44 protein-coding genes (1 of these 44 cut by a window edge) are annotated in these 57,671 nt (G+C 59.3%); 12 read left to right on the forward strand and 32 right to left on the reverse strand.

What is annotated here, in order from left to right; genetic code table 11:
* Nucleotides 1-451: 451 nt before the first annotated feature.
* From ABG996_RS05385 to ABG996_RS05435, 11 genes are all read right to left on the reverse strand, one after another.
* The gene (locus ABG996_RS05385; RefSeq protein WP_199409394.1) at nucleotides 452-604 is read right to left on the reverse strand and encodes a hypothetical protein; all 153 of its coding nucleotides are present in this window, start codon (nucleotides 602-604) and stop codon (nucleotides 452-454) included.
* A 304-nt stretch (nucleotides 605-908) separates the two neighbouring features.
* Entirely contained in the window at nucleotides 909-2,615 is a 1,707-nt protein-coding gene (locus ABG996_RS05390; RefSeq protein WP_347478122.1) for an isopeptide-forming domain-containing fimbrial protein, read from the reverse strand.
* Between the two features lie 114 nt (nucleotides 2,616-2,729).
* On the reverse strand, nucleotides 2,730-4,400 hold the full coding sequence (locus ABG996_RS05395) for a SpaA isopeptide-forming pilin-related protein (protein WP_347478121.1): 1,671 nt from the start codon (nucleotides 4,398-4,400) through the stop codon (nucleotides 2,730-2,732).
* The gene (locus ABG996_RS05400; RefSeq protein WP_347478120.1) at nucleotides 4,393-7,716 is read right to left on the reverse strand and encodes a SpaA isopeptide-forming pilin-related protein; all 3,324 of its coding nucleotides are present in this window, start codon (nucleotides 7,714-7,716) and stop codon (nucleotides 4,393-4,395) included. Before ABG996_RS05400 ends, ABG996_RS05395 begins: the two co-directional genes overlap by 8 nt.
* 505 nt (nucleotides 7,717-8,221) lie before the next feature.
* On the reverse strand, nucleotides 8,222-9,043 hold the full coding sequence (locus tag ABG996_RS05405; RefSeq protein WP_347478119.1) for an HAD family hydrolase: 822 nt from the start codon (nucleotides 9,041-9,043) through the stop codon (nucleotides 8,222-8,224).
* 216 nt (nucleotides 9,044-9,259) lie between these two features.
* Nucleotides 9,260-10,546 carry an MFS transporter gene (locus ABG996_RS05410; protein ID WP_347478118.1) on the reverse strand — a complete coding sequence of 429 codons (1,287 nt, stop codon included), beginning with the start codon at nucleotides 10,544-10,546 and terminating at the stop codon, nucleotides 9,260-9,262.
* Between the two features lie 265 nt (nucleotides 10,547-10,811).
* Complete coding sequence (gene mobB, locus ABG996_RS05415; RefSeq protein WP_347478117.1) at nucleotides 10,812-12,116, reverse strand: molybdopterin-guanine dinucleotide biosynthesis protein B; 1,305 nt, start codon at nucleotides 12,114-12,116, stop codon at nucleotides 10,812-10,814.
* Nucleotides 12,117-12,120: 4 nt separating this feature from the next.
* Entirely contained in the window at nucleotides 12,121-13,176 is a 1,056-nt protein-coding gene (gene moaA / locus ABG996_RS05420) for a GTP 3',8-cyclase MoaA (RefSeq protein ID WP_347478116.1), read from the reverse strand.
* A gap of 235 nt (nucleotides 13,177-13,411) precedes the next feature.
* Nucleotides 13,412-14,449 (reverse strand): hypothetical protein, encoded by a 1,038-nt coding sequence (locus ABG996_RS05425; protein WP_347478115.1) that lies wholly within the window; start codon nucleotides 14,447-14,449, stop codon nucleotides 13,412-13,414.
* Between the two features lie 215 nt (nucleotides 14,450-14,664).
* The gene (locus tag ABG996_RS05430) at nucleotides 14,665-16,563 is read right to left on the reverse strand and encodes an ABC transporter ATP-binding protein (RefSeq protein ID WP_347478114.1); all 1,899 of its coding nucleotides are present in this window, start codon (nucleotides 16,561-16,563) and stop codon (nucleotides 14,665-14,667) included.
* Nucleotides 16,556-18,397 (reverse strand): ABC transporter ATP-binding protein, encoded by a 1,842-nt coding sequence (locus ABG996_RS05435; RefSeq protein ID WP_430733165.1) that lies wholly within the window; start codon nucleotides 18,395-18,397, stop codon nucleotides 16,556-16,558. Before ABG996_RS05435 ends, ABG996_RS05430 begins: the two co-directional genes overlap by 8 nt.
* A gap of 262 nt (nucleotides 18,398-18,659) precedes the next feature.
* Here ABG996_RS05435 and ABG996_RS05440 point away from each other — a divergent pair, with 262 nt between their 5' ends.
* Together ABG996_RS05440 and ABG996_RS05445 are read left to right on the forward strand one after the other, a co-directional pair.
* Nucleotides 18,660-20,006 (forward strand): MATE family efflux transporter, encoded by a 1,347-nt coding sequence (locus ABG996_RS05440; RefSeq protein WP_347478113.1) that lies wholly within the window; start codon nucleotides 18,660-18,662, stop codon nucleotides 20,004-20,006.
* A gap of 56 nt (nucleotides 20,007-20,062) precedes the next feature.
* Nucleotides 20,063-20,911 (forward strand): MerR family transcriptional regulator, encoded by an 849-nt coding sequence (locus ABG996_RS05445; protein ID WP_347478112.1) that lies wholly within the window; start codon nucleotides 20,063-20,065, stop codon nucleotides 20,909-20,911.
* A 57-nt stretch (nucleotides 20,912-20,968) separates the two neighbouring features.
* Here the strand turns inward: ABG996_RS05445 and ligA are convergent, their stop codons facing one another.
* On the reverse strand, nucleotides 20,969-23,197 hold the full coding sequence (ligA, locus tag ABG996_RS05450; RefSeq protein ID WP_347478111.1) for an NAD-dependent DNA ligase LigA: 2,229 nt from the start codon (nucleotides 23,195-23,197) through the stop codon (nucleotides 20,969-20,971).
* 429 nt (nucleotides 23,198-23,626) lie between these two features.
* Between ligA and ABG996_RS05455 the strand changes: the two genes are divergently transcribed.
* From ABG996_RS05455 to ABG996_RS05470, 4 genes are read left to right on the forward strand one after another with little or no spacing between them, the layout of a single operon-like run.
* Entirely contained in the window at nucleotides 23,627-24,028 is a 402-nt protein-coding gene (locus ABG996_RS05455; RefSeq protein ID WP_195443933.1) for a hypothetical protein, read from the forward strand.
* Between the two features lie 54 nt (nucleotides 24,029-24,082).
* Nucleotides 24,083-24,451: a hypothetical protein gene (locus tag ABG996_RS05460; protein WP_195443935.1), complete on the forward strand. Its 369-nt coding sequence runs from the start codon at nucleotides 24,083-24,085 to the stop codon at nucleotides 24,449-24,451.
* A gap of 44 nt (nucleotides 24,452-24,495) precedes the next feature.
* Nucleotides 24,496-25,017: a hypothetical protein gene (locus ABG996_RS05465; RefSeq protein ID WP_195443937.1), complete on the forward strand. Its 522-nt coding sequence runs from the start codon at nucleotides 24,496-24,498 to the stop codon at nucleotides 25,015-25,017.
* A 12-nt stretch (nucleotides 25,018-25,029) separates the two neighbouring features.
* Entirely contained in the window at nucleotides 25,030-25,281 is a 252-nt protein-coding gene (locus ABG996_RS05470; protein WP_161115503.1) for a helix-turn-helix domain-containing protein, read from the forward strand.
* A 104-nt stretch (nucleotides 25,282-25,385) separates the two neighbouring features.
* Here the strand turns inward: ABG996_RS05470 and ABG996_RS05475 are convergent, their stop codons facing one another.
* The 7 genes from ABG996_RS05475 to ABG996_RS05505 all read right to left on the reverse strand — a co-directional run bounded on the left by ABG996_RS05475 (nucleotide 25,386) and on the right by ABG996_RS05505 (nucleotide 32,494).
* The gene (locus ABG996_RS05475; protein WP_347478110.1) at nucleotides 25,386-26,846 is read right to left on the reverse strand and encodes a S1C family serine protease; all 1,461 of its coding nucleotides are present in this window, start codon (nucleotides 26,844-26,846) and stop codon (nucleotides 25,386-25,388) included.
* 172 nt (nucleotides 26,847-27,018) lie between these two features.
* Nucleotides 27,019-27,603 carry a hypothetical protein gene (locus tag ABG996_RS05480; RefSeq protein WP_217749795.1) on the reverse strand — a complete coding sequence of 195 codons (585 nt, stop codon included), beginning with the start codon at nucleotides 27,601-27,603 and terminating at the stop codon, nucleotides 27,019-27,021.
* A gap of 3 nt (nucleotides 27,604-27,606) precedes the next feature.
* Nucleotides 27,607-27,963 carry a hypothetical protein gene (locus ABG996_RS05485; RefSeq protein WP_117648531.1) on the reverse strand — a complete coding sequence of 119 codons (357 nt, stop codon included), beginning with the start codon at nucleotides 27,961-27,963 and terminating at the stop codon, nucleotides 27,607-27,609.
* Between the two features lie 8 nt (nucleotides 27,964-27,971).
* Nucleotides 27,972-29,102: a hypothetical protein gene (locus tag ABG996_RS05490; protein WP_347478109.1), complete on the reverse strand. Its 1,131-nt coding sequence runs from the start codon at nucleotides 29,100-29,102 to the stop codon at nucleotides 27,972-27,974.
* A gap of 184 nt (nucleotides 29,103-29,286) precedes the next feature.
* Entirely contained in the window at nucleotides 29,287-29,949 is a 663-nt protein-coding gene (locus tag ABG996_RS05495) for a response regulator transcription factor (RefSeq protein ID WP_022095077.1), read from the reverse strand.
* A 50-nt stretch (nucleotides 29,950-29,999) separates the two neighbouring features.
* Nucleotides 30,000-31,337 (reverse strand): glutamine synthetase family protein, encoded by a 1,338-nt coding sequence (locus ABG996_RS05500; protein WP_195246047.1) that lies wholly within the window; start codon nucleotides 31,335-31,337, stop codon nucleotides 30,000-30,002.
* Between the two features lie 134 nt (nucleotides 31,338-31,471).
* Nucleotides 31,472-32,494 carry a LacI family DNA-binding transcriptional regulator gene (locus ABG996_RS05505; protein WP_347478108.1) on the reverse strand — a complete coding sequence of 341 codons (1,023 nt, stop codon included), beginning with the start codon at nucleotides 32,492-32,494 and terminating at the stop codon, nucleotides 31,472-31,474.
* Nucleotides 32,495-32,728: 234 nt separating this feature from the next.
* On the opposite strand from ABG996_RS05505, the gene ABG996_RS05510 reads away from it, so the two are divergent.
* Together ABG996_RS05510 and eda are read left to right on the forward strand one after the other, a co-directional pair.
* Nucleotides 32,729-33,763 carry a PfkB family carbohydrate kinase gene (locus tag ABG996_RS05510; RefSeq protein ID WP_347478107.1) on the forward strand — a complete coding sequence of 345 codons (1,035 nt, stop codon included), beginning with the start codon at nucleotides 32,729-32,731 and terminating at the stop codon, nucleotides 33,761-33,763.
* Between the two features lie 255 nt (nucleotides 33,764-34,018).
* Nucleotides 34,019-34,660, forward strand: a complete 642-nt coding sequence (eda, locus tag ABG996_RS05515; RefSeq protein ID WP_347478106.1) for a bifunctional 4-hydroxy-2-oxoglutarate aldolase/2-dehydro-3-deoxy-phosphogluconate aldolase — start codon at nucleotides 34,019-34,021, stop codon at nucleotides 34,658-34,660.
* 393 nt (nucleotides 34,661-35,053) lie between these two features.
* On the opposite strand, the gene ABG996_RS05520 is transcribed toward eda, so the two are convergent.
* Complete coding sequence (locus tag ABG996_RS05520) at nucleotides 35,054-35,746, reverse strand: GntR family transcriptional regulator (RefSeq protein WP_347478105.1); 693 nt, start codon at nucleotides 35,744-35,746, stop codon at nucleotides 35,054-35,056.
* Between the two features lie 557 nt (nucleotides 35,747-36,303).
* On the opposite strand from ABG996_RS05520, the gene ABG996_RS05525 reads away from it, so the two are divergent.
* The 4 genes from ABG996_RS05525 (at nucleotide 36,304) to ABG996_RS05540 (ending at nucleotide 39,639) form a co-directional block, all read left to right on the forward strand.
* Complete coding sequence (locus ABG996_RS05525; protein WP_347478104.1) at nucleotides 36,304-37,395, forward strand: ATP-binding protein; 1,092 nt, start codon at nucleotides 36,304-36,306, stop codon at nucleotides 37,393-37,395.
* Between the two features lie 180 nt (nucleotides 37,396-37,575).
* Nucleotides 37,576-37,821 (forward strand): FCD domain-containing protein, encoded by a 246-nt coding sequence (locus ABG996_RS05530; RefSeq protein ID WP_347478103.1) that lies wholly within the window; start codon nucleotides 37,576-37,578, stop codon nucleotides 37,819-37,821.
* A gap of 160 nt (nucleotides 37,822-37,981) precedes the next feature.
* Nucleotides 37,982-38,791, forward strand: coding sequence for a gluconate 5-dehydrogenase (locus ABG996_RS05535; protein ID WP_347478102.1), 810 nt, complete (start codon nucleotides 37,982-37,984; stop codon nucleotides 38,789-38,791).
* A gap of 206 nt (nucleotides 38,792-38,997) precedes the next feature.
* Nucleotides 38,998-39,639, forward strand: a complete 642-nt coding sequence (locus ABG996_RS05540) for an RpiB/LacA/LacB family sugar-phosphate isomerase (RefSeq protein WP_055309683.1) — start codon at nucleotides 38,998-39,000, stop codon at nucleotides 39,637-39,639.
* A 138-nt stretch (nucleotides 39,640-39,777) separates the two neighbouring features.
* Here ABG996_RS05540 and ABG996_RS05545 read toward each other — a convergent pair whose 3' ends face one another.
* From ABG996_RS05545 to ABG996_RS05600, 12 genes are all read right to left on the reverse strand, one after another.
* Nucleotides 39,778-41,727: an FAD-dependent oxidoreductase gene (locus ABG996_RS05545; protein WP_347478101.1), complete on the reverse strand. Its 1,950-nt coding sequence runs from the start codon at nucleotides 41,725-41,727 to the stop codon at nucleotides 39,778-39,780.
* A 200-nt stretch (nucleotides 41,728-41,927) separates the two neighbouring features.
* Entirely contained in the window at nucleotides 41,928-43,145 is a 1,218-nt protein-coding gene (locus ABG996_RS05550) for an FAD-dependent oxidoreductase (protein ID WP_347478100.1), read from the reverse strand.
* A gap of 103 nt (nucleotides 43,146-43,248) precedes the next feature.
* Nucleotides 43,249-44,154: a sugar phosphate isomerase/epimerase family protein gene (locus ABG996_RS05555; protein WP_347478099.1), complete on the reverse strand. Its 906-nt coding sequence runs from the start codon at nucleotides 44,152-44,154 to the stop codon at nucleotides 43,249-43,251.
* A gap of 1 nt (nucleotide 44,155) precedes the next feature.
* Nucleotides 44,156-45,394 (reverse strand): glycoside hydrolase family 88/105 protein, encoded by a 1,239-nt coding sequence (locus ABG996_RS05560; protein ID WP_347478098.1) that lies wholly within the window; start codon nucleotides 45,392-45,394, stop codon nucleotides 44,156-44,158.
* A 107-nt stretch (nucleotides 45,395-45,501) separates the two neighbouring features.
* A complete protein-coding gene (locus tag ABG996_RS05565) occupies nucleotides 45,502-46,170 on the reverse strand; it encodes an SGNH/GDSL hydrolase family protein (protein WP_347478097.1) in 669 nt (222 codons plus the stop codon).
* Between the two features lie 69 nt (nucleotides 46,171-46,239).
* On the reverse strand, nucleotides 46,240-48,405 hold the full coding sequence (locus ABG996_RS05570) for a pectinesterase family protein (RefSeq protein WP_347483881.1): 2,166 nt from the start codon (nucleotides 48,403-48,405) through the stop codon (nucleotides 46,240-46,242).
* 134 nt (nucleotides 48,406-48,539) lie between these two features.
* Complete coding sequence (locus ABG996_RS05575) at nucleotides 48,540-50,135, reverse strand: glycoside hydrolase family 28 protein (protein WP_347478095.1); 1,596 nt, start codon at nucleotides 50,133-50,135, stop codon at nucleotides 48,540-48,542.
* 115 nt (nucleotides 50,136-50,250) lie between these two features.
* Entirely contained in the window at nucleotides 50,251-51,810 is a 1,560-nt protein-coding gene (locus ABG996_RS05580; protein WP_347478094.1) for an MFS transporter, read from the reverse strand.
* Between the two features lie 353 nt (nucleotides 51,811-52,163).
* Complete coding sequence (locus ABG996_RS05585) at nucleotides 52,164-53,648, reverse strand: UxaA family hydrolase (protein ID WP_347478093.1); 1,485 nt, start codon at nucleotides 53,646-53,648, stop codon at nucleotides 52,164-52,166.
* A gap of 81 nt (nucleotides 53,649-53,729) precedes the next feature.
* Nucleotides 53,730-55,244 carry a tagaturonate reductase gene (locus tag ABG996_RS05590; protein WP_347483886.1) on the reverse strand — a complete coding sequence of 505 codons (1,515 nt, stop codon included), beginning with the start codon at nucleotides 55,242-55,244 and terminating at the stop codon, nucleotides 53,730-53,732.
* Between the two features lie 94 nt (nucleotides 55,245-55,338).
* On the reverse strand, nucleotides 55,339-56,766 hold the full coding sequence (gene uxaC / locus ABG996_RS05595; RefSeq protein ID WP_316365156.1) for a glucuronate isomerase: 1,428 nt from the start codon (nucleotides 56,764-56,766) through the stop codon (nucleotides 55,339-55,341).
* A gap of 460 nt (nucleotides 56,767-57,226) precedes the next feature.
* Nucleotides 57,227-57,671, reverse strand: part of the annotated coding region (locus tag ABG996_RS05600; protein WP_347500971.1) for a substrate-binding domain-containing protein (this coding region is incomplete at its 5' end). The annotated region continues 420 nt past the right edge of the window; 445 of its 865 annotated nt are in view.

Consider the following 57,671-nt stretch of genomic DNA (forward strand, 5'->3'; position numbering starts at 1 on the left):
TCTACCGTCCGCACCGCGCGTGCGCCTACGGACCTTAAACCGAACCTCATACGAGTCAAGAAACGCGATGACGAACGTGCCCACCGCCGCGAGGGCGGCGAGCGCGTTAAGGAATTTCAGCATTTGGGGACCTCCGATCGAGTCGTCGGCCGCCCGCGCACGGGATGCGTCGCGAAGCCATTTTACTGCGAGTGTATGCACCTACAGCTGGTAAACGCGATTTTGACAAACATTTGTTCGATAGTTACACACACGGTTCCCCGTCCAGAGGAGCCTGGCCGCATTGTCCGGGTTTGCCCGACGTGTTTGCGTTTTCAAAATGTCCCGAATCGGCGGGGCGATTCGGGATACAATAACTACAGGAAACGACGCACCCCGCGTAAGTACTTTGGAGCGCGGGCGACCAGTTTCCGGTGTTGTTAAATGCCCGGGCCTCTAACCCCGGGCATTCTTATTTGCGCTTGTTGCGGCGCAAATGCCTTCTACCGTCCGCACCGCGCGTGCGCCTACGGACCTTAAACCGAACCTCATACGAGTCAAGAAACGCGATGACGAACGAGCCCACCGCCGCGAGGGCGGCGAGCGCGTTAAGGAATTTCAGCATATGGTGACCTCCGATCGAGTCGTCGGCCGCCCGCGCACGGGATGCGTCGCGAAGCCATTTTACTGCGAGCGTATGCACCCGCAGCTGGTAAACGCAATAATTGCAAACATCTGTTCGATATTCATACGCTAGCCTCCATCGGACGATGGAGGCTAGCTGCGTTATCCAAAAAACGGGGCAGACTCCAGTGCGGAGTCTGCCCCGAAAAAAGAATGGCAAAGCAAGAACGTGGATGGACGAGAAAAGTGTCCGCAAGTCTCATGGCCATCACATCCCACCTGCCAAAGGGATGGGTGAGTGAGCGTTACTCCTGCTCGGACTCCTCAGCCTGCTTACGGCTGCGGATGAGGTGCGCCACACCGATGCACAGCACCGCACCACCAGCGATCCAAGTGAAGGTCACGCCGTTAAGGCCGGTGAGGGGAAGGCCGGTGCCCTTCTTGTTCTTGACGGTGAGGGTGACGGTGCCATGATCAAAGGTCGGAGCAACGACAAGTTCGGGGCCTTCCTTGGACGCAGTAACCGTCAGGGTATTATTTCCCTCGTCTTGATTAAGGCCATCGGCTTTAATGGTGAAGGTGAAGGCGCCCAGCGTGTTGTAGCCTCCAAGGGTGTCGGTCTCCTTGACCGTGTAGGTACCAGCATCAAGGCCCTTGATATTAATCTCGCCGTTTCCATCGGTCGTGAAATTCCAGGGATCTTTGCCGAGGGAACCGTTCTCCTGGACATACTGAGTGCCAGCGCCCTCGTCGGCACCCGTGGCCTGGATGGTGAACTTTACGCCCTCGAGCTTGGTGGCCTCGTTAGCAGAGTCCTCCTTAACGAGCTTGAGCGCGTAAGTGTAGTCACGGACGGTATCGGGCACGGACTCGCCCTTGCCGTTGCTCATGGGATTGTTGAAGTAGATGAGCTTGACGCTGTTGGGATTACCCTCGCCGCCAACCACGACATTCCTCGCCTTCTCGTGGTCAAGCTTGGCGGTGTAGGTGACGACGACATGGGAATCCTTGGTAAGCGTCTTGCCCACGGACCGAGCAGCAGCCTTAAGATCCGTAAAGGAAACAGTCAGCACCTGCCCAGTTACAGCCCCGGACTCGTCCGTAGTATTCGTGACACTCGCGGTGTAGTTGTTGACCGCCGTTACGGTTTCGTCATCAATCTTAACGGTAATAGAATTCTCATCCGCGGTCAGACCAGCGGAGAGCTCGTCGTGGAACTCATAGTAGTAGGTGTTGAACGTATCGATGTTCGCAGCCACAGTACCGGTCAGCTGGTAGTACACGGGCTGATCCATCTGGGAGTCGCCCTTGTCAGCCCAGTCGCTGCGGAGCTTGTCATTCTTGACCTTCTTCGTAACCGTGGGAATGCCAGTCTTCTCGGTCACGGTTACTCCAGTACCACCTACGACGGCGAAAATCGGCGAGGTGCCCGTCTGTTTCTTGTTGGAATAGTCTTTATTCGTACCGATGGAGTTATCATCTGTCAGGAAGAGATAGTAGCCAGCGCTCTCAGGCGTAAAAGAATCACCAGCATTGAACGCCGTACCTGACGGCTGCTCATTTTTCTTTACAATGGCGGCTATTTTATTAAGCAAGTCTCCGTTCTTAACAACGAGTTCCCTGCCGCTTTCGGACACATAGGTGCCCAACCAATCAGCAACGTCCTGAGCAGAAGGAGTTCCGGAAAGCTTCTTACCATTACTAGCATCGCTACGGATATCAGCAATAATCTGGTCCTTGGTGGTTTGCGTTATGGTATCAGCCCAATCAACATCAGATGTGACTTTACCATTTTCGCCGTCGTGAACTTTTGCCTTGAAGATTTGGTACGGAACGAAACGCGTCTTAGCGGTGCCCTTGTTGTTCTCGCTCTGCTCGATGATGATGCCATTTGCCGGAGCCGTCACCGGATCATCAGCAAACGCCATGGTCACCGGGGCCATGACGCCGCCGAAGCTCAGCGCTGCCGTTAGGCCGGCGGTTACTGCCAGGCGTGCGATGTTCTTGCTCATGCTCATCTTCTTTTCCTCTGCTTTCTGCTTGAATTCCATTTGATCTAAATCTGTCTGTCTGTGTCTTAACATCTGCTTCGCTATGTCTCGCCCCGCTCTCTGTGGGGCTGCCAGCTACTCTTTATGGCTGCCACCTCCCCGCTTGACCAGGAGCGCGACCACGATGAGCGCGGCTCCGGCGACCGCTGCGGCGGCCGCGGCGTACATTGCCATATCGCCAGTCGAGGGCATAAAGCCTCCGGTGGTAATGCTAGGGGGTGTGCCGGTGGGCGTGTTGATGAGCGACGCCTCCAGGCTGCCCGTCGACCCGTCCGCGCTGTCGGCGCGCAGGGGCGACTCGGCCGTGATGGTGAGCTTGGGCTTGGCGGCGGCCACCTGGTCGACGTCCAGGCCCTCGGCCTTGACCGTCACGGAACGCATGCCCTCAAAGGCGGTGTAGCCCTTGGGTGCCTTGAGCTCGCGGACCTCCAGCTTGCCCGAGTCCACGCCCGAGACGGTAACGCGGCCGTCCTCGCCCGTGGTGACGGTGGCCTTGCCCTCTGCATCCCACGTGCCGTCGGCCGCTAGCGTGCGGTCGCGGTCGTCGGCGATGCTCAGGACCGCCCCGGCAAGCGGCTTGTCGCCGTCGCTGCCGCGCTTGGTGAGCGCGAGATCCCAGGTGTAGGCGCACGCGTCGTCGCTCGGCGTGCGGGTGAAGCCGGCGTCGCCGGACTGGTCGGCAAAGGGAGAGTGCGGGTAGCGCAGGTAGACCTCGTTGGGGTTGCCCTTCGCGATGCCGTGGTTGCACGCGCTGTTGAGCGGCGCGTTGTACACGGCGACCACGCGGGCGCCCGCGGTGAAGGCGTCGGCCCCGCCGAGCACGGCGATGAGGTCGCCGGTGCGCACGGTGAAGGTCTTGCCGTCGGCCGCTACCTTGGTGGCGCACTGGGCCGTGATGTCGGTCCAGCCCTTCGCGGGCTCGGTGCCGGCGCGGCCGTCCTTGCCGGCCGAGACGGCGTCGAAGCCGCCGTCCGCGCCCGCCGCCACGTACACGCGCATGCTCGCGGCCACCTTGGAGGGGTCGAGCCCCGCGCTCATGGTGTCGACGAACCGCACCGTATAGGTGTCGTAGGCGGTGAGCCCGGCCGGGACCGTGGCCGAGAGGCGCCAGTACAGGTCGTCGGCGACCGTGGCGTCGGCGGCCTTCTGCCAGGCGGCGGTGCCGTTCTCCAGCACATGCTTGGCGACCTTGGGGGTCGCGGCCTTGGGCTTGACGGTGACGGCGCCGCCGCCCACCAGGGCCATGATCGGCGCGGTGCCGGCCTCGCCCTGGGCGATGGCGCCCTCGTCGGCGACGATGAGCCAGTAGCCGCAGGGTAGCTCGGCCGTCGTGCCCGCGTTAAGGGCCACGAACACGGCGCCAGAGTTCTGGAGGGAACGAGCGAGCTGTGCGCTCAGTGCGCTCGTAAGATGGGAATCGGTGTTGAGCCACTCGGCAGCTTCCTGCGCGGTGGTCTGGGATTTGGGCATGCCGGCGCCGTGCAGCACAGGCAGCGCGGCGTCGCGCACGGCGTCGCTTGCCCAGGCGAGATCGGTGGCGGTCTTGGCGTCGCTGTCGCCGTCGACGACGTTGGCGCTAAAGATCTGATAGGCGTCGTAGCTGCTCGCCACGGTGCCGCTCACCGTGATGGAACCGGTCGAGGTCGGCGCGGCCTGCGCGGAAGCGGGGAACACAACCGCGCAGGTGCCGATCAGGAGGGCAAGCAGCGCAAACAAGATCGGGAAGGAGTAAACTTTCTTATTCACGACGCTTACCTCCCTTCGCATTCGCCTTGCGACGAATGTGCATCCAGGCCGCAGCAGCGCAAAGCACCGCCGCGCCGGCAAGGTACGTCAGAGTGACGCCCGACATACCAGAAAGGGGCAAAGAGGTGGAGTAGGTGTTGGTAAAGGTGGAGACGGGAATGATGGTTGGGTCCGCACCGGCGGAGGTTTGAACCGCGACGCCCTGCCCGTTCTTGCCAAGGGTGTTGCCCATGTCGTCCTTCATCTGCGTAACGGTGGTAGAGGTGGTAAGACCGGTGTACTTGCCAGTGGTCTCATTCATGACGGCCTTCACCGTGACGGCAACCTGGTACTCGGCCTTGGAGTAGCGGAGCTTATCGATGACACCGGTGGTAGGCGCGACCTCCTTCACCGTGTAGGTGTAGGTCTTGGCGTAATCTTTATTGGTGCCTGCTTCAGTGGACAGGTGCGACTTGTTGAACGTCATGGCGCCAAAGGTCGCCGTGATGTTGTTGAGCTTGGCGGCATCGGTCTCCCCTGCCTTTGGGGCAACAGAAATCTTGGGCGCTTCGGGCATGGGGGCTTTGGCTGCATAGTCACCCGTAGCCACAATGCTGAACTCGAACGGCACATAGCTGCCTTCGTCGTCCTTCGGCCAGTCCGTATTGCGAACGGATTTGGTCACCGGGATCTTCACGGACGTAGCGCTGCACTTGTCGGAGATGTACGTAGTGCCACTAACGATGCTCGACTGCTCGTTCTCTTTCCACGTAATGGAGCCGTTTGTGCTGTCCACCGTGAACTTGTAGGTGTTCTTGTTCAGTTCGTAGCCAAACGGAGCCTGGGTCTCCGTGAGCGTGTACGTGCCCGGCAGCAGACCGGCCAATGTGAACTTGCCATTCGTGTCGTCGGTATCGGCCCAAGTGGTTTCGCTCGAAGCCGACTGATCGCTCACGGTCCAAGACTGCGCCTCGGTCGTACCATCGGCACCCAGTTTCGCAAGCTTCCACTCGGAACCAGCCAAAGGAGTGTATCCCTTGTCTCCTTCCTCAACCTTAGTCCAAGACACCGTACCGGTAATAATCTTGGTGTTGGGAATGGCACCTTTGGGGTTATTCTCGAACGAAACGTTGTTCCCGTTCTCATCCACATAACCCTGAACATAGTTCGGCTTCTCGCCAGTATTGTTCATAGTGGCGTAGTAGATGGTGTCTGACTTCTGGTAGCCCTCCGGCGCCTTGACCTCGCGAATGTAGTACGTGAAGTAGTTCGTGTCGCTCGTGTCGCCAATGGTGGCCTTTTGGTTCAGGTAGTCGTACTGAATGGTGCCAACGGTAGAATCGGAGTCATTCGTGCCGTTATCCACAATAGAGACGATGCGGTCCCAACCGTTCTCCGCATCAATTTTGCTCGCGTAAATCGCCCACTCAGAACCTGCGAGCGGTGTGGTGTCGTCTGCAGCGTCAACCTTGCCCCACGCAACCGCAGACCCGTCGGGCGTGTAAGTACCGGACCATGGGAAGTTGTGGCGCTCCTGATCCATATCGATGACGGAAGCCGAGGCACCCTCGATATCCCCGAAATTCCACGCGACCGTGGGGTTGTACATCTGGAAGTCATCGCCAACATAAACACGCCCGTTGGTGGTCACGTGATCCTCGAAGCTGCCGTTGGGAACAACGATACTGCCCAACATGGCGGCTGCCGGGTCGTCGTCTGTCCACTTCCCGTCACCACCAATGCCCTCAAGGGCCATACCACCTCGGATGGTGACCTGCTTGGCCGTTGCGAAATTCCACAGGATGCTCTGGGCGGCAATGGAGTACTCAGACTTAGTCTTGTCGTTGCTACCGCTCTCGTACCCACGGGAGATTTCCTCACCATTCCACCAGAAGCGCCAGCCGGTGTTGAACTCAACCGGGGTCCCCTCTTCATCGATGATGTTGACGACCACGGAGGCGCCCACGGGTATTTTATTGAAGCTGAAGTCCACGCCACGGTAGATCGTGCTTTTATAGGAGTTGGTAAGATCCGACGCCTTCAGGTTAAAGACTTGAAGCGAAGAACCCTTGCCGCTATCGTCCGCATCGCCGGTAAACGTGATGAGCTTCTCGTTGTTGACAAGGGTCACCTCGCCGGAAACGCTGTTGCCGGTTACATCGGTGTAACTCGTCTTGCGGTTAAACTTCTTAATGGAGTTGTCGAACTTGAGGCCGTACGTCGCCCTACTGTCTTTGTTGTACTTTGCAATGGTGTAGTTGGAATTCTCCTCGGCAACATCGACCGTACAACTCCCGGTGGGTTTAAGCTTTGCGAGGGGCGTGGAGATCTTCGCCTTTACTTCGGAATCCAGGAAATTGGTGTAATTCTTACCGTTGATGCTCGACATGATGCTCGCGCCATCATCGTTGCCCGTGAACAGGCCATCGTCAGACCAGTCGCCCTGCATCTTCACGACAGACTGGCGATCGGCGTTGTTCATCCAGGTTGTACGGTTTCCCGCGATTGCCGCGGTATAGTCGTAGCCAATGGCTTCAGCGTTATGTGAGCTCTTTTGCCTACCAACCCAGGCACCCTTGTTCCACGCGCCAACGGAAGCCGATGCGGGCTCGCTTGTACCAACCTGGATTTCTTTGATAGAGGTCGCGTTACTCAAGCCCGCGACCGCAAGAACGACGCTGCCCGCAGAAGGACGAAACTGCGCACCAAAGCCAACGGTACCGAAGCGAAATCCCGCGCCAGACGTATTGTTATTACCATCCGTGTAAGGCCAGCTCTCCTTGAGGGGATTGAGCGCAAGCTTACCCTGCACGACGGTAAGGCCCTCGGCCTCGACGGCATATGAACCTGCAACGTTGTCGCGTGTGAGGTAGGAGGGGTCCGCAGGCTTGCCTCCTACGTACATGTCCCTTCCAACGAATGTGGCAACGCCGGGATCGGGGGTGGAGGAACCGATATTCGTGCCGATACCGATAGACGTGGGAACGTAAATACCCGGCCCCACGGTGGCCGTCGCTCTCGCTGAAGCCGCATTCGCACTCTGAGCCTGCTCAGCACTATTTGAAGAGCCAGCCTCGCCGGCATCGGTCTCGTCGCTATTCTGGTTTTCGGCATCCTCGCTGGTGTTATCTACAGCAGCGGACTCACTTGAGGAACCCCCCCCCATCACAGTTTCCTCGGTAGAAACTGTCTGGACGTCGTTGGCAATGGCCTGCGAGATCGGAGGCATGACGAGCGACAGCATCAGGCTCAAAACGGAGGCTCCGCACAAAACGCCTGCCAGTACACGACGCGTCGCTTTTTTACTCTGCTTAGATTTGTCTGAATTCGCTTTCATCGATGTCTCCTCCCCAAGAGACCGCGATCTTGCTCTTTCACTATCAAACGTATCTGCGCAATCTGTAATTGCGCACGCTTATAGTTCATATTGTAACGATTGTTTGAACATCTAAGCAAAAATACCGATAGTTTTGTAGCGAATTCTCAATTCTCTTGACATTTGCTCGGATTTACCTTTGTTTATTCGCTATCTATTTTTTGTTTCTGCTGGTAATTTAGTTGCCCATCATTTTTTTAATGGCATTAAATTAATTTGCACAACATTTTGCTCAAGAGCAAACATCCCGCTCACGGTCGAAAATCGACCGTGAGCGGTAGGTCATTAACCGGAAGGAATATCCTATCAAACTGATGAGAATATCTTTGACCCATCGGTGGTTAGAAGTGTGATGTTCAGACAACTAAATTTGAATTTTCGCGCAGATTTTCAGTATCAACTCGCCCAAATCGCCTGAGGCCACCGCGAAGACGCCTATCCCCATTGTGGCGGTTCTCCCCCGGCGCTACAGCAGATGCTCCTCGATAAAGATCGCGATGCCGTCTTTGTCGTTGCTCGCGGTTACAAAATCAGCTGCGGCGCGGGTGGCGTCGCTGCCGTTTGCCATGGCCACGCCCACGCCGGCGTCGGCCACCATGCAGGTGTCGTTATCGGCATCGCCAAACACGCAAATGTTCTCGAGCTCCATGTCGTTGAGCTCCGCCACGCGCACAAGGCCGCGCGTCTTGGACACGCGCGGATCCATGAACTCGTAGAGCCGCTGCGTGGTTTGCAGAGCCGCCGCCTTAACAGTGTTATCGGCAAACGTCGACGCCCGCTCAATCACCCGCGGCATTACCTCGGGCGCCATGGTAAACATCACCTTGGGCTGCGGCTCGCGCAAAAACTCAGCAAAATCGACCACCTGGTAGGGCACGCCGTCGACGCGCGACAGATGCTCGACGCACGCGTTGCTCTCGGGCACGTAGAACACGCCGTCTCGGGGACAGACGGGCGTTGCCGGAAGGTCCGCCATGTGCTTGCAGATGCGCGCGATGGTCTCGCCCGGCAGTGGATAGCTCAGCTCGTTGATGTCGTGCGCGCGGTCGATGACCTCGGCGCCACCGCAGCCAACAAGCACGTCCACCAGGCCTTCGATGCCCCAGAGCTCGTACATGGCCTCGGTCGCGTGGGCGTCGCGCCCGGTGCACAGGCCAAAGAGCACGCCGCGCTCGCGCAGGGCGCGGATCGCCGCCACGGTACGCGGGGACACCGTGTGCTGGCTCGTGAGCAGCGTGCCGTCGATATCGCAGAACACGGCTTTGATGTGGCTGAAGGTGATGTCCATGGGGGCCTTTCTGGGTTGTGCGGCGGTGTGGGGTGTATTCGTGAACGGCGTACATGGTATACCAAGGCGCAGGCCGTTGGGACCCAATCGCCACAAAGGTGCCTGCCCCCCCTTGTGGTGGCCGAACCCGAAGGGCGGCCTGCCCGGAGCGCAAACCATCACAACATTCGACGTTTTTCGGCAAAATCGCGATTTTCGCTGAATGTTGTGATGGTTTTACTGCCTTGCGGCACGATCAAAATGCCGGCGTCCAAACAGCAGCAACGCCGCGGGAACCGCCGTCACGACCATGCCCGCACCAACGAGCGTCTGCTGCACGCCAAACGTCGCCGCCAGCCACGGGGCAATAGCCAGCGGGGCCACGCCGGCGAACATATTGCCAAAGCCCATGACCGAGTTCACGCGACCGAGCTGCTCGAGCGGGGCCGTCGTTTGCACGATCGTGTTGTGGAGCGGGTTGACGATGCCCCAAGCTATGCCCAGTGCAATTTGGCCGACGAGGGCTACACCCACGTACGGTGTCCCCACATAGAGCAAACTTCCCAGACCCACGGACATAAGCGCCACAAGCAGCGTCTTAAGGTTGACCAAGTGCGGCGGCAAGCGGAGCGCGGCCACGGCGCCCAGCACCGCGCCCACACCGCTGGCCGACGAGAGCCAGCCCATCCATTCGACACCGACGTGCAGAATATCGCGGTAGAAGAACGACTCCAGCGGATCGAAGGCACCGTAGCCAAAGTTCGAAAGGAAAATAATGCAGAAAAGTAGCGCGAGGACGCTGTTGGTGAAGACTGTCTTGATGCTGGCTGCGAAGGTGGCGCGGGAAGATGTGTTGGGGTCGGGGCTTTGGCTGGCCTTATCCGATGTGATGTCGCCGATTGCGGGTTTGCTTTCGTGTGTGGCGGCTTGGCCTGCACTTTGCCTAAAGCCCCAGCCGGCAATGAACGCCAGTACGGTAAAAATCATCATGAGCACGAACACCGCGCGCGACGACGCAGCAGCCGCGACAAAGCCGCCCAGCGTGGGGCCAACGATGATACTCACGTTTGAAAACATGGCGATGGCGGAGTTGATGTCTTTGAGCTCGGCAGGATCGTCGGTGAGGTAGGCTGGATAGGATGTGGCGATGGGCTGGGCGAATCCCATCACAAAGCCCAGGAGCACCGCGCCGAGCAGGACGATGCCGGTCGCGCTGCCAAAAACGAGGATCGCCGCGCCGGTTGCCAACGTGCCCACGATGCTCAGCAAGAAATGACGGCGCGGGCCCCAGGCGTCAAGCGCCGCGCCACCCGCAAAGGATCCCAAGATCACGAATACGTTCATAAACAGGACGGCCAGCGATGTCGCCACGACCGAGGCATCGTCTGCATAGGTGAGCGTTCCGATGACGCCGATGAAGTAGCTGGTCTGAAAACCGGTGTAGATGAGAAAGCGCATCGCCACCAGGCGCTTGGCCTGCACGGACAGCGATGGTTGAGGCTTTGAGAAAAGAGAGGCGAGCATGGAGACTCCTTGTTTCATACGAATGCGGACGGAGGGCATTCGCCACCGTCTGTCAAATCAATCTATCCGCATGAAACATTAAGGACGCATCAGGACCCTTCTCTCCGTTTTTCGCCCGTCATGAACTACTTGGTAGATTGTAAGACATATCCCACACATCTACTAAAGCAAAAACCACCGCAAAGGAGCCTGGCCCCTTTGTGGTGGAAATGGCATTTGCCCAGATAAAACCTGCCAAAATACACCTGTCCCTATTTGGCAGGTTTTAGGCCAGATAATCTTTGATAAGATCGCAGATGGCTCGGGCGTCGTTGATGTTGATGGCTCGGGTCGCAAAGCCGGCGTCGAAGGCCTGACGCGCCAGGGCTTCGTTGCAGGCAAGGGCCAACGTGTGACCGTCGACCAGGTCGAGCGAGCTCTTGCCGCGCAAACGGTCGACACCCGATCGCGCGACGACGATGTTGTCGAAGCCCTCGGTCTTGTAGCCCTCGATAATCACCACGTCGACATCGTTGTAGCGCGACAGCAGCTCGCGCGCGGGCATCTCGTCCTCCTCGCGCGTGTCGGCGTACTCCGCCCAGCGCGTGGCGCAGATGAGGCCCACGTGTTTGGATCCGGCTTGGTGATGGCGCCAGGTGTCCTTAGCGGGCACGTCGATATCAAAACCGTGATGCCCGTGATGCTTGAGCGAACCCACGCGCAGACCGCGGCGGGTGAGCTCGGCGATAACCTTCTCGACGAGCGTGGTCTTGCCCGAGTTTTGGTAGCCGATAAACGCGATCGCGGGGACGGCCGGTGTCGGAGCTGCGGGCGCGACGGCGACGGGTGCGCTCGCGGGTGCGTTGCCGTCTGCGGCAGCAGCCTCAACAGCAGCGGCCTGACGCTCGGCGCGATCCCACACGCCCGAGCGGCCGCCCTCCTTGTGCAGCAGGCGCACGTCGACGATCTCCATGCCGCGATCGACGGCCTTGCACATGTCGTAGATCGTTAGGCACGCAGCGCTCGCGCCGGTCAGCGCCTCCATCTCGATACCCGTCTTGCCCGTCACGCCCGCCGTAACCAGCACGTGAAAGCCAACCTGCCCGTCCGCGCGCGCCGGCGCCCAGCCCTCGGGCACGTCCTCGGCCGGCGTCCCCGCCGGAGCGATGGGCGCAATGTCGCACTTGCTCTTGGTAATGAGCAACGGATGGCACATGGGGATGATGTCGCTCGTGCGTTTGATGGCCATGATGCCCGCCACGCGCGCGCAGGCAAGCACGTCGCCCTTTTTGGCGCGGTCCTGCAGCACCATGGCTTGCGTCTCGGGGTGCATGAGGATGGTGCCCTCGGCGATGGCGATGCGATGGGTCTCGGCCTTGTCAGACACGTCGACCATGCGCACCTCGCCCTTGGCGTCCACGTGCGTCAGCTCGTCACGACGGGCGTCGCGGGCGGGCTCGGCGGCAGCGCTGGCAGTCGGCTGTGCGTCTGCAACGGCATCGCCAGCATTCGCCGCAGTCGTGGCTTTGTGGGCAGACATCGCGGCCCGGCGAGCGGCCTTGGTGGCATCGGCGTACCTGCTCTTGGCCATATGATCATCCTCCGATTTGGGACATAAATCGTTGCGTGCCCTCAATTATCGCGTGTTCCTGCGGTTTGTGGGCCACGGCATCGCGCCAAATCGATAGTACCTGCATATCATCACCACGGCGCAGCACCTCACGCACCGAATACTCGGCATCACTGAACAGGCACGGACGCACGTTGCCATCGGCCGTCAGGCGCAGACGGTTACAATTCGCACAAAAATGGTTGGACATGGCGCTAATGAAACCGACCGTTCCCGCCGCGCCCGGAAAGTGCCAATAGCGCGCAGGGCCCGCGCCGGCAGGAGCGTCATTGATGTCGAGCGGCTCGAGCTCGCCCAGGCCCGCCGCGGTGGCCCCGGCATTGATGCGCGCCCGCAGCTCATCGCTCGGAACGGTGTCACTCGCATCCCACAGCTCGGGATTGAGCGCGGGCGCATGCGGGTCCACAGCGCAATGTGAGCTCGTGTGTTCGTCGCCAATGGGCATGTATTCGATAAAGCGCAGGTGGATGGGGCGGTCAACGGTCAGCCGTGCAAGGGCCGACACATCCTGGTTGAGCCGACGCACCACAACGCAGTTGACCTTAACGGGTTCAAAGCCCCAAGCCAGCGCCGCGTCGATGCCAGCCATGGTCTGCTCGAGCCGACCCAGGCGCGTGATCTTTCCAAACAGCGTAGGGTCGAGTGTGTCGAGCGAAATGTTGACGCGGTTAAGCCCCGCGTCTTTGAGCTGCGGCGCCAGCTTGGGCAGCAAGGCGCCATTGGTGGTGAGCGAGATGTCCTCGATCTGCGGAATTGCGCGGATGTCGCGAATGAGCGGAATGATGCGGCGGCTGACCAGCGGTTCGCCACCCGTCAGGCGTATGCGGCGAATGCCCTCCCCCGCCACCAAGCGCACAAAGCGGGCGATCTCCTCGGCGCTGAGCAGTTCGTCGTGCGCACGGGGCGCCACGCCATCGGCCGGCATGCAGTAAATGCAGCGGAAATTGCACTTGTCGGTAACGGCAATGCGCAGGTAGTTGATGTCGCGGCCAAAGCCGTCATGTTGCACGCGCCCGTCCACGCAGCCCTCCCCTCACGCGGCGTTTTATTCTTCGGAAAACATAATACCCCACGAGAGAATCACGCCGACACCCGTACGACAGGACAGGTCGCTTCGAGCAAGACCGGCTTCCCAAGCCCATCCTCAGCATACAAACCATCACAACATTCGATGCTTTTCCCGTTTTTAGCAAAAAACGTCGAATGTTGTGATGGTCTGCCTGCCCACGGCACCCCGCAGAAGGACCAAAGCGCCCCTAAAGGCCGCCGTCCCAGTGTCGAATCACAAATTCTCGCAGGTCGTTTTGCCGCTTCTGGAACACCTCGCTTCGGTCGCACTTAAGACCCATAGCAAGCGCGATGGCGTTCATCGCCCGGTGCAATTGCAGCTGGTGGGCAAACTGAGTCCCGGTGAGGACGATCATCCTAAAGCCCAGCGCGCTCAGCACGGTCATACGCTCCGCATCCGACGCGCTGCGCTGTTTATCAAGATGGTCCGAGCCGTTGTATTCAATCCCCGTACCGTTCGCAGGCGCATATACGTCGATCTCGAAATACCCAGCCTTAGCGAGATACTTGAACTCGTTGGGAACATCGACCCGATGGTTGAGCTCGATCTTGGCGTATCCCAGCCCTCCCTGGGAACGTTTTGCTACGACCATGATTGCGGTGGCCGTCTCCATGGGCGACCGCGCGCCATCGTGCACGCGCCTGAGCACGGCGGCCGCGCGTATAGCCCCCTGACGAGATCGGTTCTCATTGCAATAGGCAATCAAGTCGGCAACGGTATACCTCTGCCCCATCTCGATATAATCGCCTGTCGACAAATGATTCAAATGGTATCGAGCGCAGATTTCGTAGCCATATTCCAGCTGCTCGGGCTCGCTCATCCACGAACCCGCTTGGACAAAACACATGACCTCATCAACCACCAGAAGGCCCTCTGCCACCTCGATAAGATGGCCCGGAGGTACTGGCGCCCCAAACACGTGGCACCTAAATCCAGCCGGCGTCGAGCGCTCAAAATCGAAGTTGACGAGCGTGTCGATATGATCGAGCTCTTCTCGTGGAATACCGAGCGAAACCAGATAGTCGGTAACGATCCCAACCGCCGTTGAAGCCCTCAGCCCCTTGGCATCTAGCCCCAATTTGGGCAGGTCCGCAGTCGGCTCCGCCTCGTTAGCAAGCGAGTCCTCATTGTATAGGCTGCTTGCTCGCGAGAGCGGCTCGGACGGGCGCGCCACGTTGTGGTACAGCCAGGCAGTCTTATGGGACAGGACGATCGGCAGGTCCATGAGCCCTCCAATGGAGTCGGATAACCAACCTTATTCCCCTGCCCACGGGTCCGCACACCTTCGCGCGCAAGAAAGCGATTCCACCCAGTCGAGTGGCAGAAAAACCATCACAACATTCGACGCTTTTCCCGATTTTGGCAAAAAACGTCGAATGTTGTGATGGTTTGAGGCGAGGTGAGGGGCACGGAGGGATCAAAGCATCGTGCTCGAACGGGTTAATCCAGCTCTTTTAAGCCATGCGCCAGCTGCCAGTACTCGCCGTGCTGGGCGAGCAGCTCTTCGTGCGTGCCGCGCTCGATGATGCGGCCGTGTTCGAGGACCATGATGGCGTCGGCGTCGCGGACAGTGGACAGGCGGTGCGCGATCATAAACGTGGTGCGACCGCGCATGATGCGGTCCATACCGCGCTCGATGAGCTTTTCGGTACGCGTGTCAATGGAGCTCGTGGCCTCGTCCAGGATGAGCACCGGCGGATCGGCGACGGCCACGCGCGCGATGGCGAGCAGCTGACGCTGACCCTGCGACAGGTTGGCGCCGTCGGCCGTGACCGGTGTGTCATAGCCCTGAGGCAGGCGGCGGATAAACGAATCAGCGCAGGCTGCCTCGGCAGCGGCGCGCACCTCCTCGTCGGTCGCGTCGAGCTTGCCAAAGCGGATGTTCTGCGCAATGGTGCCGCTAAACAGGTGCGTGTCCTGCAGCACAATGCCGAGCGATCCGCGCAGGCTGGCCTTGGCAATGTGCTTGACGTCGATGCCGTCGTACGTGATCTCGCCGTCATCGACCTCGTAGAAGCGGTTGATGAGGTTGGTAATGGTCGTCTTTCCGGCGCCCGTCGAGCCCACAAACGCGATCTTTTGCCCCGGCTTGGCAAACAGGTTGAGATCCGTGAGCACACGGGTGCCCGGCACGTAGGAAAAATCCACGGCATGGAAGCGCACGTCGCCGGCAAGCGGGACCAGACCGGTAACAAGCTCGGTACCATCGGCCGCCACCGCACGACCCGATTCATCAACGGCGGCCACATCGTGCAGATGTCCATACGTGCCCACACCCTGGCCCTCGGGAATCTTCCACGCCCACGCGGCGTCGCCCGTCTGCACCAGCTCCACGCAGCCCTCGTCCACCTCGGGCTTAAGGTCCATCGCGGCAAACAGGTGCTCGGCACCGGCCAGCGCGTTGAGTAAGAAGTTGCCCAGCTGCGTAAACTGGTTGATGGGCATGGCCGCCTGGCGCACAAAGACCAGGTAGCTCGCGAGCGCACCCACGTCGGCAAGTCCCTTGATGCAGAGCATGCCGCCCGCCACGGCAACGATGGCGTAGTTGACGTAGCCGATTACCACGGTCATGGGCACCATTGAGTTGGCGTAGGCCTGTGCGGCGCCACCGGTACGGCGCAGCTCCTGGTTGCGCGTGTCAAAACCGGCAACATTGGCCTGCTCGTGGTTAAAGACCTTAATGACCTTTTGGCCCGAGACCATCTCCTCGACGTATCCGTCCAAGTCGCCAAGCGATGCCTGCTGGGCGGCAAAAAAGCGCTTGGAGCGGGCACCCGAGTAGCGCGCGTACAGCACAATGGCAACATCGCACGCGAGCGTGATAATCGTGAGCTGCCAGTTAAGAATGATGAGCATGGCTGTGGTGCCGATCACCTGAATGGTCGCCTGAATCACGTTGGCAAAGCTGTTGTTGAGTGCCTCGGAGACCGTGTCGACGTCGTTGGTGAAAAAGCTCATGATGTCGCCCGAGCGCGTACTGTCAAAGTAACTGAGCGGCAGCGTCTGGATGTGCGCGAACAAGTCGCGGCGAATATCGGACACCACGCGCTGGGCCGCGCGCACCATAATCTGCGAGTAACCCAAGGCCGAGAGCACGCCCGCGGCGTAGATGACGGCCGTAAAGAGAACCTGCTTGGTAAGCAGCTCCTCCCCACCCGCGGCCAGGCCGTTGACGATGGGGCGCACCATATAGGTGCCGGCAAGACTCGCGATGGCGGCGACAGAGGCCAGCACACCAACCGCCAGCAGCGAGAACTTGGCATGGCCCATGTATGAGAGCAAGCGGCGAAGCGTTCGGCGCAGATTGGCCGGACGTGCCTGAGCGGAAGTCTTAGGCATGGCGCTCATCTCCTTTCGCCGCCTGGAATGATCCGCCGGGGACAGAGGAAAACGGATCACCTTGAACGTCTTCGCTGCCGCCGTCGCCCTCTGCATCGCTCGCATCACCCGCGAACTCCATCTGCGAGGCGTAAATCTCCTGGTAGATGTTGTCACCTGCCAGCAACTCCTCATGCGTGCCCACACCGTGGACACGGCCGTCATCCAGCACCACGATGCGGTCGGCATCCATCACGCTTGCGATACGCTGGGCGATGATGATCACCGTCGTGTCGGGAATCTGGACGATATGCTCGCGGATCTTGGCGTCGGTCGCCATATCGACCGCACTGGTCGAGTCATCAAAAATGAGCACGCGCGGATGCTTGAGCAGCGTACGCGCGATGCACAGTCGCTGCTTCTGGCCGCCCGAAACGCCGTCGCCACCCTGGCCCAACTCACCGTCGAGCCCGCCGATGCGGTCCAGGAACTCGTCCACGCACGCCGCACGGCAGGCACTCAGCAGCTCCTCGTCGGTGGCATCGGGCGCGCCCCACTGTAAGTTCTCGCGCACAGTACCCGTAAACAGCACATTCTTTTGCAGCACAATGCCCACGGCGTCACGCAGGGCGGCCAAGTCGTAGTCGTGCACGTCGCGGCCACCCACCAGCACGGCGCCCTCGGTGGAATCGTACAGGCGCGCGATCAGTTGTACGAGTGAGCTCTTGCCCGAGCCCGTGCCGCCGAGCACGCCCACCGTGGAGCCCGGCTCGATGCGAAGGTCGATATGCTCGAGCACGTCCTCGACAGCATCCGCGCGGTACTTAAACGACACATCGCGGAACTCGACACTTCCGTCGACAACTTCGCACACAGCCGCGTCTGCCGCGGGCGCCTCGGTAAGCGAGCGTTCATCGAGGACGTGCGAGATGCGCTCCACACTGGCGAGTGCGCGCGTAAGCAGCAAAAATACGTTGGAGATCATCATGAGCGAGTTCATAATCAGCAGGACGTAGCTCATAAAGCCCGTGAGTGAGCCCACACCCAGCTCGCCGGCGAGAATCATGCGTCCGCCGATCCACAGGATAGAAAGCGCGGCCACGTACATCGACAGCTGAAACACCGGCAGGTTGAGCACGGCATTGCCGAACGTCTTCGTCGCCGTATGCGCGAGCTCGGTATTGACGGTGTCGAACTTGGCCTCCTCGTGCTCGGCGCGCACATACGCCTTGACGGCGCGCACGGCAGTGAGGTCCTCCTGCACCACGCCGTTGAGGTGGTCCATCGAGGTCTGCAGCTGGCGGTAGAGTGGGCTCACTCGATAGGTGATAACGCCCAGCACGATCGCCAGCACGGGCAGAATGATCGCAAAGACTGTGGCAAGCGGGCGCGACAGCACCAGCGCGTAGATAAGGCCGACAACGAGCGTCACCGGGCCGCGCACCATGGGGCGAAAGCCATTACCGATGGCATTTTGGATGACGGTAATATCGGTGGTCATGCGGGTGACGAGCGAGCTGGCATCGTAGTTGTCCAGGTTGCCAAAAGCAAGCGTCTGGATCTTGCGATACTCTGCCTCGCGCAGGTTGGCGCCCAAGCCCGAGGCCACGCGAGCGGATGTGCGGGCATAGCCCAAGCCCAATATCAGCGAAAACGCCGCACATACCAACATGTACGCACCTTGCAGCAGCATGTAGTTGATGTCGCCCGCAGGCACGCCCACGTCGATGATGTTCGCCATGATAACCGGGATAAACAGCTCGAGCGCCGTCTCGGCCGTCACAAAGAGCACGCCGAACATGGCGTCGCGACGGCATTCCCCCAAGTAGGAAAACAGGATCTTGAGATTGCGCACGCAGGTTCATCCCCCATCAAACGTTGTTCGCAAACGCACGTATTATTGCGCGCCGGGCGGTAGTGTCAAGTGACGCGAAACCGATTTCTGCAAGGCTAACGAATGTGTCAAACAAGCATAGTGCGCATCTGTATTCAGTTGGAAATAATCGTGGGCCTCACTTTTTTCGCCCTGTCCTCGACATAAACCTTGACTCTACAATCGTTGTAGGGTTTTCACTACACTGGTACGTAAACAAACCCAGCCAGAAAGTGCCCCGCCCATGGAACACGACCTCACACGCGGCAATGTCCTCAAGACCATCGCGGTCTTTGCCCTGCCTTATATGCTCTCGTACTTTTTGCAGATGCTCTACGGCATGGCCGATCTGTACATGATGGGGCAGTTCAGCGGCGCCGCCGGCATCACCGCCGTGGGCAATGGCGCGCAGACGCTCTATATCATTACCGTGACGCTTGTGGGCCTGGCCATGGGAACGACGGTTATTGTCGGCCACGCCGTGGGCTCGCGTCGCTTCGACCGTGCCGAGACCGCCATCGGCAACACCATCACGCTCTTTATGGGTGTCTCGGTGGTGCTGGCCGTTGTCCTGCTTGCGCTGTGCCCGCAGGTTGTGGCGCTCATTGGCACGCCGGCCGAGGCGATCGAAGGAACCGCCGCCTACCTGCGTATCTGCTTTGTCGGCATTCCGTTTATCGCCGCGTACAACATTCTTTCGGCCATCTTTCGCGGGCTGGGCGATTCGCGCTCGCCCATGTACGTGATTGGCGTGGCATGCATCATCAACATCGCGCTCGACTTTCTGTTTATCGGACACATGGGGCTCGGCCCCGTGGGTGCGGCGCTCGGCACGGTAACCGCCCAGACGGCCAGCGTTGTCCTCGCGCTCGTGTGGCTCAAGAGCCGCCGCACGAACATCCACGTTAAGCGCAGCGACCTGCGCCCCCAGCCCGAGGTGCTCGGCAGCATTCTTAAGATCGGCGTGCCCGTGGCCGTGCAGGACGGCTGTATCCAGGTGGCGTTTATGTTTATCACCGTCATCGCCAACCACCGAGGGCTCGTCGACGCCGCCGCCGTGGGCCTGGTCGAGAAGATGATCAGCTTTTTGTTCATTGTGCCGAGCTCCATGGGCGCCACCGTCAGCGCGCTCACGGCGCAAAATGCCGGCGCGGGCAAGGGCGATCGCGCGCGTCAGGTGCTCAAGGACGCCATGACGATCTCGGTGGTGTACGGCTGCCTGATCACGGCGCTGATGTGGCTGGTGGCGCCGGCGTTTATCGGCTTTTTTGCCAAGGACGCCGCGGTGGTCGCCGCCGGTACCGGCTATATGCACAGTTATATTTTCGATGCAATCTTTGCCGGCATCCACATTTGCTTTAGCGGCTTTTTCGCTGCATACGGCAAGAGCTACATCGGCTTTGCGCACAACGTGCTGGCCGTGGCACTCATTCGCGTGCCGGGCGCGTGGCTGCTGTCGAACGCCTATTCCGATACGCTGTTTCCCATGGGTATCGCCTCGCCGTGCGGGTCGATTTTGTCAGCAGTCATCTGTATTGTCGCGTTTACCGTGCTCAACCGGCGCGGGGCTTTTGACAAGTTGGTAGCGTAGCGGGGCAACGCGAGTCTGACGCCCCTCCCCTGCTTTTTACCGAAAGGAGCGGTCCTGTGACCGACACGCCAAGTGAACATACTGAGGGCCTGCTCCGCATTGGTGAAGTGGCACGCCTGTTTAACCTGAGCGTGGGCACGTTGCGCCATTACGAGCAGATGGGCTTGCTGGACCCGGCGCACATCGATCCGGCAAGTGGGTACCGCTACTACGGATCGCGGCAGCTCTCCACCCTCAATACCATCAGTCATCTGCGTGTTCTCGACTTACCGCTCGCGCAAATCCGTGAGTTTGTGACCACGCGCGACGTGAACCTTATGCAGCGGCAGCTGGCTCAGCAGCAAAAGCTCATCGAGCGCAAACGACGTGAGCTGGAGCGTGTGTCGCGCAAGATCGATAACCGGCTTGCTCTGCTGCACGATGCCTTGAACATCGAGCTCAATACCATTTGCACAATCGATGCGCCCGAGCTTCGCTGCGCCGTGTTGCGCGAACGCGTCAACCCTACCGACGCCTATGCGCTAGAGTGGCAGATTCGTCAGCTGCAGAAGGGCCAGCACGAGACCTTTGTCTTTCTGGGCAACTTAGGCGTCGGGATTAGCGCCGAGCGCCTCGCAGCCGGCGACTTTGATGGCTACGACGAGGTCTTTTTGCTGCTCGATGACACCGATGATTACGTGGGCGACGTCGAGACGCGAACCGCCGCGCGCTGCCTGACCATAAGTTTCCGCGGCACGCACGGGCAAGCGGGCCCGCGCTATAAGCAGCTGCTCGGCTATATGCGCGAACATAACCTGACACCCGCCGGTCCATCGCGCGAGATTGCCCTGATCGATGACATCATCAGCGACGACCCCGCGACCTACGTGACGCAGATCACGGTGCCGGTTATTTCGGCAAAGTAAGAACCTCCCGAAAGGCATCGTGCTTCCGGGAGGTTCTTCAATTTGACTATTGATGCACTAAGCCTGGGGTACCTCACCAGTAGCCAAGATCTGCTCGAGTGCGTCCTCGTCCAGCACGGGTACGCCCAGCTGCTCGGCTTTGGTGAGCTTGGAGCCCGCTTTGGGACCGGCGACCAGATAGCTCGTCTTCTTCGACACGCTGCCCGAAACCTTGGCGCCGAGCACCTTGAGCGCCGCGCCCGCCTCATCGCGCGTGCGGTTGACGAGCGTGCCGGTGAGCACGAAAGTCAGACCCGCGAGTGGCTGTGCGTCGGCGAGCTCGCCTGCCACGCCAGCGTCGGCTGCGGCCTGCGCGTGCGCGGCGCCCAAGTCGACCTCGAGCGACAGACCCGCCTGGCGCAGGCGCTCCAGCACGGCAAGGTTCTCAGGCACGGCCAGGAACTGCTTGACGCTCGCCGCAATCTTGGGACCGATGCCCTCGCACTCGGCGATGTCCTCTTCGCTCGCCAAGATAAGCTTGTCAATCGACAGGAATCGCTCGGCGATGACCTCGCCCACACTCTTGCCCACGTGGCGGATGCCCAGGGCAAACAGCACGCGACCGAGCGGCTGGCTCTTGGACTTGTTGAGCTCGGCGATGATTTTCTCGGCCGTCTTGAGGCCTACCGGAATGGGGTCGCCCTTCTTGACGCCCTTTTTGCTGTTGGAGCTGGCATAGGTGCGCCCCGTGTCCAGGCCGGCGATGTCGTCGACTGTGAGCTGGTAGAAGTCCGCGACATCGTGGATCAGCCCGGCGGCGATCATCTTGTCGACGATCTCGTCGCCTAGGCCGTCGACGTCCATGCAGCCGCGGCTCACCCAGTGGAGCAGACGCTCCTTGAGCTGCGCGGGGCAGTCGATGGAGACGCAGCGGTAAGCGACCTCGCCATCCTCGTGGACCACAGGGCTGCCGCACACGGGGCAGACCTCGGGCATGTGCCAGTCGACCGAATCGGCCGGGCGCTTATCGAGCACCGGGCCCACGACCTCGGGGATCACGTCACCCGCCTTGTGCACGATGATGGTGTCGCCCTCGCGCACGTTTTTGCGGCGAATCTCGTCGATGTTGTGCAGCGTGGCGCGCGCGATGGTGGAGCCGGCGACCGTCACCGGGTCGAACTCGGCGACCGGCGTGAGTACACCGGTGCGGCCCACCTGGATGCGAATTTCGCGCAGGACGGTCTGCTTTTCCTCGGGCGGGAACTTAAAGGCAATGGCCCAGCGCGGTGCGCGGGCGGTAAAGCCCAGGTCGAGCTGCTGCTGGAAGCTGTCGACCTTTACGACCACGCCGTCGATGTCGTAGTCCAAGTCACCGCGATGCTCGAGGGCCTGGGCACAGAACTCGTGGACCTCGACGGGCGTGGCACAGCGTGCCACGTTGGGGTTGACGCTAAAACCGGCACTGCGCAGCCAATCGAGGAACTCGCGCTGGCTGTGGACGTGCAGCGGGTCGGTATCGGCGATGGCATAGATAAAGGTGGCCAGGTCGCGGCGCGCCGTGACCTTGGGGTCTTTCTGACGCAGGCTGCCGGCGGCGGCGTTGCGCGGGTTGGCGAAGGGGTCGCGCCCCTCGGCATCGGCCTCTTCATTCAGACGCACAAAGCTGCCCTTGGGCATATAGACCTCGCCGCGCACCTCGATGGTGCGCTCGCGGTCAGCGCCCATGTGGGCGAGCGCCGGCTCGGACAGGTGCATGGGCACATCCTTGATGGTGCGCACGTTGAGCGACACGTCCTCGCCCGTGGTGCCGTCGCCGCGCGTGGCGGCGCGCACAAAGGTGCCGTTTTGGTAGGTAAGCGCCACGCCCAGACCGTCGATCTTAAGCTCACAGGTATAGGTGACGCTACCGGCACCGAGCGCATCCTCGGTGCGCTGGAGCCAAGCGTCGAGCTCGTCCAGGTCCATGGCATCGTCCATCGAATACATGCGTGCCATGTGCGTAACCGGCGTAAACTGCTCGCTCACGTAGCCGCCCACGCGCTGGGTATAGCTGTCGGGCGTCACCAGGTCGGGGTAGGTCGCCTCGATTTCCTGCAGCTCAACGAGCATTTTGTCAAAGGCGGCGTCCGTGATCTCGGGCGCATCGAGCATGTAGTAGCGATAGGCGTGGTAATCGAGCTCGTGGCGCAGCTCGGCCGCGCGCGCTGCCGCCCGGGCATGGGCGTCGGTCGGTGCGGCGGCATCCGCGCTCGCGGGCGTTTCGGTATCGATGTCCACGCCGTCACCAAACAGGCTCGATTGCTCCATAGCGGCACTCCTTCGCTCGATTTCAAACGGATACAAGAGTACCACCGGTCGCAACGGGGTCGAATAGCGGTCTCAAACCGCACCGAATCGGCAGCCGCCAGACCGGGGTGGACAGCTAGTTCAGATACGTATAATTCTGCGAGCCTGGTCGTGTTCAGACGTCATCATTCCAGACAATTTGGCCGCCCCGGGGGCTGCACGACCGACTCGTTCCCCCTTCTAGACTCCCATCCGAACCCCTTCCCCATCCCAAAACAGCTCAAAACGCATGCTGAACCGCCTCGGATTTATACGTATCTGAACTAACTGTCCAGGCTCACCCAGAATCGAGCAACTTCATATGCTCCTTTTTTAACTCAATTTATCGCAGTTAATATTTTATATTGTGTTTGCAATATATTTTGGTATTATCAACGTGAGGTGATTGAAATGAAGAATCAGTCCAAACGTTTCCTAACCATCCTCGTCCCCCTTGTCCTTATAGCAGCCGCTTTGCTCGGCTTTTTCTGGAAGGACATTCCCTTTTCGAAAGACCTTTCCTTGCGGGGCGAAGTCGTTGCTGTGTATCACCCTTCCGCCAGCGGGGCAAGCGAAGGCCGCTTCGTTATCGCAAGCGAGCAATTCCAATCCGCACCGCTGCACCTCAACTTCAAAATCGATTCGACCATCCCCATTAAGGATCAGGATGGTAAGAAGGCAGAAGTCGGAGCCATCAAAGAAGGTGTCTACGTTGACGTAACCTGCACCGTCAACACCAGCAGCGATCCCGATCCCACAAAGCTGCCCGCCCTCATAACGCCAACAGCCATCATGATTACGCAAAAGGAATAGCTCGATGTCAGAAAGGAGTTTAAAAAATAATCACCAGACAGTTAGGAGCCAATGATGAAAAAGGTTGCTTATTTACTCGCCGTCTGCCTTGTTGGGTTATCGTGCATGACCGCGCAGCCCGCCTTCGCAGCAGAAACCCATTCCTCTATCATTTCACCAGTTGCCGAAAGTCGTTCAATCTACACCGCCGAAACCACCCTCGCCTATTCGAACGGCGTCAGGCTCCATGTTACTTACACTGTTAACGATACCTATGGAACGATAACAGGCATCAAATCCATAAAGAACTGGACCTCCAATTCTCGAGTAAGCAACATCAGCTGGACTTATAGATACGGACTCAGCAACGGAAGCGTCGTCGTAACTGTTACTTACTATTACAACGGCAGTTGGCATTCTGAAGCAAGAACTATCTATGCTTAGGATTTTTTGGCTGCGGCATTGCCGCAGCCTTTTTGGGGTTAATTATGGAAAGCTCAGATAAACGATGCTGTTTTAGCAATGTGATGTTGCTCGCCACTTTGTCTGTCGCAGCAATCATGGCGGCCTTCTCAGCGTTCAGCGTTGCCAACGAGGCGCGGGAGGTGCTCTTTGCACCCACTCCCTTCTATATTAATGGTGAGTCCATTCCGAGCGCCGTCCTTACCGCACTTGCCATCCGCGATGTTCTGGCCCTGGCGCTCTCAATCGCATGCCTGATTGTCTACTTGAACTTCTGCTTTGACGTCGTCAGTACTCAGTCGATATTCACGCGAAAACAATGCCGGCGTTTTCTGGTTGTTGGGCTTCTGCTGCTCATTTCTTCAATTGTCTCGATTACCTTCGATAACCTGTGTGCCGTCCAGCTCCCCAACGACGTCAGTATTACTGCAATTGGTATCTTTGGTTTTAACGCTTGGACACTGGTTCTCGCTTTGTTTGCGCTATCCCTTTCGGCTATCTTTGAGTACGGGCGACTCTTGCAGTCGGACGTTGACGCCATTATTTAGAAGGAGGGCAGCATGCCAATCGTCATGAGACTCGATCGCGTCATGGCGGATCGCAAAATGTCCTCTCAAGAACTTGCCGACATTATCGGCATCTCGCCCGTTAACGTTTCGCGCATTAAAACGGGGCGGCTCAAGGGCATTCGCTTTTCGACGTTGACCGCGATGTGCGAGGCACTTCACTGCAAACCTGGCGACATCATTGACTGGATGTCAGACGAAGAGTACATCGAGGCATTTGGAAGCCTTCCCAGCGACGAAGACTAACCAAAATGATCCGTTTTCCTCCATCCCCAACGGATCGATGAGAAAAGAGGGGGCTGTCCCGCATTGACGGGACAGCCCCCTCTGGCATCGGTATGTGCGGCTCGTTAGTAGCCCTGGCCGTAGCCCTGGCCCTGACCCTGCTGGCCCAGCAGCTCCTCCAGGTACTGGCGCAGCTGCTCGTCGGTAATACCGCCGTTGCCGGTGTCGGTCGAGCTGTCGTCCTGCTGCTGGTTCTGCAACTCCTCATCGGAGCCCAGCTCGACCGTGACCTTCTTCTCTTCCTTGCCGCGCATGAGCGTGATCTCGACCTTCTCGCCCACCTCGTGGCTGCGCAGAGCGATGATCAGGCCATCGGCGCTCGTAATCTCATCGTCGCCCAGCTTGGTAATGACATCGCCCTCTTGGATGCCGGCCTTGGCAGCGGGACCGTCCTCGACGACGCTTGCCACGTAGGCGCCGCTATCGGTGCTGAGCTTGTTGGTACGGGCATTGAGCGCATTGACGCTCGAAAGCGTGGCGCCCAGGTACGGATGAACCGGCGTCTTGCCGTCGATGATCTGGTCGGCAATGTTCTTGGCATAGTTGACCGGAATGGCAAAGCCCACGCCCGAGCTGGAGCCCGAATAGCTCTCGATGAGCGAGTTGATACCCACGAGCTCGCCGTTGTCGTTGACGAGCGCGCCGCCGGAGTTGCCCGGGTTGATGGCAGCATCGGTCTGGATCATGTTGGCGTAGATGGTGTTGCCGCTGGTAGAGCTCATGGCCGTGGAGCGATAGAGCGCCGACACGATGCCCGTGGAGACGGACTGCTCGTTGCCGAACGGCGAGCCGATCGCCATGACCCACTCGCCCACGTTGAGCTTGGAGGAGTCGCCGATCTCGATCGGGGTGAGCTTGGAGGCGTCAGCATCCTTGAGCTTGATGACGGCGAGGTCGCTCGAGGCATCGTTGCCCACGAACTCAGCCTCGTAGGTGGTGCCGTCGTCCATGGTCACCACGTACTGGTCGTAGCCGTCGACCACGTGGTTGTTGGTGAGGATGTGGCCCTCGGTATCGAGCACCACGCCCGAACCGACGCTGCCCGAGCTATCCGACTCATCGGCAGACTGCGAAAGCGAGCCATTCTGGCTACCGCTCGAAGTGGCGGTGATGGAAACGACGGAAGGCAGGGCCTTGGCAGAAACGGCCTCGGCCAGCGTGGTGTCCTCGGAGTCGATGGTGATCTTTTGCGTCGATGAACCCGAAGCACCCGCCGTCACGGCATTCTTTCCGCCGCCAATATTGAGCGTGCCACTCATAATGAGCGCGATGACCAGCAGAGCGCCGCACGCACAGCCGGCGAGTGCCGTAATAAAGATCGGCAGCTTTTTGGTCTTGGTCTTGACCACCGTGTGCTTATTTACAACCTGCTGGCTGCCTAGCGGCTGGCCGGTCTTCGTGTCGTAAGCCTGCACGTAGGGAATGTTGCCGTCGGCAGGCGTCGACTCCACCTGCACACGCGGCTGCTGCTGGGTCTCGCCAGCGCTGCCCGCATCCTGGGGACGCTGGGAATCGTTCTCGCTCATGGCTGCGATCCTTTCGTCAAATAACCAAAGGCCCGCCAAACATGTGGCGGGCCATCATTGTTCACGTTGATTTGTACCCCAAGCTGGGCAGTCCCGAGCACTAGATGCCAAGATTTCAGCTTTGCTTAAGTAATGACATGCTTATAAGCCAATTCGTTTTATGCCGTCATGTCTATTCAATATAACAGTCGATAGCAAAATTATATGTTGAATCGTTAATAAAGTCCGTAATCGTCGCACCCATGCCTGATCCGCACGTCCATTTATCCTTCTCCGCGTCGTATGGCGTTGGCCCCCACCCCGTTTCATATGATGCTTCGCTTTCTGTGAAGTAGTTCATCACATATTTATCTTTCTGCATGAGCGCATACCAAGCGTTTGCGTACATCACAAGCGGATCGATTTGGACTATCGAGTACTTTCCGGAACGAATCTCAATTTCTGTTTTATCGTTATAATAAGCGACTGTGAGCTCAATCTTGGCAAGCAGCGGCAACGTTTCATCTGATTCCCTCTGGATTGTTATGACATCACCGGCCATAGCGTCGGCAGACACAGTTTTGCTCTCTGGCGTGAAAATAGTCTCTCTGCTTCTTGTTCGCGTTTTTTCATTGCCATTTTCATCTCTGACCACCGTGTCGACTACGAGCGTCAATCGCTTCTGAGCGTCCGGCAACTCCACGGCTTCTGCCATCCCGGCTCGCATCAAAATAGGAGCCCCCGCCATCAGACCTAAGAACTGCTTTCTATCAATCATTCTTCATTCCCCTTGTCTACTTGATTTGACTTTCTCAGCTGAATGGGGATACAGAACAGTCCCGTCAAGTTCCTTATCTTCCACAAAAACTAGAATCCATTTATCACCTGCTTTCAACCCTGAGACATATCCGGAACTTGACTTACGGCGCATATCGATTCTCTTACGGCAACCACTTGGCATAAGCGCCTCAAATTGCCCGTTATGAACATCCGATAGAGCACGCACCTCGACTGCAACAACCGTGTCGTTTTCTCCCCCATTAGTCGCCCTTAACAGAAAGAAGCTCGCTGCGGTGAGCAAAGCAAAGGAAAGCACCAATAGGAGCATTGCCCTTCGAATGAACTTGTCGCCGTTCACGAGTACAATCAACCCTTGCAATATGTGCCATCGTGAGACGTGTAAATTGATACGTCATATGGAAGAAACTGTAGCTGGTTTGTCCATCCATTCCAAACAACAAGCAGGTACTTCTTGGCATTCGAGTATGTGTTATGCATTGCCACGTAGCCCACAACTGCCATTGCGTGCCCGCTGCCATTTGACCGGAGCCTTCCAGAGAAAATACTCAGATTCCCCGAGTCGGTATTCACCCTAAAGGAATCCCATGACGGATACCAAACGAATGACGTCTCAAGCTCCTTGCCTCGTCTTGCACAAAACTCCTTTAAGGCCGGAGCGGGTTTGTCAGGAGAAGTCTTGCCTTGAGTAAAGTACAGACCAGTCGCTTGATCATATTTCTTTCCTCCTTCTTCTTCCCATGTCCCCGACAGCCTCCAAAGCTCCGAGTATAAATCGGACAATTTAAGGCGGTTCAAAGTCACATAGTGACTGCTAACTGCAAACATTGCCGAAACAGCGCAAGCATAAGTCCCCGTTTCTTTGATAACTTCTGTTTGCGTTGGCGTTATTATTCCCGAAACCGTTTTGCTCGCATCAACAACATATCCCTGTTTATACAAATCCTTGGCAGATACAAAAACGTCATCGAAATGTTCCGGCGATCCGCTGCGATTGCCTCCCGAGGACAATTTATTTGGTACTTTTTTTCCACTTGCGTCTAAAACAATGTTTTTATCTAAGTCGGCAACGCCAACAGTTAGCTCGTCAATCTTTAACGCAACGACGTTATCCGAGGATGCGAGGAGTGCAATTTCTTCGCTTGCACTCTCGATAGGTAAAAGAGCGTTCGGAGCCAAGCAGTATTCGCTGATCCACCAAGATCGCTCTGAATCAAATACGACGTAGCCATAGTTAACGTCATCCCGCTTCGCACGAACGATATACCCGATTGATTCCCCATCGGAATTCACCATTTTTACTGGGTCACAAGCGGTCACCGGCTCATCCGATACATCATCAAAGAAAGCCTGCGCTTGCTCCACAGCTATTTGCGGTGTGACACGGACCAAGTCGTCGTCTCCAAAAACCAACCTTGGAGACATCAGGGCGGCAAGCAACACTATGAATCCGACAATCACCTTTCTCGAATAACGCATTTCTTCCTCCATCCGTGTAGTAGGGAGATACGGTAACTAAATGATATTCGCTAGATAGTGTTATACGTTTGATATTGTTTTTACTGACACACTTTTAATCGGTGAAAGGTCTTCTTTTCGCCCTAAACGAGAAAAGGGTACTGGAGAAATCTCCGGTACCCTCACATTGCCCTCTATTTACTTGCTAGTCCTTAAACAGATAGCCCACGCCGCGGACGGTGGTGATATGAGCCGCGATCTGCGGACCCACCTTGGAGCGGATGCGTCGGATGTGCACGTCGACGGTGCGCGTGCCGCCGCAGTACTCAAAGCCCCACACGCGGTGCAGCAGCACCTCGCGGCTGTAGGCGCGGTTGGGGTGCGTCGCCAAAAAGCTCAACAGCGAGTACTCCATCAGCGTCAGATCGATGGGCTCATCATCGAGCGTCACCTGGTAGGTGGCCAGGTTGATCTCGAGGTTGTCGATGTTGAGCACATCGTCGGCGGTGACGGTCTCTTCCTCGCCCATCAGGCGCTGCGCACGAGCCTTGAGCTCGTTGGGCGTCGCCGTGGGGCATACAAAGTCGGCATGCGCGTGATTCGGCAGGCGCAGGGTGCCGAGCGCCTCGTCGTCGACAATCACCAGCATGGGAACGCCGCCGCGATCGTCGAGCCACTTGGCAATCTGATCGATACGGTCGCTGCGGATGCCATCGGAATCGAGGATCAGCAGGTCAAAGTCGTGCGCTGCAGTCGGCGAATCGGGGGTTGCCAGGCTCACCTCGACACCCAGGGTGGTCGTCAGGCTGCGGGCAAACTCGTGGAAGCGCGTCGTGCGCGCCATGAACAGGGCACTCTTTTCGGACATATCGGCCTCCAAGGAAATGAGCTCAATCGTACTGGAACAAGCCAGCGTGATTAGGAGTTCGCCAGGTAGTGCTTGATCTCCCACTCGGTGATCGTGGACTCAAACTTATGCCATTCGTCGCGCTTCTTTTTGAGGAAGAAGCTGTGGATGTGCTCGCCGAGGGCATCCTTCATAAACTGCGAGTCCTCAAACACGTCGAGCGCCTCTTTGAGCGAGCGCGGCAGCGGCGTATAGCCGGCCTCGACCATCTGACGGTCGGTGAGCTTGAGCGTCTCGGCCGTGGCCTCGGGCGGGAGCTCCAGCTTGCGCTCGATGCCGTCCAGACCAGCCGCCAGCGTGACGGCGTTGACCAGGTACGGATTGGCCATGGGATCGGGACTGCGCAGCTCGATGCGCGTGGACAGCTGCTTGCCGGGCTTGTAGACCGGAATGCGGACCATACTCGCGCGGTTACGCAGGCCCCACGTGGCGTACTGCGGCACGGAGTCGCCGCCCGTGGTAATGCGCTTGTACGAGTTGACCGTGGGGTTGGTGATGGCGCTGATCTCGCGCGCGTGCGCCAGGATGCCGGCCATGTAGTGCTTGGCGATATCGGAGAGGTGGTACTTCTCGTCGTCCTCGCCCCAAAAGACGTTGTTGCCGTCGTGGTCGAATAGCGACTGGCACAGGAACATAGCGCTGCCGTCCTCGCCCGCCAACGGCTTGGGCATAAAGGAGGCGTGGCAACCGCTCTCGTAAGCCTGCTGCTTAATGATGAGCTTGGCCGTGGTGATGGCGTCGGACATGCTCAGGGCCTCGGCGTGGCGCAGGCTCATGCCATGCTGCGAGCGGCCGGCGGCGTGGAAGGTGTACTCCACGGGCACGGACATCTTCTCGAGCGTGAGGACCGTGTTGCGGCGCAGGTCGCGAGCGGCATCGCTCACCGAAAGATCGAAGTAGCCCACGTTGTCGAGCGGCTCGGGCGTGTGCTCGTCGGGAAAGTAATAATACTCCAGCTCGGCACCAACGTTGAGCAGATAGCCCGCCTTCTCGGCCTTGTAGAACATGCGGCGCAGAGCATCGCGCGGGTCGCCGGCAAACGGCTTGCGGTCGGGGGTGCACACATCGCAGAACACGCGGGCGACGCCGTTGTGACTCGGACGCCACGGCAGAATCTGGAAGGTCGAAGCATCGGGGAATGCGAGCATGTCGGCTTCCTCGGGCGTGGCAAAGCCCTCGATGGCGGAGCCGTCAAAGCCAATACCCTCCTCAAAAGCGACCTCGAGGTCCTCGGGGCTAATGGCAAAGTTCTTGAGGCGGCCGAGAATGTCGACAAACCACAGACGCACAAAGCGGATGTCACGCTGCTCTACGGAGCGGAGTACGTAATCGATGTTCTGCTGGTTCATGTCGCTCCCCTTTCTTTCGGGCGGGTTTCGACTGGTCTATATCGCAGATACTATCGCAGAAAAATGTTTCCGCAGGGTTAAAGCGTATCAAGCGCTCAAAAAACGTGCGCGAACAGGCCGTTGCGAACGAGCGGCTAGCGCGAAGTCGAAGCGCGGTGTTCAATGTGACCAGGAACCTCGATGCGCTTGGGGGCGAGCTTTGCGGCATCGCCCACCGTAGTGGTAACGACGTCGATGCGCTCGGATAGACGCTCGACTACGCGCTCGGCAATGGTAAGGGTGTCCTGCGCGGCCGTGGTCACGCCGCCAAAGAGCACATGGTTCCAGGGGTAGTCGTCAAACGTCGCGATCTTGAGCCCCGCCGGCAGCGAGGGACCAAGCTGCGCCAGCGCCTCGGTCAGGCGCAGGAAGACCAGGCCGTTGACAGCGATAAGGCCGAGTCTTTTGCCCGCATAGCCGCGGATGGTCTCGTCCAAGCGGCCAACGCCAGTGGCACCGCCATCGGCCAAGGTGACAACCTCGCCGGCAAGGCCGCGTCGCGACAGCTCGTCGGTAAAGGCCTCGGCGCGCTCGCGACGCACGGGGCTGTCGTCGCTCGCCTCGGTGAGCAGGCACAGGCGCTCGCTGCCCGCAGCAGCCAAGGCGTCTACCAAGCCAGCGACCAGCTCACGGTTGTTAGATGTCACCAAATCGATGCCGCCGTCGGCAACATCGCGGTCGAGCAGCACAACGGGCAGGCGCCCCGCTGCCGCGGCGATTGCCTCGTCGTTGCCTCCGCAGGTGTTGACGACCAGGCCGTCCGCGCCGGCATCGATAAGTCTGGTGAGCGACTCTGCTTCCTTAGCGGGATCGTTGCCGCTAATGGCCGTCATAAGCGAGCAGCCGCGCGCGGCGGCGCTAGCGGAAAGGCCCTCGAGCATGGCGCTGGAGAACGGGTTGGCGATGTCGGCCAAGATCACGCCGATGAGGTTGGTGCGTGAGCTGCGCAGATTGCGCGCGGCGGCACGTGGGCGATAGCCGGTGCGCTCGATAACCGCCGCAATGCGAGCACGGGTTTCCTCGGTCATCTGCCCGGGGCGGTTGTTGAGATAGCGCGAGACCGTGGCCGGACTCACGCCCGCCTCGGCGGCAATGTCCTTAATCCTCATCTGCGCCATAGCGCACCCCGTTTCCCAATTGTCAGCAGTCTGAGCCATTTTAGGCATTTTTTAAAAATGCCGGTTGCAAAACGCTGTAGGTGAGTATACTACAACTCGAAACGAAACCGATTTCGTAAACCGATTTCGGCAAGCGTTGGCACGGTGGTGCAAAGATGTACCCTACTGTCTTGGCACCTCCGTGCCAACGCCATATCAAAGGTGTACGCACGAGCAAGAAGGAGCTGCACGACCATGGATAAAACGGTTCTTACCTTCGGCGAGATCATGATGAGGCTCTCGCCCAAAGACCATCTGCGCATTGAGCAGGCGACCGAGTTTGATGTCCGCTACGGCGGCGCCGAGGCAAACACCGCGCTTTCCCTGGCTTACCAAGGCGACAAGGCCGCTTACGTCTCCGTTGTCCCGGCCAACCGTCTGGGCGAGTGCGCGCTGCGCTCGCTGAAGGCCTACGGCGTCGACACCACGCGCGTCGTGCGTCAGGGCGACCGTCTTGGCTCCTATGTGTTTGAGGTCGGCGCCTCGCAGCGCGGCAACGGCTGCGTCTACGACCGCAAGTATTCCGCCATCAACATGGCCAAGCGCGACGTCTTTGACTGGGACAAGATCCTCAAGGGCATCGATGTCTTCTATTTCTCCGGCGTGACCCCCGCCGTCTCCGATGAGATGGCCGCCGCCTGCAAGGAGGCGCTCGCCGTCTGCCGCGCCAAGGGCATAACCACCGTGTGCGACGTGAACTATCGCGGCAAGATGTGGTCGCCCGAGAAGTCGCAGGCCACCATGAAGGAGCTTCTGCCGCTCGTCGACATCTGCATCGCCAACGACGAGGATGCGCCTGCCGGCCTCGGCATGACCTGCGTCTCTGGTTCCCTTGCCCACGGCATCGAGGAGCGCGACACCTATGTCGAGATGGCCCGTCAGATCTGCGCCGAGTACGGCTGCAAAAAGGTCGCCTCGGTCGTTCGCAACATCTCCTGCGTCGAACGCTCCATCTGGATGGGCATGCTCTTTGACGCCGAGAGCGGCGAGCACTGGTTCTCCCCCGCTCACGATGTGCACGTGCTCGAGGGCGTTGCTGCCGGTGATGCTTTCAACGCAGGACTCGTCCATGCCCTCATCAACGACTTTGACCCGCAGGCTGCCGTCAACTACGCCATTGCGGCCTCGATCCTCAAGCTCACCATCAAGGGCGATTCCAACCTGGTGACTGCTGACGAGATTGCCGCCGTGGCAAACGCCGCCGACGGTGGCACCCGCGTCGCCCGTTAATTCGCTCCCCATTCCGCGAGCTGCAGTTTCCCATACCAATACCCCTGCAGCTCGCTCCCCGCTTTCCCCGGCCAGGCAGAACCACTTAGTCCCATTCCGCTTTTGTCTGGCATTCCTTCACGACTGGCCTCGTAGCCGGTTCCGAAATTGCTTGTGACCCAAGCAGTGCCTCCGATAACCAATCCGGAACCGGCTCATGGCCAATCTTCTTTGGCAATTACGCGCACCCGCGCGCCTCACATCGAAAGGAACATCATGTTCGATCAGTTCTACACCACGCTTGAGTCCCTGGGCATCGTGCCGGTCGTCGTGCTCGATGAGGTCGAGGACGCCGCACCGCTCGCCCACGCCCTTATGGCAGCCGGCATGAAGTCCGCCGAGGTCACCTTCCGCACCGCCTGCGCCGCCGAGTGCATCGCCGCCATGGCCGAGGCCGAGCCCGAGATGTGCGTTGGCGCCGGCACTGTCCTGACCGTCGAGCAGGTTGAGCAGGCCCGCGCCGCCGGTGCCAAGTTCATCGTCTCCCCGGGTTACAACGAGAACGTCGTGAAGCACTGCATCGACATCGACCTGCCCGTCCTTCCCGGCACCGTGACTCCCTCCGAGGTCACCGCAGCCGAGAACCTGGGCCTCAAGGTCACCAAGTTCTTCCCCGCGTCCCAGTATGGCGGCCTAAACACCATCAAGGCCCTCGCCGCTCCGTTTGTTGGTCACCGCTTTATGCCTACCGGCGGCGTGAGCACCGCCAACGTCGAGGAGTACCTGAGCTCCTCTGCCATCATCGCCTGCGGTGGCACCTGGATGGTCAAGCCGGCCCTGTTTGCCGACGGCGACTTCTCTAAGGTCGAGCAGATTGCCCGCGAGGCCATGGACGTCGTCAAGAAGGTCCGCGGCTAGGTTTAGCTCTCTATCGTGAAAGGGGGCGTGCCCTAGACCTCGCCCCCTTTCTTTTAAAGCGGCTCGGAAGCGCGCCGTTTCCGTCACGAACAAGAACCGAAACCGTCTTGTATGCTGATAGAACGTGACGGAAGCGACACGCCCCCGAACCGCTTTTCCTGCTCGGTTGGCAACCACGCCCAGCAGAGCCACTTCGACAAAAGCCAAGCCACCAAAACAGCTACGGCGCCGTCTGGAGGAATGGACCCTTGCTTCCGGTCTTTTCCTCCAAGCGGCGCCGCAGCTTTTTCGTGCCCCGATAGTACCCCGGCAGTTGCGGTGAGATACGGACTGTTTACACCATCAGAGCCGCAAAACAATCCCTATTTCACCGCAACTAATGAAGGGAACGAGTTAGATGGCCGAGTCTTTGGACAGCTCAAAATAGTCGGGATGCAAGGCGATAACCGGGCCCTGCTCCTCGGGCATCAGATGCAAGTGCGTCTCGGCCAGATAGCTTGCCGTGTCGGTATCGCCCCTCTTAATGGCCTCGAGAATCCGGCGGTGCTGCCGACGAATCGGCTCCCAATCCAAATCCTGCGACACCATACGCAACCAGTTGTATCGCTCAAAATGCGTATTGACACTCTTCATCCAATCCCACAACATGTGACGGCCGGCAATCGCAAAACACGTCTCATGGAACAGGTTGTCCAGGTCGAAAAAGCGACGCGTTTCGCCATGGTCGAGCGACTCGGACTCGGCAAGAATCTGCTCAAGCCGCTGCTTTTGCTCGGGCGTAGCAGCCGAACAACATTTAATGAGTACGCTTCTTTCGAGCTTTTCGCGCAAGAAACAGGCGTTCTCGGCGCGCTCCATGCTGATTTTCGAGACATAGGTGCCGCTTTTGGGACGCGTTTCCACCAGCTCCTGCTCACGCAGGCGCACAAAGGATTCGCGAATGGGCGTGCGTCCGATTCCCGTCTCCTTTTCCAGACCAATCGCCGAAAGGCGCGTGCCGGGCTTGAGCTCGGCATAGATGATCTTAGAGCGCAATGCGTTGTATGCCTGATCTTGCAGGCTCTGATAATGCTGGTGCTGTTCCATAAAGCCCTCGGATAAACCCTCGGTTAGTCGAATACCACCATGCAATACTATCGCATCCCCCGCCCCCTCATAAGTTGCGGTGGAATAGTTCCTGCTCAAAGCCTTCAGCTGCAAAAACAGGAACTATTCCACCGCAACTTCCAACAGTCTTTTTGGGACGGGGCTCTTTTAGCTACCCTGGCCCGCAGGTCGGCCCCTTGCCACAAAAGGGGCCCATCTACTACGTTAACGCGGAGAGCCCAGACCATGCTGAAAAGTGCGAAAACAAAACCGCAGGTAGTCGGCTTGCCATTTTGCCTAAATGGCGACTATGGTTGACCCCTGCGGCTTAAACGTAGTAGATAGGCCCTATTCGTGGCACAGCACTACTCCATCCCAAATTGGCACCCCGAGCCCTCGTGAGTTGTCAACAAGCTGTTCGCCCAACGCATTATCCGCGCGGCATTTGGAAAATAGCACCACCGCAAAACCCGCGAGTAGCGCTTACGTTGCTATATCTCACTATACTTTGCTATATCTTGCTATATCTTGCTATATCTTGAGCAAAGGTGGCTCACATGCAAACAAACCCTTTTAAGCCCACAGCAGGTAAAACACCTCCCACGATTATCGGCCGCGAAGATGTACTCGAAGAATTCAATGAGGGCCTCGTCAACGGGCCTGGTGCCCCGGGGCGCCTAATGCGCATAGCCGGCGTCCGTGGAACGGGCAAGACGGTCCTCCTTGACGAGTGCTCACGTTTGGCGCAAAGCCGTGGCTGGACGGTCATAAAAGAGGTCGCAACCGAGGGACTTTGCCAGCGCATTCTCGAACAGCTGCAGCCCAAATTCCAGGCCAAACATGCCAGATTTGAGCCCACCGTAGCTGGCATATCCATCGGCAGCATAGATATTGAGCGAATCGGCCCATCGCTACGCGACGCCATGAGACAGACAATATCCAAGAATGGAAATGGCCTGCTCATCACTCTCGACGAGATTCAAGACGCAGAGCTCGATGAGGTCCGAACGCTCTCCATTGCGATTCAGCAGGTTATCGGCGAAGACCTTGATATCGCCTTTGTTTTTGCTGGGCTGCCTTCGATGATTGAAAGCATCATCAACGGAAAGACACTTGCGTTTTTGCGCCGTGCCCTCCCCTTTGACCTGAAGGCTGTGGCAGTAACCGAAGTGTCGTACTCCCTCGAGGAAACCATTGAAGCGTCTGGCATGGAGTTGCAGCCAGGTATTGCCGGCCAACTTGCCGAGGCAACGCAAGGCTATCCTTTCATGATCCAACTCGTTGGATACTACGCATGGCAGTTGGCAAGACGCGCACATACAGCGATTATTGGAGAAGAAGAAGCCGAGCGTGGCATTGCAACGGCACGCGAACGCTTCTGCGGCATGGTGATTGAGCCCGCGCTGCAGCGCATTCCGCCCACGTGCATCGCTTATCTGCTGAGCATGGCGTCTTTGGGGCAGACGAGCTCGACCAGCATGGTTGCCGATGCCCTAAACAAAACGCCTCAACAGGTGAGCTCCGTCCGCAGCCGCCTGTTAAGAGAATCGATTATCGAGGCTCCTTCGTACGGCAAGGTCTCATTTGCCATCCCCTACATGCGCGACTACCTCTACGAACACAAAGCCGAACTGGAAGTTGAACTGTAGAAACGGCAACTGCTCTGCAAGACGAAAACCGTTTTCATACGGTTTTTGTACCAGACGCAACACGCTTTCGTCCGGCGATGCGTCTGCAATCCAAACGAAAAAGCCCCGAGCCCGTATGAACTCGGGGCCTCTCGCGCCGGGCATCTATGAGAGGGAATCGATGCGTACGGGCGCTACTCCATGAAGCCGCCCTGGAATGGCGGCAACCTCGTCGTTCCCCGCCTGATGGGCGTGCTCAAGGCATCCGTCCCCCTCTTTATCGACGTGACCGGCAAAAAGCTCGTCGAGGAAACTATCCGCACGCACCGCGATGTGGCCGACGCCGTCGCCTCACGCAATCCCACCGCGGCACACGATGCGATGTACCTACATCTGGTGTACAACCGCAACATGATCGCAGAGGGCGCGCAGGCAAAAAGCGAGTAGGGGCCCGCACGGCAAGGGCGTTTCTACCGTTCACCTTTTAAAAGTGAACGTTCATCTGTTTTTAGGGGAATAGGAGCGTTAATTCCTCCGCTTCTCCTATACTGAGCTTGTACTAAAAGCAAGACAAATATAGATGAACGTTTCTTTTGAAAGGATCGCTATGTCTGATCTTATGGACAGCTTCCGCTTGGATGGCAAGGTCGCGCTCGTGACCGGCGCCACCTATGGCATCGGCATGGCCATTGCCGAGGCACTCGGCGAGGCCGGCGCCAAGGTTGCCTTTAACGCACGTCACGCCGACAAGGTCGCCGAGGCCGAGAAGCACTACCGCGAGCTGGGCTTTGAGGCTCATGGTTACGTGGCAGATGTCACCGACGAGGCCGTCGTCGCCGAGCTCATCGCCAAGATCGAGGCCGACTTTGCTACCACGCCCGACATCCTGGTCAACAACGCCGGCGTCATTCAGCGCACACCCATGCTCGACATGAGCGCCGAGGACTTCCGCCGCGTCGTCGATATCGACCTCAACGCACCGTTTATCGTCTCCAAGGCCTGTCTGCCCGGCATGATCGCCAAGGGCCACGGCAAGATCATCAACATTTGCTCGATGATGAGCGAGCTGGGCCGCGAGACCATCGCCGGCTATGCCGCCGCCAAGGGCGGCCTGAAGATGCTCACCAAGAACATCTGCTCCGAGTTTGGCGAGGCCAACATCCAGTGCAACGGCATTGGGCCAGGCTACATCGCCACGCCGCAGACCGCGCCGCTGCGCGAGACGCAGCCCGACGGCAGCCGTCACCCATTTGATCAGTTCATCATTGCCAAGACGCCGGCAGCCCGTTGGGGTACGCCCGAGGATCTGAAGGGTCCCGCCGTGTTCCTGGCCTCCGACGCATCGAACTTCGTCAACGGGCACATTCTGTACGTGGACGGCGGCATCCTGGCATACATCGGCAAACAGCCACAGTAGGGCATTCGGGCGAGTCCATGGACGATAAGGTCTGCTGCTCAGACAGTCCTGCTCGCACGGAAAGCACATTAAGTGCTTTCCGGCTCGTGCGGAACTCGCGACAGACCTTATCGTCCACCGCCCGCAAAACCAACCTCGGGTTGGAATAGCCGCCACCCGCATACAGAAACAAAAAATGGAAACATTTGGTTGAAAGGTTAACTCAAATGAAGATCGCTCTGATCAACGAGAATTCTCAGAACTCCAAGAACCCCATGATCGAGGCTGCCCTTAAGAAGGTTGTCGAGCCCATGGGCCACACCGTCTTTAACTATGGCATGTATGCCGACGCCGACTCCAAGCCCCTCACCTATGTGCAGAACGGCATCCTTGCCGCCGTGCTGCTGAACTCCGGCGCTGCCGACTACGTCGTGACCGGCTGCGGCACCGGCGAGGGCGCTATGCTCGCCTGCAACTCCTTCCCCGGCGTGCTGTGCGGCCACGTTGCCGACCCGCTCGACGCCTACACCTTTGCCCAGGTCAACGATGGCAACGCCGTCGCCATGCCCTTCGCTCTTAAGAATGGCTGGGGCCAGGAGCTCAACCTCGAGTACACCTTCGAGAAGCTCTTTGGCTTTGGTTCGGGCAACGGCTACCCCGCCGAGCGTGTTGAGCCCGAGCAGCGCAACAAGAAGATTCTCGATGGCGTGCGCGCTGTGACCATGCGTCCGCTCGTCGACGTCCTGGGCGAGATCGATCAGGACCTGGTGAAGGGCGCACTTGCCGGCGAGCACTTCCAGGAGTACTTCTTTGCCAACGCCACCGACGAGGCCATCATCGCCAAGGTCAAGGAGATCTTGGGCCTGTAATAAGGCCCACGGGGCGCACCGACCCCCAACAAACCGCCAAGCAAAAGGCGCCGCGACAATCCATGTGTCGCGGCGCCTTTTTTGATTGGCTATCGCTTGAGCCACTGCAAGGCGGCCGCTCCCCTATTTGCCAAAAGCTTACATCTCGCAGGCGACCTTGTAGCCGTCGCCGATGGCATCGCGGATGTTACCGCACTTGTTGGCATCGCCCAGCACGTGAGCGGCAACGCCAGCAGCGGCGAGGTCATCAGCCAGCTTGGTATTGGGACGATAGCCCATGGCAAGCACCAGCGTATCGGCACCGGTGATGGTGTGGACCTCGCCGTCCTTCTCGTAACTGATGGTGTCCTCGGTGATCTCGGTCACCTTGGCCTCGGTCAGCACGTGGACGCCCTTGGAGAGCATGCGCGTGATGAGCACCGCGCGACCGGCACCGCCCTCGTTGGCGGCGAGCGTCTTGGTCATCTCGATGACGGTGACATCGCGGTTGGCCGGCGACAGGTCGTTGACCAGCGGAGCCAGATAATCGGCCGTCTCGCAGCCAACGGTGCCGCCGCCCACGATGACGATCTTCTTACCCGGGAAAGCCTTGCCACCCAGCAGGTCGTCGGCCGTCATAACCTGCTTAAAGCCCTGCATGAAGGCCGGGGCGATGGGCTCGGCGCCATAAGCCAGGACGACCTCGTAGCCCGCGTAGTCACGCTGAATGTCCTCGGCCGAAAGCTCGGTACCAAAGATGCACTTCACGCCCGCCTCAGCAAGACGGCGATACTGGTACTTGATCACGCGGGTGAGTTCCTGCTTTGCCGGCGGAACAGCCGCGATGCGCATCTCGCCGCCCGGCTCGTCCTGCTTATCCACGAGCACCACGTTGTGGCCGCGCTTGGCGGCAATGTAGGCTGCCTCCATGCCCGCAGGACCGGCACCCACAACCAGCACGTTCTTAGCCTCGGCGGCAGGCTCGTAGCCAGCCTCGTCGCGCTCCACGTCCGGGTTGACAGTGCAGGAGATGCGCTTGCCAAACATAATGCCGTTCAGGCAGCGCAGGCAGCCAATGCAGGGGCGGATGTCGTCGGCGTTGCCGGCAGCGGCCTTGTTGCAGAACTCGGCATCGCACAGATTGGCGCGGCCCATCATGCAGATGTCGGCGGCGCCGTCCTCGATCAGCTCCTCGGCAATCCAGGCCTCGTTGATGCGACCGACCGTGGCGACAGGAATGTTGACGTGCTTCTTAATCTCGCGCGAGCAGGCGGCGTGCGAGGCCTGCTGCGTACCGGCGGCGGGAATCGCGGAGCCGCGCTTGATGGTGGTACCGCCCGACACGTGAATCATGTCGACGCCGGCCTTCTCCAGGCGACGTGAAACGTAGACCATGTCGTTGAGGGTCAGGCCGCCATCGGTGTACTCATCGCCCGAGATGCGGACGTCGATGATAAAGTCCTTGCCGCAGCGCTCGCGAATCTCGGCAATGACCTCGAGCAGGAAGCGCATGCGAGCGTCGAGCGAGCCGCCGTACTCATCGGTACGCTTGTTGTAGAGCGGGGTCAAAAAGCCGCCGAGCATGCCGTGGGCGTGCGCCGCATGGACCTCGACGCCATCGACGCCAGCCTTCTGCATACGCACGGCTGCGTCGCCAAACTGATGCGTGAGCTCGTGAATCTCATCGACCGTGATAGGACGCGGTGCCTCGCGGGCATAGGACGGTCCCACGAAGGACGGAGCGATCAGGCGCGGCGTGCCCGGAATGTTAAAGGCCATGTAGGCGGGGTGGAAGAGCTGCGGCATGATCTTGCAGCCGTACTCGTGGACGGCCGCGGCGAGCTTTTCCCAACCGGGGATAAACGTGTCGTCGTAGCAGCACATGTCACCCGGCAGATAGGTATAGGTGGGCTCGACCGTCACGACCTCGGTAATGATGAGGCCAACGCCGCCCTTGGCACGGGCACGATAATGATCGACCAAGTCGTCGGTCACATAGCCATGATCGGCCAGGTTCGTGGATACCGGCGGCATAAAGACGCGGTTCTTGACCTCGGTCGTACCGACCTTGATCGGGCTAAAGAGCATCGGGTAGGCGGATGACTCCATACAGGCTTCCTTTCGTTTGAGCCGCTCGGCGGCAGTTGCTAACGTACCTATCGTATCAGTATCCGCCGCATTCGTACTCGCTCGCACTCCCCACCTTCAATCCCGACCCTCATAAAAAAGTTGTGGTGGAATACGGAGTAGATAAGGCCTTTGACAGCCAAAACAGTCCGTATTCCACCGCAACTGATGGATGGGATGGGTTAGAGGCCCAGGTAGTTAATCATGCCTTCGACGGCAAGCTTGGCGCCGGCTACTGCATGGACCACAGTGAGCGGGCCGTTGACCACGTCGCCGGCGGCAAAGACGCCAGGCACGGTGGTCATGCCGTGCTCATCGACCGACAGCAGGCCGCGATGGTCAGTCTCCAGACCACCCGTCGTAAGCACAAGCTTGTCCTTGGGCACCTGTGAGGCCGCGATGACCACTGTGTCGGCGGACGCATGGTCGAGCTCTTCCTCGTAGCCCACCACGCTGTCGTCCTCATCGAAGATAGCCGTCTCAAAGACCGGACCGTTATCGTCGATGGCGCAGATCGCCTTGCCGCGCACGATTTCGGCGCCATCGAGCTCGGTCAGCTCGACCTCGTCGTCGATAGCCGAGATATGGCGCGAGCGGGCATACACGGTAACCTTGCGCGCGCCCGAGCGCAGCGCCGTGCGGGCTACATCCATGGCCACATTGCCGGCGCCGATAACCGCCACGTTCTGCCCGATCGCCACACTCGTGGGATCGACCAGGTAATCGATGCCAAAAAGCACGTTGCCGCGCGACTCGCCGGGAATGCCCAGTTTGCGGGCACGCCAGGTACCGGTACCGACAAAGACCGCGTCGTAGCCGTCACGTAGCAGGTCATCGATGTGCAGTGCGCCGCCGATGGTGGTCGAGGGGCGCACGCGCACGCCAAGCGAGCACATCACGTGACGGTACTTTTGCACGAGCGCACGGGGCAGGCGGAACTCGGGGATACCGTATTCCAGCACCCCGCCGATCTCGGGGCGCTGTTCAAATACCGTGACGGCACAGCCCAGCTGGGCCATCTTAATGGCCACGGTAATGCCGGCGGGACCGGAACCGACCACAGCAACCTGTTTGCCACACGACGGCGCGGGCGTCCACTCCTTACGATCCAAATACGCTGTGGAGATGTAGTGCTCGATGCTCGAAAAATGCACGGGTGTGCCCTTACGGCCCTGAATGCAAGCGCCCTCGCACTGGCCCGAATGATTGCACACCATGGAGCAGACCGCGCTCATGGGATTGTTCTGGAACAGTAGCTCGCCCGCCTCTTCTAGACGACGCTGCTTGAACAGGTCGATGACCTGCGGAATAGGCGTCTGAACTGGACAGCCCTCAATCTGACAGAACGCCCTTTTACAACCCAGGCAACGATTCGCCTCTTCGACAATGTGGATAGCCACGCAACTCCCCTTTTTAATGCAATCCAATGGGGCGACGATAAAGACCCTTCACCGCCGCCCCCATACAGGTAATCTCAATCTGCCGACACGGCAAAAGCCAATGCTATAACTCGCGATGCGAAGCCCCGCAGCGACCGGACATGTGCTCGAGTGTCGCCAGGCAGTCAGCCGCCGTCGCCGGCACGCTGTTCTCGACCACGCAAGGAATCCCAGGGCAGGCGGCAGCCGCCCAGGCCACCACGGGCTCAAAGTCATATCGTCCCGTCTCGCCCACGCCATGACACACCAGACGTGAACCCGTACCGTCGCACCAACCGGCTTCGTCCTCGTTATCAACGACCTCAAAATCCTTGGCGTGCAGCGCGCGGATCTTGCTGCCGCATAAATAGAGCATGCGCGCGGTGATTTCCTGCGCTTCGTCAACGACGCTGGGGTGCAGCAGCGACACTGGGTCATAGATCACGCCGAGCGACGGACTCGAGACGCGCTCCAGCACCTCACGGCAGCGATCTGGCGTGTTGACCGTCTCGTTCCAACCGGGCTCAATTAGAACCTGACCGCCCACGGCCTCGGCCCGATCGCAGACGTGTGCAAGTCCGTCTGCAAACGCATCGAGTGCCTCGTCGGTCATGCGGTCGTCCGCGACGCGGTTCTGCGCATTGGGGCGACCGGTCTCGGTGCCAACCGGGCATCCGCCGAGCATCTGGGCAAAGTTCAGGCATGCCTCGTACTCGGCATAGTTATCCATGAGCTGTTGGCGATCGGGCGTCGCCAAATTCTTATAGCAGCCGAGCACGGCGACCGAAACGCCCGCCTCGTCGAGCACCGCACGCAAATGATTGGCAAGCTCGCGGGTCAGGCCGCCTCGATCGATCCCCATCGATGCATAGAGCACCTTGCTTGGCAGCTGAATGCACGAAAAGCCCAGCTCTCCCGTCATGCGAATGCGTTCCTCGACGGTCCCCTGCGGAAGGTCGTGCAAACGTACGCCCGGAGTAACAGCCCCCATGCTATTCACATCCCTTATGAGCGTTGATGCCCGGGGTGTATCCGCCAAACGGGTCCTCGATGGAGCACACGCCCGAGGGGGCGAGCGGATCGCGCTTACCGGCCAGCTTGTCGTGATGCATGGTCTCGATATAGGCAAGCACCAGCGGCGCCACACCCTTTGCATCATTTTTGACCACGGGCTCGCTCATGTAGTAATCAAACGTGCCCTCGCGGTGCGCGGTGTTTCCCAAGCCCGCAACCAGGCAGATGTTGTCGAGCGCCAGCTGCCCGCCATACTCGGACAGGCAGGTCTCGCAGATGCCGTCGAAGGCGCGACGGCCGTACTGGTAGTAACGCTCGCCCAGCACGCCCAGACGCACGCCCTTCATGATGGCGTTGGCAAAGATGGCGCTGCCCGACTCCTCCAGGTAGTTGGGGGCGATATTGGGCAGGTTGATGACCTGATGCCACATGCCGGTCTTCTCGTCCTGATACGGCAGCATGGCATCGATCAGGTCGTGGAACATCTTGCGAATCTCGTCCTTCTCGGCCGACATCGAAGGCGGCATAAGCTCCCAGGTGTCGATGAGCGCCATGGCAAACCAGCCCTCGGCGCGCAGCCAGAAGTTAGCCGAAAGGCCGGTGACCGGGTCGCACCAGAACTGTTTGCGGCTCGCGTCGTAAGCGTGATAGTACAGACCGTTGAGGGGGTTGCGCATCAGGTCATGCACGACCTGGAACATATGGAAGCTGTCCGAGCAGGCACGACGGTTGTGGAAGCTCAGCTCGTACTGCATGTAGAACGGCTGGGCCATATACATGCCATCGAGCCAGATCTGGTTGGGATAGACGGCCTTGTGCCAAAACACGCCTTCTTTGGTGCGCGGCTGGGTCTCGAGCTGGCGGTAGATGGTGTCCATGGCGGCACGGTACTTGGGCTTGCCCACCAGGTCATAGAGCTTGTAGAGGGTCTTGCCCGCATTGACGTTATCGAGGTTGTACTCCTGCGGGTTGTAATGCTTGATGGTACCGTCGTCCTGGACAAAGAAATCGATGTAGTCATCGGCAAAGGTCAGGTAGCGCTGCTCACCCGTGATCTCGTACAGCTCGATGAGCGCCTTGATCATGCAGCCGTCGATATAGTTCCAGGTGTTCTCCTTGCCGGCGCGAATCTTTTCGATATTCCAAGCCGGCGCCTGCGGCGTAGAGGTTTCGATCAACTGCTCGATATAACGGTCCAGGATTTGATTGCAACCCATTGCTGTCCCCTCTGACATAAACGATAGGTGAACGTTACCCCTAGTGTAACGCGAACGGGGAATATAGGGTGAACGTTAACCCTATATTCCCCGCAAACGGCAGACTTTTAGCGGCAAACGGCGGTGAGACCCGCGGCGATGCGATGCGCCAGGCGCTCATAGCCAGCCGGGCTGTAGTGCAGACCGTCCGGCATATAAAGCTCGCGGTGCTCCGGCAAAAACGGGCTGATGCCGCTTTGCGCATACAGGTCAATCACAGGAACGGAGTAGCGGTCACAGACCTCGAGCATCGCCTTTACGTAGGCGACCTGCGTCAACCCCAAGTGGTTGAGCTCGTCGCTTGCCGGGATATCCTTCTCGTGCTTACCGCTCGTCTTGCACGGCGTCATAAACACGAGCTTTGCCCGAGGCGAGCGTGCCGTGATGGTGCGGATCAGGTAATCGAGCGCACCGTAGAACTCATGCACATCGGTACTGCCCAACTCGCCAAGCGGCACGTTGCGGCTAAAGTCGTTGACGCCGCCAAAGACAATGTAGATATCAGCCGCATCGTCGATGCCGCCCAGACGCTCGACAAACGAATCGGTACGGTCGGCCTTGATGGCGATACGCGAACCCTTGATGCCAAAGTTCTCGACGGCCGCGCCGCCCAGCAACGCGCCCAAGTGCGAGGTCCACGAGATGTCGTTGCCGCCTGCGCCGCATCCGTTATCGCCCCATGTGGTCGAATCGCCAAAGCAGCAAATGGTCGATTCACTCAAACTCTTCGTTTCCATAATCTTCTCCTCATCCGCCCATCGGCGGTCATACAGGAACGTACCGTTTATTCGCAGCATGCCGAGGGGCTATGCACGGGCGCATTCCGCAACGTGCGAATCGAGCCATTCGATATCCTCGGCAAGATGCGCCACGCCCAAATGGTGTTCACCCGGACACACCTCGTGCCGCAGGCCATCTCTGCGACCCAGCAACTTGTAGGCATCGCGCACGATCTCGAGCTGTTCATCGACATTTTTCAGCCCGCGCGAACCGTTCAGATGATCCTCTTCGCAGCTTTGCACCAGCAGCGGATGCGGCGCGATGAGCGAGGCAATATCGCCCATGTCGAGTAAGCGCCAAAGTCCGGGTGTGTAGTTGCAGCTGCAATTGCCATTGAGATGCAGCAGCGAATCACCGACACCATACAGATAGCCCGAGACAAACGCCTTGCGCACACGCGGGTCGAGTGCGGCCAGGTACAGCGTCATGTAGCCGCCACCCGAAAAACCAAAGCAACCCAGGTCATCCATGGCAATGTCGCCGCGCGCCTCCAAGTAATCGATCAAGCGCATGTTGTCCCAGACGTTGAGGCCCGCGACCGTAAGACCCAGTGGCTCGGCCATACGTGCTTGATTCAGACACGTACCGCGCAGGTAGCTGTTCTCGTCATCGCCCTGACCCTTCCAGTCACGACGGTATCCCCAACCGCGCGCATCAGGGCAGACGGTCACGTAACCCATGCGTGCCAAACGCAGACCGTAGTCGTAATTGAACTTACGCACGGCATCATCGACAGCCGGCACGCCCGCAACACCGGCTACGCTTGCAGCACCCGCTCCCTGATGACCATGCGGGCAGATATAACAGCGTTTGAGTCCCCGCTCATCAAGCTTAGGATGAGACGGCTCCAACAGGTAGAACGGCATCCAAACATCACGCTCGACCTGCAACATCGCATGGGTGCGCACGATGCCGCCGGCAACCCGCACGCGGCTGAGCTCACGAATCTCAATCGGGACGCGGTCCATAAGCGAAAGGCCCAAAACATCGTACAGACGAGTCCTGGTCGCAATCTTCCACGCCTCAAAATCTGCAGGAGTCTTGCCCGCAAATGCCGCCGAGCGCCCTTCGCGCTTCAGCCGGGCACGCAGCGCAGGCTCGTCTTCGCAGTACGTCTCGATGTGCACGGTGCGACCATTGGCAGATAGCCCAGCCGTCTCCACCGCATCACCGTCGCCGCCCTCGGGATCCCAGCCATCCACACCGGCAAGCACCTGCTCGCGAGCGTACCCGGCGGCAGCCATCACATCGAGTTCATTCGCCCACGGCACCCAGCCGGTAGTATCGCCCGCCGGCCCATACAGGATCGCGCCAGCATACTGCGCGCAGTTGTGCGCCGCCGGTTTATTCCAATCCCACCAGCCTTCGCGCTTGATATGTCGCCCTAGCCAACAATCGATCAGCGCAGTTTGCGCCCATTCGCGCCAAGGACGGCCCAGGTAGACCGAATCCGGCGCCACGCCATCCGGAGCTGTAAACGAACAACCATGAAACACAAATCCGTACGGCTCGCCTTTAGGCGTGGAGGCTGCCGTTACATACCCGTTGACATCCATATCGCGGTTGAGCGAGCGAATCTCGCACCCCTCAAAGTAGGCACGCGCGCCGCCAAAGATAAAGTCGACATCGCCCTCGATCCGGCAACGTCGAAAATACTGGCGTCCCACCCGGCGCGGCGCATACTGTTTGGGTCCTATAAACCCGCCCGGTTTGGCCTCATGCGGCGGCAGCGGACCCAAAAACAGTGTGTCCTGGCGCCCCGTAATGCAACAGGCGTCGACAACCAGACGGTCGCCATCGGCATACAGGGCAATCGCCTGACCGACCTCGCGCCCATCGCCCGCATCGTTTTCGATCGTGAGGTTTGCAAGCGTCACGTCATCGGCATCGACCAGCACCGTATACGTGCGGAAGGTGCCGAGCTTTCCGTCCTGGCCGCTGCCGTCCTCCGAGGGCATCTGCGCCGCAAGGCCGCCAACGATACGCACGCTGTCGGCCGTCTCTCCCTCAATCGTCACATGCGGGCGATGAATCTCGACCCGTTCGCGGTACTCACCCGGCTCGATATGGATTGTCACCGGCCGTCCGTCATTCGGACAGGATTCGTCAATTGCCTCCAAGGCCTTAGAGATACTGTGATATGCCCCCGCACGCTCGGGCGAAACCTCAAAAAATCGTCTTTCACTCATCATCAGTCACCGCGTCCTTTCGTCGTAGACCGTCTACGTTGCAGTTTCGGCATATAAAAAGTTCGCGCAATGGGTCGGGAAGGCCCTGCCCATCGCGCGCCACGACATACCGAATTTAATTGTTTAGGAGCAAACGCCTACGCACGGATAACCTTGTCGACGTTCTGGAGCTGCAGCTCCTCGCCGTCCTGGCCCTCGATCACCACATTTTGCAGGTCGAGCACCTTGACGTTTTGCGCAATGATGCCCTGACGCACCATGGGCTCAATGCCGCAGGCCATGGCCGGAACAAAGGGCTCAGCATCGTCGGCAAAGGTCACGTGGACATCCTGGAACGTCAGGCGCGTTACTTTGCTCTCGGGCAGGCCCGTGATGTAGGCAGCGGCCGCGTGGCAGTTAGTGGCCTCGATATCGCAAAACGTCGTGGCACCAAAGCCGGGCGTGCGGTCGTCGACGGGCAGTGCCTCGCGAGACTGCACGTAGTCGGTCTTGCCGTCCTTGTCGCAGAAGTAGAAGGAGTTGACCACGAAGGGCGTGAGCACCTCGTCCATGCGAATGTGCTCAAAGGTAATGCCCTCGTTGACGGCATCCTTGCCGCGCCCGCGGCGGGTCTTGACGCGCAGGCCGCGGTCGGTGCGCTCAAAGAGGCACTTGCTCACGGTAAGGTCCTTGATGCCGCCGGCAGCCTCTGAACCCAGGACCACGGCGCCGTGACCATCGTGCATGTAGCAGTGAGAGATCAGCACGTCGTGCGTGGCGGGACGAAGCTCGGGCTCAATGCCCAGCTTGCCGCTCTTGATGGCGATGCAGTCGTCGCCCACCGAGAACTGACAACCAAGGATGCGAACAAAACCGCAGCTCTCGGGATCGAAGCCATCGGTGTTGTGGGAGTTCTTGGGGCCCTCGATGGACAGGCAGAGCGCATCGATGTGCTCGCACAGGATGGGGTGGATGTTCCACGCCGGGCTGTTGCGGACGGTGAAGCCGGCCATGCTCACGTTCTCACACTCGGATAGGAAGATCATGCGCGGGCGGGCGACCTCGCGGCCCTCCTCCGGGCGAAAGATGTTCTTAAAGTCCTTGTTCCACCAGTTGTCCTCGGCAAAATCAGTCTGACCGTCGATGGCACCACGACCATAGATGCACACGTCGTGCACGCTCAGACCCGTAAAGGTAGAGCAGTAGGTCGAGAAACTCTCGCCCTCCCAGCGGCCCAGGGGCAGCATATCGGTGCCGGCATACCCGGCGCCCTCGTCGCCTGTGACCGTGCCCGGAATGTAGGCAAGCGCCGCGCGATCGTGACGGGCCAACAGCACCGCTCCCTCGGCGAGCTCGATGTTGATATTGCTCTTAAGGAAGAGGGACTTGATGCGATAACTACCGGCGGGGATCAGCACGCGCCCGCCCTTGGGGCAGGCCATGATGGCAGCCTGGATGTTGGTGGTGTCGTCGTGCTCGGCATCGCCCTTGGCGCCACAGTCGCGAACGTTGATGGTAAAGGGCTCAGCCGGCGTGGTGACACCTACGCTCAGCTCACGCTCGCCGCAAACAAAACGAACCAGGTTGCGCTTGCCGGGGATCAGGCCGTCGACATAGGTCTCGACCGTATTCGTGGTACCAGCGGGCTCGTCGTTGACAAAGATCTCCCACGTATCGGCACAGGTAAAGTAGCCGCCGTCGTCAAGCTCGATCACGGCCGCGCGGGCGTTGCGCCAGATAACGTTCGTCTCCATGGATTTCTCCCTCAAAAAGATGCTCTAAAGGCAAATTGTACGCTGTTAAAAAAGGGCCGTGCCTGCCGGCGGAATTCCGGTGGCACGGCCCTGTGATTTGGACGATATGTCGGCCTTACTCGGCGGGGGTTACGCTACCATCCTGGAAGCCAACGTTGTTGTGGGCAAAGCAGTCCTCGTACTTAAAGCCGGAGAGCTCCTCGCAAAGCGCCTTGACCTCGGGCTTGACGTCGGCCATCTTGCCACCCTCCTTGACGCGGTGAATCTCGTCGCAAAGGATGTCGCACTGCTCCTTGTCGATCTTGATGCCGCGGGCAAGGACGGCCGCAAGCAGGAAGAAGCCGGCGCAGCCGATGATCATGTAGCCGCAGATATACAGAGGCACGGTAGCGGGCTGGGTCACGGCGTCGCTATTGCCGGCGGTCTGAATGAAGCCGGAGGCAGCAAGGACGATAGCCCACACGTTGACGGCGATGGCCTGGGCGATCTGCTGGCAGAGCTGCTGCGCGGAGCTGTAGATGCCCTCGCGACGACGCAGGGTGATGAGCTCATCGACATCGGGGATGTAGTTGAGCAGAACATCGGGCAGGTACTGGAAGCCGACGTAGAAGAACTTCCAGATGGCGAAGATGATGGGGTAGGCGATCATGGCGATGGCGACCGTGGAGGTGCCATTGATCTGACCAAAGGCGAAGTAGTTGTAGGCGATGATGCACGCAGCGCAACCGACGTTGGCCAGGTACCAAGACTTGTGGAAGCCCTTCTTGGCCATGAGAGCGACCCAGATGGCGGTGCAGACGATAGCGACGACCTTGCCAGGCATCTCCATCACGGACTCGTAGGACTTAGGAATCTGCAGGCAGTAGACGATGAAGAAGGACAGGCAGGCAGACCAGCAGGCAGCAGCGAGCTTCGTGGAGACCTGTGCGTACAGGACCTTGCGGAAGGACTTGTTGCGGAAGGTGGAGATTACGTCGATGAAGAACTTCTTGATACCCTCGCCGACGCTCTCGATCTTCTCCTGAGCGACCTCCTCGGGGGTGTGCTCCCACGTGGACAGGTACACACAAAGCAGCGAGATTGCCATGACCGAAGCGTTGATCGTAGCGATGATGAAGTAGCTGAACGGGTTGGTCTCGCCGAAGGTGCCAAAGCCGAAGCCCACAAGTGCAGCCATCAGGAAGCCGGCGGCGTTACCAAAGAGATGCTTGTAGCCGGTGAGGTACGTACGCTCCTTGAAGTCGTCGGTCATCTCGATGGTAAGCGGCGACAGGTTGGCGGTGCAGAACGTATACGCGACGTTGTAGATCAGGTACAGCACAAAGTAGTACGGGAAGCCAAACGGCGTAGCCACGAAGATGAGCGGCTCGGCGATCATCATCGGGATGGCCAGCAAGATCCAGAAACGACGACGACCAAAGATGCGGCCAATCTTGGTGGCATAGAAGTTATCGGCCACAAAGCCCATCAGCGGGCAAAGAATAGCGTTGACATAGATGGCAAACGAGCTGATCAGTGCAGCCTCGCCTGCGGACAGGCCACACTCCGTGGACAGGAACAGCACCATGTAGCTGTGCGTAAAGGTCAGGGCACCGGAATTGAGCATACCGCCCATACCAAAGCCCAAGCGCGTCCAGAATGTGATCTTACGCTTTTTTCCGATCTTATTAGTCATCGAGCTCCCTCTCTTTTCTCGATTGTCTTGCAGCAAGACATTGGAGTCCACACTGACATCTGTCTGCCCAGCGTTCAGGGTGAACGTTTAGTTAGATTATGCGCGATTGCTTACGACAGGTGAACGTTCACTTGAATAATATCCTTGAACGGTCGATTTTTACCGCTGAACGGACACAATTGAGGCTCTAAGACCTATTGTCTGCTGGTAAAGGTGCCATGCTGGACACCCATGAGATAGGTGAACGTTTATCGTATTTTCCAATTTTTTCACTTAACCACAAAACGAAAACCCCGCCGGGAACACTCCCGACGGGGCCGACGACATAGCGCTACGCTTGGGTGCATTTGCCACTACAGGCAGACGCCGTCCTTCCAGATACTGATCTCGTGACAGCCACGGCGCTCGGCACTCGTGAGCTTACCGCTCGCCGTCTGTAGCACCAGCTGGTACAAATCGCGGGCGGCCTCGTCGAGCGTGCGCTCACCCGTGGCAATCACGCCGGCGTTAAAGTCCATCCAATTGGCCTTGTGGTCGCACAAACGCTGGTTGGTGAACACTTTGAGCGTAGGCGCCGGCGCGCCAAACGGTGTGCCGCGGCCGGTCGAGAACAGAATCACGTGGCAGCCGGCAGCCGTCAACGCCGTGGTGGATACCATGTCGTTGCCCGGACCGCACAGCATGTTCAGGCCGTGTTTAGTTGCCTGGCCGGCATACGGCAGCACGTCGACGATGGGGGCAGATCCGCCCTTTTGCACGCAGCCGCAGCTCTTGTCCTCGAGCGTGGTAATACCTCCGTCCTTGTTGCCGGGGCTCGGGTTCTCGTAGACAACCTCGCCGTGGCTAATAAAGTAGCCCTTAAAGCCGTTGAGCATGTCGGAGGCGGCGCCAAAGACCTGCTCGTTCTCACAGCGATCGAGCAGAATACTCTCGGCGCCAAACATCTCGGGCACCTCGGTAAGCACCGACGTGCCGCCACGGGCGACGACCATATCGCTCACGCGACCGATCGTGGGGTTGGCGGTAATGCCCGAAAGACCGTCGGAGCCGCCGCACTTAAGACCAATGACCAGCTCGGAGGCCAAAATGGGCTCACGCTTGGCTTGCTTGGCCAGGTCAGCCAGCTCGGCCAGAATCTTGTGGCCCTCGATTTGCTCGTCGGCTACATCCTGGCAGGTGAGAAAGCGAACGCGCTCGCGATCGAAGTCACCGAGCTCGTCGAGCACCTGCTGGTGCGTGCAGTTCTCGCAACCGAGCGACAGGAATAGCACGCCGGCCGCATTAGGATGACGCGAGAGCGCCACCAGCAGACGACGCGTCTGGGCATGGTCGGCGCCGGTCTGCGAGCAGCCAAAGGGATGCGGGAAGTAGTAAACACCCTCCAGCGAGCCATCGACCAGATCCTGGGCCTTCTCACACATGGCACGGGCGACTTCGTTGACACAGCCGACCGTGGGGATGATCCACAGCTCGTTGCGCGTCGCGGCACGACCGTCGGCGCGGCGGAGCCCCATAAAGGTCTCGGGCTCAACCGACTCAACGACCGGATGCGTGGGGTTGTAGGTGTACTCGACCTCGCCCGAAAGGTTGGTCTTCACATTGTGCGTGTGGAGCCACTGACCGGGCTGGACATCGCCCGTCACGTGTCCGATAGGAAGGCCGTACTTGATGACGTCCTCCCCCGCGGCAATCGCGCGCACCGCCATCTTATGGCCCTGCGGAATATCCTCCACGGCCACGACCTCGCCCACCCCGGGAACCGCGACGGCAGTGCCCTTGGCAAGCGGCGACAGCGCAACGATCACGTTATCGGCCGGATTGATCTGGATAGTATTCATTACAAATGGTCCTAACCCTACAGGTTGAGCAGAAGTCGAGACGCGGGCACGCCGTCCCGCGCCCGCGTCTGCGCCGGAAATTTACGCCTGAGCGTTGGCGAAGGCCTGCTTGGCGCCCTCGGCACGCACGACAGCGAGCGCGCTGACGACAAACTCCTCAAGACCTGCGATCTGCGTAAGGTCCTCGCCCCACATCTGCTCGTTGGTGAGCACGTCGTGCACCAGCTGGGCATCGTCGGCGCCGGCATGGGCGGCGTAGAAGTCGAGCACGAAGGCGTCGTCCTGAGCGGTGTACTCGGTGCCGTCGGAGCGACGCAGGTGCAGGCCGTCGCCCTCGCGGGACACGAGCTCCTGCGTGTAGAAGGAGATGAGCGTAGCGAGGCTCGTCGCCAGGCACTTGGGCAGGTTGCCGGTCTCGGCAACGTAGTCCTTGAGCGTGGGCAGGTCGCGAGCGCGCCACTTAGCCGTGGAGTTGAGGCAGATGGAGAGCAGCGCATGATCAATAAACGGGTTGTCGAAGCGGTTTTCGACGGCGGCGGCAAAGGCCTTGCAGTCCTCGACATCCAAGTCGGCGGCAAGCGTCGGAATGACCTCGTCGTAGAGCATGGTGTTCATGAAGCCGCGAATGGTCTCGTCATGCATGCAGTCGCGCACGATATCAAAGCCGGCAACCCAGGAACCCGGAACGAAGGCGGTGTGGGCACCGTTGAGGATGCGGACCTTGCGCTTTTTGTACGGGGTGACGTCGGGAGTCACAAAGACACCCGGAAGACCAGCCTTCACAAAGGGAAGCTTCTCGGCAAGCGACTCGTCGCCCTGGATGCCCCACATCTGGAAGGGCTCGCGCACGGCCAGGAAGGGATCCTCGTAGCCCAGACGCTCAGCCACCGCGGCGGCCTCCTTAGGATCGCGGATGCGGCCGGGGACGATGGTGTCGACGAGCGTGGTGCAGACGGTGCAGTCGTTGGCCATCCACTGCGCAAACTCGTCCTCCCAGCCCCAGTCGCTCACATACTGGTTCATGATGCGCAGCAACTCCTCGCCGTTGTGATCGATGAGCTCGCAGGCGAGGACGATGACGCCCGGCTTACCGGCAGCCCAGCGGGTGTGGAGCACCTGGGCAAGCTTGGCGGGGAAGCTCGCAGGTGGCATGTCGTCGGCCTTGCAGGACGGGTCATAGGCGATACCGGCCTCGGTGGTGTTGGAGACGATGATCTCTAGGTCGTCGGAGACAGCGACCTCCATCATAGCGCGGTAGTCGTCCTCACGATACGGGTTAAGGCAGCGGCTGCAGGCGCTGATCACGCGGGGCTCGTCAACCGTGTTGCCGTTCTCCTTGCCGCGCACCAGCACGGTGTACAGGTCGTCCTGGGCATTGATACCGTCGGCAAAGCCAAAGGCACCGCTGATGGGCTGCACCATGACGACCTTGCCGTTCCAGCCGGTGGCCTCGTTGCCCATGTCAAAGAAGCGGTCAACGAAAGCGCGTAGGAAGTTGCCCTCGCCAAACTGCAGAACCTTCTCGGGAGCATCCTTGGGCAGCAAATAGCCCTTGTAGCCGATCTTCTCGAGCGCATCGTAGCTGATGTTCTCCATCTATGTGTCTCCTTAGATGTTTGTTAGCGTGCAAGCAAAACGGGGCTCCGCGTGTGGCAACGGCGCCCAGGGTTCGATGTGATTCGATGCGGGCTTAGGCCTCGTCGGTGTCCAGGTCAAAGCCAAAGTAGCGGACCGCATTGTTGTAGCTGATGTCACGCACAACCTCGCCCAGCAGCTCCATGTCGGCCGGGTACTTGCCCTGCTCGACCCACTCGCCGATCACGCTGCACAGCACGCGACGGAAGTACTCGTGGCGCGGATAGGACAGGAAGGAGCGGGAATCGGTAAGCATGCCCACAAAGTTGCCCAACACGCCCTCGTTAGCCAGAGCCGTAAGCTGCTCGCGCATGCCGACCTCGTTGTCGTTGAACCACCAAGCGGAGCCGTTCTGGATCTTACCGGCAGTCGGAGCCTCCTGGAAGCAACCCATGACGGTATCGATCATGGTGTTATCGATGGGGTTCAGGCTGTACAGGATGGTCTTGGGCAGGCCGCAGGTCTCCTGGATGGAGTTGAGGAAATCGGCGAGCTGGTCGGACGGCGTGTAGTTGGAGATGCAGTCGTAGCCGGTGTCGGGACCGAGTTTGGCGAACATGGCGCGGTTGTTGTCGCGCTTGCAGCCAAAGTGCAGCTGCATGGCCCAGCCCAGACGGACATACTCGCCGGCAACGAACTGCATAAAGGCAGTCTTGTACTTGAGGACCTCTTCCTCGGTAAGCGGCTCGGCAGCCAGACCCTTGGCAAAGATAGCCTCGATCTCGTCGGCGGTAGCCGGGACGTACATAACGTAGTCGAGTGCGTGGTCGGAGGCGCGGCAGCCCAGCTCGTGAGCAACGTCGTAGCGCTTGGAAATGGCAGCCTTCATGCCCTCAAAGTCGCTGACCTCAACGCCGGCAACCTCGGAAAGGTGCTTGCAGTAGTCGGCAAACTCCTGGCCGCGCTCGATGCGCAAAGCGGCATCGGGGCGCATGGCGGGAACGACCTGAACGTCAAAGCTGTCGTCGGCGGCAATCTTCTTGTGCCACTCAAAGCTGTCGGCGGGGTCGTCGGTAGTGCAGATCATGCGGACGTTGGACTGCTTGATCAGGTTGCGGCAGGTAAAGCTAGCCTCAGCGAGCTTGGCGTTGGCAAGGTCCCAGACCTCCTGGGCAGTCTTGCCGTTGAGGACGCCCTCGTAGCCAAAGTAGCGCTTAAGCTCCAGGTGGCTCCACTCAAAGACGGGGTTGCCAACGCAGCGACCCAGGGTCTCGGCCCACTTTTGGAACTTCTCGCGAGCAGGGGCGTCGCCAGTGATAAAACGCTCGTCGACGCCGTTGGCACGCATCAGGCGCCACTTGTAGTGGTCGCCGCCCAGCCAAACCTCGGTGATGTTCTCGAAACGCTTGTCCTCCCAAATCTCCTTAGGAGAAATGTGGCAGTGATAGTCGACGATGGGCATGCCCTCGGCAAAGTTGTGGAACAGCTCCTCGCCGGTCTTGGTGCTCAGCAGGAAATCCTGATCGTCCATAAAGTTTTTCATCAAACAGCCCCTTTGCTGGCAAGGCGGGCGCACGGCGCGCTCGTTATCCTTTAGGTGAACGTTCACTATACTAATCCATTGCACCTCAAAAGGTGAACGTTCACCTAACCACCACGGGGTGAACGGTAGATTTTGCCCGTTCAACGGTTGCTGGGGATGTGACTTGCATGTATTGCGGACTGGTTGGCGTCCCCGAACACCGAACTTGAGCGCTTTTGCTCAGGTGGGTCATGTCCCGACGTACATTTTTGGGAGTATTCAGCATTGGAGCGCGCCGTGCGCCATCCTCAGCGTCCTATTTGGAACGCAGATAGCGCCCGATCGGCATAAAAAGTGCCCCCGATGGCAAATTACGCCATCGGGGGCACTTAAAACAGTCGTTCTGCACCTCATTCAGGGCATGCCAATGCTGAATACTCCCAAAAATGCACGTCGCAAGAGGGGGTACCTGCTCAATCGGCTAAATACCCGCAAGTTCGCAGTAGCGGTCGACATTGCTGGCAAATACCATCTCGACGGCACCCTTCTGGACGGGCACCGTCGGGGTCCTTCCCCACAGCAGATAATCGCCCAGCGTCTTAGCGCCGCGATACGCCAGGCTCGTCGGGTCCTTATAGACAATATTGGTAAAGATACCGCGGCGCAAAGCCAGAGCACTTTCGGGAAACAGGTCGTTGCCGATCACCATGACCTGACCGGCCTTGCCGGTCGAGACGAGCGCGTCGGCAACCACTTCGGAACCAACGGCAAAAACGCTACAGATAAGTTCGGGGGCGTCCGGCGCACTCAAGCGCTTTTCGAGCTCATGCTCGAGTTGTTTGACTTGTGCATGGGCACCTGCAAGATCCTCAACCTGCCATGGAATATCACGTTCGCGCAGGTAATTGTGGAAGGCGCGGGCGGTT

The organism is Collinsella aerofaciens (assembly GCF_039836695.1).
Lineage (GTDB): Bacteria > Actinomycetota > Coriobacteriia > Coriobacteriales > Coriobacteriaceae > Collinsella > Collinsella aerofaciens_BD.

What these genes read in the sequence shown, in the direction of transcription:
- ABG996_RS05560 (WP_347478098.1), bottom strand. Translation starts at nt 45,394, where the DNA reads ATGGGTTGCAATCAAATCCTGGACCGTTATATCGAGCAGTTGATCGAA.
- ABG996_RS05555 (WP_347478099.1), bottom strand. Translation starts at nt 44,154, where the DNA reads ATGGGGGCTGTTACTCCGGGCGTACGTTTGCACGACCTTCCGCAGGGG.
- ABG996_RS05495 (WP_022095077.1), bottom strand. Translation starts at nt 29,949, where the DNA reads ATGTCCGAAAAGAGTGCCCTGTTCATGGCGCGCACGACGCGCTTCCAC.
- eda (WP_347478106.1), top strand. Translation starts at nt 34,019, where the DNA reads ATGTTCGATCAGTTCTACACCACGCTTGAGTCCCTGGGCATCGTGCCG.
- ABG996_RS05400 (WP_347478120.1), bottom strand. Translation starts at nt 7,716, where the DNA reads ATGAAAGCGAATTCAGACAAATCTAAGCAGAGTAAAAAAGCGACGCGT.
- ABG996_RS05510 (WP_347478107.1), top strand. Translation starts at nt 32,729, where the DNA reads ATGGATAAAACGGTTCTTACCTTCGGCGAGATCATGATGAGGCTCTCG.
- ABG996_RS05385 (WP_199409394.1), bottom strand. Translation starts at nt 604, where the DNA reads ATGCTGAAATTCCTTAACGCGCTCGCCGCCCTCGCGGCGGTGGGCTCG.
- ABG996_RS05535 (WP_347478102.1), top strand. Translation starts at nt 37,982, where the DNA reads ATGTCTGATCTTATGGACAGCTTCCGCTTGGATGGCAAGGTCGCGCTC.
- ABG996_RS05490 (WP_347478109.1), bottom strand. Translation starts at nt 29,102, where the DNA reads ATGCGTTATTCGAGAAAGGTGATTGTCGGATTCATAGTGTTGCTTGCC.
- ABG996_RS05460 (WP_195443935.1), top strand. Translation starts at nt 24,083, where the DNA reads ATGAAAAAGGTTGCTTATTTACTCGCCGTCTGCCTTGTTGGGTTATCG.
- ABG996_RS05585 (WP_347478093.1), bottom strand. Translation starts at nt 53,648, where the DNA reads ATGAATACTATCCAGATCAATCCGGCCGATAACGTGATCGTTGCGCTG.
- ABG996_RS05390 (WP_347478122.1), bottom strand. Translation starts at nt 2,615, where the DNA reads ATGAGCAAGAACATCGCACGCCTGGCAGTAACCGCCGGCCTAACGGCA.
- ABG996_RS05480 (WP_217749795.1), bottom strand. Translation starts at nt 27,603, where the DNA reads ATGATTGATAGAAAGCAGTTCTTAGGTCTGATGGCGGGGGCTCCTATT.
- ABG996_RS05430 (WP_347478114.1), bottom strand. Translation starts at nt 16,563, where the DNA reads ATGCCTAAGACTTCCGCTCAGGCACGTCCGGCCAATCTGCGCCGAACG.
- ABG996_RS05530 (WP_347478103.1), top strand. Translation starts at nt 37,576, where the DNA reads ATGAAGCCGCCCTGGAATGGCGGCAACCTCGTCGTTCCCCGCCTGATG.
- ABG996_RS05455 (WP_195443933.1), top strand. Translation starts at nt 23,627, where the DNA reads ATGAAGAATCAGTCCAAACGTTTCCTAACCATCCTCGTCCCCCTTGTC.
- ABG996_RS05570 (WP_347483881.1), bottom strand. Translation starts at nt 48,405, where the DNA reads ATGATGAGTGAAAGACGATTTTTTGAGGTTTCGCCCGAGCGTGCGGGG.
- ABG996_RS05440 (WP_347478113.1), top strand. Translation starts at nt 18,660, where the DNA reads ATGGAACACGACCTCACACGCGGCAATGTCCTCAAGACCATCGCGGTC.
- mobB (WP_347478117.1), bottom strand. Translation starts at nt 12,116, where the DNA reads ATGGCCAAGAGCAGGTACGCCGATGCCACCAAGGCCGCTCGCCGGGCC.
- ABG996_RS05425 (WP_347478115.1), bottom strand. Translation starts at nt 14,449, where the DNA reads ATGGACCTGCCGATCGTCCTGTCCCATAAGACTGCCTGGCTGTACCAC.
- ABG996_RS05545 (WP_347478101.1), bottom strand. Translation starts at nt 41,727, where the DNA reads ATGGAGTCATCCGCCTACCCGATGCTCTTTAGCCCGATCAAGGTCGGT.
- ABG996_RS05410 (WP_347478118.1), bottom strand. Translation starts at nt 10,546, where the DNA reads ATGCTCGCCTCTCTTTTCTCAAAGCCTCAACCATCGCTGTCCGTGCAG.
- ABG996_RS05525 (WP_347478104.1), top strand. Translation starts at nt 36,304, where the DNA reads ATGCAAACAAACCCTTTTAAGCCCACAGCAGGTAAAACACCTCCCACG.
- ABG996_RS05465 (WP_195443937.1), top strand. Translation starts at nt 24,496, where the DNA reads ATGGAAAGCTCAGATAAACGATGCTGTTTTAGCAATGTGATGTTGCTC.
- ABG996_RS05575 (WP_347478095.1), bottom strand. Translation starts at nt 50,135, where the DNA reads ATGGAGACGAACGTTATCTGGCGCAACGCCCGCGCGGCCGTGATCGAG.
- ABG996_RS05580 (WP_347478094.1), bottom strand. Translation starts at nt 51,810, where the DNA reads ATGACTAATAAGATCGGAAAAAAGCGTAAGATCACATTCTGGACGCGC.
- ABG996_RS05565 (WP_347478097.1), bottom strand. Translation starts at nt 46,170, where the DNA reads ATGGAAACGAAGAGTTTGAGTGAATCGACCATTTGCTGCTTTGGCGAT.
- ABG996_RS05470 (WP_161115503.1), top strand. Translation starts at nt 25,030, where the DNA reads ATGCCAATCGTCATGAGACTCGATCGCGTCATGGCGGATCGCAAAATG.
- ABG996_RS05590 (WP_347483886.1), bottom strand. Translation starts at nt 55,244, where the DNA reads ATGGAGAACATCAGCTACGATGCGCTCGAGAAGATCGGCTACAAGGGC.
- ABG996_RS05505 (WP_347478108.1), bottom strand. Translation starts at nt 32,494, where the DNA reads ATGGCGCAGATGAGGATTAAGGACATTGCCGCCGAGGCGGGCGTGAGT.
- ligA (WP_347478111.1), bottom strand. Translation starts at nt 23,197, where the DNA reads ATGGAGCAATCGAGCCTGTTTGGTGACGGCGTGGACATCGATACCGAA.
- ABG996_RS05500 (WP_195246047.1), bottom strand. Translation starts at nt 31,337, where the DNA reads ATGAACCAGCAGAACATCGATTACGTACTCCGCTCCGTAGAGCAGCGT.
- uxaC (WP_316365156.1), bottom strand. Translation starts at nt 56,766, where the DNA reads ATGAAAAACTTTATGGACGATCAGGATTTCCTGCTGAGCACCAAGACC.
- ABG996_RS05475 (WP_347478110.1), bottom strand. Translation starts at nt 26,846, where the DNA reads ATGAGCGAGAACGATTCCCAGCGTCCCCAGGATGCGGGCAGCGCTGGC.
- ABG996_RS05405 (WP_347478119.1), bottom strand. Translation starts at nt 9,043, where the DNA reads ATGGACATCACCTTCAGCCACATCAAAGCCGTGTTCTGCGATATCGAC.
- ABG996_RS05540 (WP_055309683.1), top strand. Translation starts at nt 38,998, where the DNA reads ATGAAGATCGCTCTGATCAACGAGAATTCTCAGAACTCCAAGAACCCC.
- ABG996_RS05520 (WP_347478105.1), bottom strand. Translation starts at nt 35,746, where the DNA reads ATGGAACAGCACCAGCATTATCAGAGCCTGCAAGATCAGGCATACAAC.